Below are 56,083 nucleotides of genomic sequence, written 5' to 3'. Positions count from 1 at the left end.
GGGTGCGGAAGCGGCAGCCGGAGGGCGGGTTGGCCGGGGAGGGGACGTCGCCGGTGAGGATGATCCGCTCGCGGTGGGCGCGCGCCTCGGGGTCCGGGACCGGGACGGCCGACAGCAGCGCCTGGGTGTACGGGTGCGTGGGGTGTTCGTAGATCTGGGTGTCGGTGCCGATCTCGACGATCCGGCCCAGGTACATCACGCCGACCCGGTCGGAGATGTGCCGCACGATCGAGAGGTCGTGGGCGATGAAGACGTAGGACAGGCCGAGGTCGTTCTGCAGGCGTTCCAGCAGGTTGACGACCTGGGCCTGCACGGAGACGTCGAGCGCGGAGACCGGTTCGTCGGCGACGATGATCTCGGGCCGCAGGGCCAGGCCGCGGGCGATGCCGATGCGCTGGCGCTGGCCGCCGGAGAACTGGTGCGGGTAGCGGTTGATGTACTCCGGGTTGAGGCCGACCACGTCCAGCAGCTCCTGGACCTTGCGCCGCCGGTCGCCCTTGGGGGCCGCCTCGGGGTGGATCTCGTAGGGCTCGCCGATGATGTCGCCGACCGTCATCCGCGGGTTCAGCGAGGTGTACGGGTCCTGGAAGACCATCTGGATGTTGCGGCGGACGGCCTTCAGGGCGCGGCCGGAGAGCCTGGTGATGTCCTCGCCCCTGTACGAGATCGCGCCCGCGGTCGGCCGCTCCAGGTTGACCAGCATCTTGGCCACGGTCGACTTGCCGCAGCCGGACTCGCCGACGATGCCCAGGGTCTCGCCGGCGCCGAGGCCGAAGGAGACGCCGTCTACCGCCTTGACGGCCCCGACCTGCTTGCGGAAGACGACGCCCTGGGTGAGGGGGTAGTGCTTGACGAGGTCCTTCACTTCCAGCAGGGGCTCAGCCATGGAGGCACTCCTTCCAGAAGAAGCAGGCGCTGGTCCGCTCCTCGGCGACCCGCGCGAGCGGCGGGACCTCGGCCCGGCAGAGCGCCCGGGCCATCGGACAGCGGGGGTTGAAGGCGCAGCCGGGCGGGATGGCGAGCAGGTTGGGCGGCAGGCCCTTGATGGCGTACAGCTCCTGGCCCTTCTGGTCCAGGCGCGGGATGGAGTCCAGCAGGCCGCGGGTGTACGGGTGGGCGGGCGCCTTGTAGATCTCGTGGACGGGGGCCGCCTCGACGATGCGGCCCGCGTACATGACGGCGATCTTGTCCGCGACGTCGGCGACGACGCCGAGGTCGTGGGTGATCAGGATCAGGCCCATGTTGAGCTCGCGCTGGAGCTCGGCGAGCAGGTCCATCACCTGGGCCTGGACGGTCACGTCCAGGGCCGTGGTCGGCTCGTCGGCGATGATCAGCGAGGGTTCCAGGGCCAGCGCCATGGCGATCATGATGCGCTGGCGCATGCCGCCGGAGAACTGGTGCGGGTAGTCCCCCACCCGCTCCCTCGCCGCCGGAATCCTGACCCGGTCCATCAGCTCGACGGCCTTGGCCTTGGCGTCCTTGCGGGACATCCCGCGGTGGACCTCGTACATCTCGCCGAGCTGGGCGCCCACGCTGAGGACCGGGTTCAGGGAGGACAGCGCGTCCTGGAAGATCATGGCCATGTCGGCGCCGCGGATCCTCCTGCGCTCCTCCTCCTTCATCTTCAGGAGGTCCTTGCCCTTGAAGAGGATCTCGCCGCCCGCGATGCGGCCCGGCGGCTGGTCCAGGATGCCCATCACGGCCTGGGCGGTGACCGACTTGCCGGATCCTGATTCGCCGAGGACGGCGAGGGTCTCGCCTTCGTCCACCGAGTAGTCGACGCCGTTGACCGCCTTCGCGACTCCGTCGCGCGTCGTGAATTCCACGTGCAGGTCGCGGACTTCGAGCAGCATGTGCGGGGCTCCTCAGCGCAGCTTGGGGTCGAGGGCGTCGCGCACCGCGTCGCCGAGCATGATGAAGGCGAGCACGGTCAGGCTCAGTGCACCCGCCGGGTAGAGCAGCATGTGCGGGGCGTTGCGGATCTGCGGGGCCGCGTTGGAGATGTCGATGCCCCAGGAGACGGTGGGCGGGCGCAGGCCCACGCCGAGGAAGGACAGGGTGGCCTCCAGGGCGATGTACGTGCCCAGGGCGATGGTCGCGACGACGATGACGGGCGCGACGGCGTTGGGCGCCACGTGCCGCAGCAGCATCCGGCCGTTGCCGGCGCCGAGGGCGCGGGCGGCCTGGACGTAGTCGTTCTGCTTGGCGGTGATCACCGATCCGCGGGCGATGCGGCCGATCTGCGGCCAGCCGAGCAGCACGATGAAGCCGACCACGGGCCAGACGGTGGTGCTGGTGACCACGGACAGGAAGACCAGGCCGCCGAGGACGACGGGGATGCCGAAGAAGATGTCGGCGATCCGGGAGAGCAGCGCGTCCCACCAGCCGCCGAAGAAGCCGGCGAGTCCGCCGAGCGCGGAGCCGAGCAGGGCGGCTCCGAGGGTGGCGCAGATGCCGACGGTGATGGAGGCGCGGGCGCCGTAGACGGTACGGGTGTACACGTCGCAGCCCTGGGTGTCGTAGCCGAAGGGGTGTCCGGGCGAGGAGCCCTGCTGCGACTTGGACAGGTCGCACTGGAGCGGGTCGCCGGAGGCGATGAGCTGGGGCCAGATCGAGATGACGACGAGGAAGAGGATCAGCAGCGAGGAGAGGATGAAGACCGGGTTGCGGCGCAGCTGGTGCCAGGCGTCCGACCACAGCGAGCGGGCCTTCTCCCGGGGTCCGGGGGTCCCGGCGGGTCCGGGCGTCCCCTCCAGGCTCTCGGCCTCTTGCAGGGCCAGATCCATGGCGCCTCCCTGGCCGGTGGGCGAGATCGCCTCGTGCGGGCGGGGGCCGACGGGGTCGTAGCCGCCGGGTCCTTCGGGGCGCTCGGGCTCAGGCATAACGGATCCTCGGGTCCAGGACCGCGTACAGCAGGTCGACGAGCAGGTTCGCCAGCAGGAAGACGATGACGAGGATGGTCACGAAGCCGACGACCGTGGGGGCGTTGTTGCGCAGGATGCCCTGGTAGAGCTGGTAGCCGACGCCGTGGATGTTGAAGATCCGCTCGGTGACGATGGCGCCGCCCATGAGGGCGCCGATGTCGGTGCCGATGAAGGTGACCACGGGGATCAGGGAGTTGCGCAGCAGGTGCCGGGTGATGACCCGGCGGCGCGGGAGCCCCTTGGCCACGGCGGTCCGGACGTAGTCGGCCTTGACGTTCTCGGCGATCGAGGTGCGCGAGAGCCGGGTGACGTAGGCGAGCGAGACGAGGGCGAGCACGATGCCGGGCAGGATCAGCTCGCTGAAGGGGGCGTCCGGGGAGACGGTGGGCCGGACCCAGCCCCATTTGACGCCGAAGAGGTACTGCAGCAGGTAGCCGGTGACGAAGGTCGGCACGGAGATCACGACCAGGGTCATCACCAGCACGCCGGTGTCGACGGACCTGCCGCGGCGCAGGCCGCTGACGACGCCGAGGGTGATGCCGACGAGGACCTCGATGACGATGGCGACGATCGTCAGGCGCAGGGTCACGGGGAAGGCGGTGGCCATCAGGGAGGTGACGCTCTGCCCGTTGAAGGCCGTGCCGAAGTCGCCCTGGAAGATCTGGCCCATGTAGTGGAGGTACTGCTTCCACAGGGGCTGGTCGAGGTAGAGGTCCTTGCGGATGCGGGCCGCGGTGGCGGGGTCGGGGGCCTTGTCCCCGAAGAGGGCCGCGACCGGGTCGCCCAGCGCGTACACCATGAAGAAGATCAGGAACGTGCTGCCGATGAACACCGGGATCATCTGGAGCAGCCGCCGGATCACATAACGTCCCATGGACTGCTCCAGGATCGATCCGTCGGGGGGTCAGCTGACCTTGATCTGGTCGTAGACCGGGACGCTGAACTGGTTGAGGGCCACGTCCGAGATCCGCTCCGCGTAGCCCGCGCTGCCGTTCTGGTACCAGAGCGGGATGGACGGCATCTGCTCGGCGAGGATCTTCTCGGCGTCGCGGAAGGTGGCGGTCGCCTTGGTCGCGTCGCTCTCCCGGTTGGCCTGGTCGATCAGCTTGTCGAAGTCCGGGTTGCTGAACTTGCCGTAGTTGGAGGAGGCGCCGGTGTAGTACAGCGGCTCCAGGAAGTTCTGGATCAGCGGGTAGTCGGCCTGCCAGCCGGAGCGGAAGGGGCCGGTGAGCTTGAAGCCGCTCTGCTGGTTCCTGAAGTCGGCGAAGGTTCCGATGGGGTTGACCGTGCAGACGGGGCCCTCGCCGAGGGCGTTGTTGATGCTGTTGCAGACGGCGTCCATCCACTCGCGGTGCGAGCCGGTGTCCACGTTGGAGGTCAGCGTGACCTTGCCGCCGGGCAGGCCGCCGCCCTCCTGGATGAGCTTCTTGGCCTCTGCCGGGTCGTAGACGCAGGCGTCGCCGCAGGCGGTCGCGGAGAAGCCGCCCTGCTCGCCCAGGGCCGGCGAGGTCCAGTCCTTGGCGGGGGTGCGGGTGTCCCGGAAGATCTGCTTGGTGATCTCGTCGCGGTTGATGGCGCGCGAGATGCCCCGGCGCACCTTCTCCATGCCCTCCTTGCCCCACTGCGGGTCGTACAGGGGGAAGGTGAGGGTCTGGATGATGAGGGCCGGCTGGTTGATGTACCGGTCGCCGAGGTCGTTGCCGACGTTCTTCAGCTGCTGCGCCGGGACGTCGTCGACCAGGTCGAGGTTGCCGGAGATCAGGTCGGTGTAGGCGGTGTTGTTGTCCGTGTAGACCTTCAGGTCCACGCCGCCGTTCTGCGCCTTGTCCTCGCCGGGGTAGCCGTCCCACGTGCGCAGCTTCATGCCGGTGCCCTTGGTGTAGGAGTCCACCGTGTACGGGCCGTTGCCGACGGGCTTGTCCAGCCAGCCGGAGCGGTCGGTGAAGAAGGCCTTGGGCAGCGGGGAGAAGGCCTGGTAGCCGAGGGTCTCGGGCCAAGTGGAGAACTTCTCCTTGAGCGCCACGGTGAAGGTCTTGGGGTCCTTGACGACCAGGCCGCTCATCGTCTTCGTCTTGGGCTCGCCGCTCTTCGGGTGCAGGTCGTCGTAGCCGACGATGTCCGAGAAGAAGGGCGCGTTGTTCTGCTTGTTGCGGACGTCCGCCCCGTAGTTCCAGGCGTCCACGAAGGACTGCGCGGTGACGGGCTCGTCGTTGCTGAACTTCCAGCCGTCCTTCAGCGTGATCGTGAAGTTCTGGCTGTCCGTCGTCTCGATCTTCTCGGCGAGCATGTTCTCGGCCTCGCCGGTCTTCGGGTCGTACCGCTTCAGGCCCCGGAAGATCATGTCGAGCACTTTGCCGCCCTGCACCTCGTTGGTGTTGGCCGGCTCCAGCGGGTTCTGCGGGTCACCCCACGAGGAACTGACGATTCCAGCGCCACCGCCCCCGCCGCTGTCGCTACCGCCGCCGCAGGCCGTCGCCGTCAGGGCGACGGCCACGGCGCACGCGGCCCATGTGGCGTGGGTGGCTCCGCGCATGGAGTGCCTCCTATGGGGTCCCAGGACTCTTAGGGGCCAATGTCACCCGTTGTGGGGTCCCGCACACGCCCGGTTGGACCGATTGCACCCCCGCGTCACGCCCCTGTCACTCCTGCGGGTGCAACGCGAGCTCCCAGGTGTCGACCGCGTAGTGCGGGCGCATCCCGTGCGCCTCGTAGAGCGCGAGTGCGCCGGTTTCGTTGCGGGTGTCCACTCCGAGTCCGACCGTGGCCCGGCCGCGGGCGGCGTAGACGGCGAAGGCGTGGCGCAGCAGGTGGCCGCCGACGCCGCGGCCGCGCGCCTCCTCCCGTACGCCGAGGTGGCTGAGCCAGCCCATGCTGGTGCGGTCGTCCCGGGTGAGCAGCACGGCCGCGTCGCCCGCGCCGGGCAGGCTCGCGATCCACACCAGGGACCAGTCGAGCCCGCGGGCGTCCAGATGGTCCAGCCAGGGCTCGTACGCGCGCTCCACGTGGCCGAAGTGGGTCGCGAAGGTCTCCTCCACCAGGGCGTGGGCCCGGCGGCGGTCGGCCGCGTCGGCGGCGCAGTCGCGCAGGACGAGCCCGGCCGGCGGCTGGGGCGGCGGATCGGCGGCCGGGGCCAGGGGCCGGGTCATGACCTGGTGGCGGCGGACGGTCCGGTAGCCGCGGCCGGTCAGGAGGGCGAGGTCCAGGGTGGGTCGCGCGTTGAGGTGGACCCGCAGCGCGCCCGGTCCGTCTGCGGCGGCCAGTTCGCGGGCCCGTGCCTCCATCAGGTCCAGCAGCAGCGCGGCGGCCCCGCGGTGGCCGGGCAGCACGTAGTGGTCGCCGTCGGCGCGGCCGGGCCCGGAGTCGGCCCGGACCAGGGCGTAGGCCACGAGTCTGCGGCCCTCGAAGGCGACCCAGGAGTCGCTGGCGAGGTCGACGTCGGGGTGGATGAGGTCGGCCTCCACCGTGCTCAGGCAGGTCTCCGGGCGGCCGATCTCGATCATGTCGACGGCGTTGAGCAGGGCGCAGATGTCGGACGCGTCCCCGGGCCCCGCGGGCCGGACGGTCAGCATGGCGGTCATCGGCCCACTCTCGGCCCCGGCGGCCGACGGGTGCAACCGGCTCCGCCCGCAGGGGAAACGCCGAAACGCCGGAGGGAAACGCCGGAGCGCCCGGCGCCGGAGGAGATCCGGTGCCGGGCGCCCTGGGAGGCGTACGCCCGCGGGTCAGACGGCCAGGACGGCCCGCTCCTCCGCGAAGTGGCACGCCGACTCGTGCGCGGCGAAGCCGTCCGCGCCCTTGAAGCGCTCCGGGATCGCCAGCAGCGGCTCCTCGACGGAGCACTTCTCCTGGGCCTTCCAGCAGCGGGTGCGGAAGCGGCAGCCCGAGGGCGGGTTGGCCGGGGAGGGGACGTCGCCGGTGAGGATGATCCGCTCGCGGTGGGCACGGGCCTCGGGGTCCGGGACCGGGACCGCCGACAGCAGCGCCTGGGTGTAGGGGTGCGTCGGGTGCTCGTAGATCTGCTCGTCGGTGCCGATCTCGGCCATCTTGCCGAGGTACATGACGCCGACGCGGTCCGAGATGTGCCGGACGATCGACAGGTCGTGCGCGATGAAGATGTAGGAGAGGTTGAACTCGTCCTGGAGCTTCTCCATCAGGTTGATGACCTGTGCCTGCACCGACACGTCGAGCGCGGAGACCGGCTCGTCGCAGATGATGATCTCCGGGTTGAGCGCGAGGCCGCGGGCGATGCCGATGCGCTGGCGCTGGCCGCCGGAGAACTGGTGCGGGTAGCGGTTGATGTACTCCGGGTTGAGGCCCACGACGTCCAGCAGGTCCTGGACCTTGCGCCGCCGGTCGCCCCTGGGGGCCACCTCGGGGTGGATCTCGTACGTCTCGCCGATGATGTCGCCGACCGTCATGCGCGGGTTCAGCGAGGTGTACGGGTCCTGGAAGACCATCTGGATGTTGCGGCGGACGGCCTTCAGGGCGCGACCGGACAGCTTGGTGATGTCCTGGCCCTTGTAGAAGACCTCGCCGGCGGTGGCCCGCTCCAGGTTCATCAGCAGCTTGGCGACCGTGGACTTGCCGCAGCCGGACTCGCCGACGATGCCCAGGGTCTCGCCCTGGTACAGGTCGAAGGAGATCCCGTCGACGGCCTTGACCGCGCCGACCTGCTTCTTGAACAGGATGCCCTGGGTCAGCGGGAAGTGCTTGACCAGGTTGCGGACCTGGAGGATCGGCTCGCGCCCGGTGGCGTTCTCGGTGGGCTCAGCCATGGATCTGCTCCTTCCAGAAGTGGCACGCGCTGTGGCGGCCCGGCAGCTCGCTGCCGTCCTGCTCGCTGACCGCCTGAAGCGCGGGGATCTCGGAACGGCAGATGTCCTGTGCCGCGATGCAGCGCGGGTTGAAGGAGCAGCCGCTCGGGAGCCGCAGGAGGTTGGGCGGCAGGCCCTTGATGGCGAAGAGCTCCTGGCCCTTCTGGTCGAGGCGCGGGATCGAGTCCAGCAGACCCCGGGTGTAGGGGTGCGCCGGACGCTTGTAGATCTCGTGCACCGGGGCCGTCTCGACGATGCGGCCCGCGTACATGACGGCGATCTTGTCCGCGACGTCGGCGACGACGCCGAGGTCGTGGGTGATCAGGATCAGGCCCATGTTGAGCTCGCGCTGGAGCTCGGCGAGCAGGTCCATCACCTGGGCCTGGACGGTCACGTCGAGGGCCGTGGTCGGCTCGTCGGCGATGATCAGGTCCGGCTCCAGCGCGATCGCCATGGCGATCATGATGCGCTGGCGCATGCCGCCCGAGAAGTGGTGGGGGTAGTCGTCCACGCGCTGCGCGGCAGCGGGGATCTTCACCTTGTCCATCAGCTCGATGGCCTTGAGCCGGGCTTCCTTCTTCGACGCGCCCTGGTGGACGCGGAACATCTCGCCCAGCTGGTAGCCGACGGTGAGCACGGGGTTCAGGGAGGACAGCGCGTCCTGGAAGATCATGGCGATCTTCCGGCCGCGCAGCTGCCGCCGCTCCTCGAAGCCCATCTTGAGCATGTCCTGGCCGCGGAAGAGGATCTCGCCCCGCGGGATCTTGCCGGGGGGCATGTCGAGGATGCCCATGATGGCCTGGGCCGTCACGGACTTGCCGGAGCCCGACTCGCCGAGCACGGCGAGGGTCTCGCCGGCGCTCACGCTGTAGTTGACGCCGTTGACGGCCCTGGCGACGCCGTCGCGGGTGTGGAACTCCACGTGCAGGTCGCGCACTTCGAGGAGCGGCACCTGGGGGTCCCCGTCACGCGGGGAGGGAACACTGCTGGTCTTGTCCATGGTGATCACTTACGCCCTCCTCAGCGCAGCTTCGGGTCGAGGGCGTTGCGAACCGCTTCGCCGAGCATGATGAACGCGAGGACGGTGATGCTGAGCATGATCGAGGGGTAGAAGAGGATGTGCTCCGCCACCCGGATCTGCGCGGCACCGGCGGAGATGTCCACACCCCACGAGATGGTGGGGGACGCGAGGCCGAGACCCAGGTAGGACAGGGTCGCCTCGGCGGCGACGTAACCGCCCAGCGCGATGGTGGCGACGACGATCACCGGTGCCATGGCGTTCGGCAGGATGTGCTTGATCAGGATGCGGGGGGTGCCCGCACCGAGGGCCTTCGCCGCGTGCACGTAGTCGGCCTGCTTCACGGTGATCACCGCGCCGCGCATGACGCGGTTGATCTGCGTCCAGCCGAGGAAGGCGAGGGCGAAGACGACGGTCCACACGGTGCGCTTGGTGAAGGCCTGGAGGACGACCATCGCACCGAGGAGGAAGGGGATGCCGAAGAAGATGTCGGTGACCCGGGACATGATCGCGTCCGTGAGGCCGCCGAAGTAGCCGGAGATCATGCCGGTGATGGAGCCGACGACCGTGACGATCGCGGTCACGCAGACGGCGACGATGATCGAGGCACGGGTGCCGTAGATCAGACGCGCGTAGACGCTGCGGCCCTGGCCGTCGTAGCCGAGCCAGTCGGGCGAACCGACGCTGGCCAGCTCCGGCTTGGTGAGGAAGTGCTTGACCAGGTCGCCCTTGGTGGGGTCGGCGCTGGTGAACAGGCCCGGGAAGGCGGAGATCGTCAGCAGGATGAGGATCAGCACCGACGAGACGAGGAAGTACGGGTTGCGGCGCAGGTCGGCCCAGGCGTCGCCCCAGAGGCTGCGGGCCTTCTCGGCCTTCGCCGGCTCCACCGGAGCGTCGGGGGCGGCCGGGTTCGGGGCCGCCACGGCTTCGATCTTGGTCATGTCAGGCATACCGGATCCTCGGGTCCATGACCGCGTAGAGGAGGTCGACGAGCAGGCTGGCTATCAGGTAGACCACGACGAGGACGGTGACGACACCGACGAGGGTCAGGCCCTCGCGGCGGACGATCGAGTCGTAGATCAGTCCGCCGACGCCCTTGACGTTGAAGATGCCCTCGGTGACGACGGCGCCGCCCATGAGGGCGCCGATGTCGGTACCCAGGAAGGTCACCACGGGGATCATCGAGTTGCGCATCAGGTGGACACCGATGACGCGGCGCTTGGGCAGGCCCTTGGCCACGGCGGTGCGCACGTAGTCGGCGCGGAGGTTCTCGGCCATCGAGGTGCGGGTCAGGCGGGCCACGTAGGCGAGCGAGAGCGATCCCAGGACGATGGCCGGGGCGAGCAGCTCGCTCCACAGCTCGTCGTTGCTGACGTTGGGGTCGATCCAGCCGAGCTGGAAGGCGAACACCGACTTCACGATGAAGCCGAGTACGAAGACCGGCATCGAGATGATCAGCAGCGTGAGGATCAGGACCAGGTTGTCGGCGAGCTTGCCGGCCTTGAGGCCCGCCACGATGCCGAGGCCGAGGCCGAGGACGATCTCGATGCCGAAGGCCATCAGGGCCAGGCGCAGCGTGACCGGGAAGGCGTCGCCGATGACATCGGTGATCTCACGACCACTGCGGATCTGGGACCCGAAGTCGAAGTGGAAGAGGATGCCGGAGATGTAGTTCCAGTACTGCTGAAGGATCGGCAGGTCCAGACCGTGCTCGTGGCGGAGTTTCGCCAGCGTCGCGGGGTCGGTGCCCTTGTCGCCGAAGAGTCCCGCCACAGGGTCGCCGGGCAGGCTGTAGACCATAAAGAAGATGAGCAGGGTCGTCCCGAAGAAGACCGGGATCATCTGGAGCAGTCGTCGTGCGACATAGCGCCCCATCATGCCTCCGTAGAAGATGCGGCAGGCGCAGCCGGACGGGCCCTTTCGCCACGCACGCACGTGACGGGATCGTCACTGCGTCGCGAAAGGGCCCCCCGGGTGGCGCACTGCATATAGGCCCGGATGCGGGCCGGCTTCCCCGCCGGCCCACATCCGTTTCGAGCGGAATTACGCGCTGGGACTTACTTCTTGACCTCGACGTCCTCGATGATCGGGTCGCCGTCCTGGGCGTACTTCACGTTCTGGACCTTCTCCGAGTAGCCCGCGTTGACCTTGTAGTACCAGAGCGGGATGGAGGGCATGTAGTTGACGAGCTCCTTCTCGATGGCCTGGTAGGCCTTCACGGAGTCGTCCAGGCTCGCGGCGGTGTCGGCCGCGGCGATCTTCGCGTCGAGGTCCGCGTTGGTGAAGCCGCCCTGGTTGCCGCTGGCGCCCGTACGGAACAGGTCGCTGACGAAGTTGGCGTTCACCGGGTAGTCGAGGACCCAGCCGGAGCGGTAGATCGACTTGACCTGCTTGGACTTGCGGGCCTGGAGGTCGGCCTGGAAGTCCGGCTTGGCGTCACCGGTGCACTTGACGCCGGTGGCCTGGGTGATGCTGTTGCAGACCGCCTCGACCCATTCCTTGTGACCGCCGTCCGAGTTGAACTGGATGGAGATCTCGTTGTTCGGAACGCCGCCGCCCTCGGCGATGAGCGCCTTGGCCTTCGCGGCGTCGAACTTGGTGACGTCACCGGTGGCGTTCGGCGTGTAGCCGAGGACGCCCTTGGCGACCCAGCCGGTGGCGGGCTCGCGGGTGCCCTGGAGCACCGTCTTGGTGATGGTGTCGCGGTCGATCGCCATCGACAGGCCCTGGATGACCTTCGGGTCGACCGGCTTCGGGGTCTTCCACTGGTCGGCGTAGAACGCGATGGCCAGCGTCTGGACGGCGGAGTACGCCTGGTCCACGGCGCGGTCGCCGAGGTCGGCGCGGTAGACCGGGAGGTCCTTCGGGCCGATGGTGCGCAGGACGTCGACGTTGCCGGACTTCAGGTCCTCGTAGGCGGTCTCGACGGTGGAGTAGTTCTTGAGGACCACACCGCCGTTCTTCGCCTTGTTCTCGCCCTTGTAGTCGTCGAAGCGGGTCAGCTCGATCTGCTTCTTGTGCTCCCAGGACTTGAACTTGTACGGGCCGTTGCCGACCGGCTTCTCACCGGCGGCCGCGGGGTCCTTGTAGAAGGACTCCGGCAGCGGGGAGAAGACCTCGTAGCCGAGCTTGTACGCGAAGTACGGGACCGCGTTCGCGAGCTCGATGGTGAAGGTGTTCTCGTCGACGACCTTCAGGCCCTCCATCGCGGTGCCGGCGGGCTTGGCGCCCTCGGCCTCGGGGTGGACGGTCTCGAAGCCCTTGATGTCCGCGAACCAGGACGCGTTGCCCTGCTTGTTGTCGATGTTCGCGGCCCAGTTCCAGGCCTTGACGTACGAGTCGGCGGTCACCTTGGTGCCGTCGTGGAACGTCCAGCCCGACTTCAGCTTGACGGTCCAGAGCTTGCTGTCCTTGGACTCGACGGACTCGGCGTTGACCATGGTCAGCTTGCCGTCGGCGTCGTAGTCGACCAGCTGCGAGAACAGCCCCGACATGGCGATGGAGCCGTTGGACTCCATCGTGTCGGCCGGGTGGAGGAGCTTCTCCGGCTCGCCCACCTCGATCGAGTAGATACCGTTCGGGTCAACCTCACCCTTGGCGGCGTCGCCCTTGTCGCCACCGCCGCAGGCGGTCGCTGCCAGGGCGACGACAATCGCGCCCGCTACCCACTTGGCGCTCTTGGCACCGCGCATGGGTTTCCTCCTCATGAGTCCACTGTCGAATGTGAGGGGCACGGAGACGTTTCGCCGACACCCCTGACGGCGATAGGAAACAAGTGCCCCGAGTGTGCTCGTGAGTCGACGCTCCCCACGGCGTGTGACCCATTGACCCGAGCTCAATGGAGCCATCCTCAAGGACACCCAGGCCGTAAACCACACTTGCGTGGTCTCGTTTTCGCAACATCATCACATGTCGAAAACCCGATATCCGGACAAACGGATAGGAGACAGACACGTGCGAAACGGACGGTTAGCTCATCTTCCGGAGTGTCACGGTCGGTATGCGGACATCAGAACGCAACAATCCGTTTGACAGACGTCTACAGCCCCGCCCGCCACGGAGTCCGTGACGGGCGGGGCTGCAGGGTTTTGCCACTGTTTCGACCACCGCCGGAGCCGCTCGCGCGGCGCCGGGGTGACGCGGGTGCTACTTGCCGGACTTGGCGCGCGACGCGGTGCGCGAACGGTCCTTCTGGTCCAGGACGACCTTGCGGATGCGGACCGCCTCCGGGGTCACCTCGACGCACTCGTCGTCGCGGCAGAACTCCAGGGACTGCTCCAGGGAGAGCTTGCGCGGCGGCACCACGTTCTCGGTGTTGTCCGCGGAAGCCGCACGCATGTTGGTGAGCTTCTTCTCCTTGGTGATGTTCACGTCCATGTCGTCGGAGCGCGAGTTCTCGCCGACGATCATGCCCTCGTACACCTCGGTGCCGGGGTCGGTGAACAGGACGCCGCGCTCCTGGAGGTTGATCATCGCGAACGGCGTGACCGAGCCGGCGCGGTCGGCGACCAGGGAGCCGTTGTTGCGGGTCACCAGCGGGCCGAACCACGGCTCGTGGCCCTCGTGGATCGAGTGGGCGATACCGGTGCCGCGCGTGCCCGTCAGGAACTCCGTACGGAAGCCGATGAGGCCGCGCGACGGGACGACGAACTCCATGCGGACCCAGCCGGAGCCGTGGTTCGACATGTTGTCCATGCGGCCCTTGCGGACGCCCATGAGCTGCGTGACGGCGCCCATGTGCTCCTCGGGGACGTCGATGGTCATGCGCTCGACCGGCTCGTGCACCTTGCCGTCGATGACCTGCGTGACCACCTGCGGCTTGCCGATGGTCAGCTCGAAGCCCTCGCGGCGCATCTGCTCGACCAGGATGGCCAGCGCGAGCTCACCGCGGCCCTGGACCTCCCAGGCGTCGGGACGCTCGGTGTCCAGGACGCGGAGCGAGACGTTGCCGACGAGCTCGCGGTCGAGGCGGTCCTTGACCTGGCGGGCGGTGACCTTGCGGTCCTTGACCGCGGACTTGGCGTCCGCGCCCTTGCCGCTGCCGCCGCGGCCGACCATCGGGGAGGTGTTCGTGCCGATGGTCATGGAGATCGCCGGCTCGTCGACCGAGATCAGCGGAAGCGCGATCGGGTTCTCCGGGTCGGCCAGGGTCTCGCCGATCATGATGTCGGGGAAACCGGCGACCGCGCAGATGTCACCCGGGCCCGCCACCTCGGCCGGCTTGCGGGTGAGCGCCTCGGTCATCATCAGCTCGGTGATGCGGACGTTGGAGATGGTGCCGTCACGCTTGATCCACGCGACGGTCTGGCCCTTGCGGAGCTCACCCTGCTCGACGCGGACCAGGGCGATGCGGCCGAGGAAGTTGTCGGCGTCCAGGTTGGTGACGTGGGCCTGGAGCGGGGCCTCCTCGTCGTACACCGGGGCGGGGACGTGCTCCAGGATGGTGGAGAAGAACGGCTCCAGGCTGTCGCTGTCCGCGGGGACGGTGCCGTCCTCCGGCTTGGTCAGCGACGCGACGCCGTCACGGCCGCAGGCGTAGACGATCGGGAACTCGATCTGCTCCTCGTCCGCGTCCAGGTCCAGGAAGAGGTCGTACGTCTCGTTGACGACCTCGTCGATCCGGGAGTCCGGACGGTCGGTCTTGTTGATGCAGAGGATGACCGGCATCTTCGCCTGCAGGGCCTTGCGCAGGACGAAGCGGGTCTGGGGCAGCGGACCCTCCGAGGCGTCCACCAGCAGGACGACCGCGTCCACCATCGACAGGCCGCGCTCGACTTCACCACCGAAGTCGGCGTGGCCGGGGGTGTCGATGATGTTGATCGTGATGGGCGCCCCGCCGTCCTTGGGGTGGTACTTCACCGCCGTGTTCTTGGCGAGGATCGTGATGCCCTTCTCACGCTCCAGGTCGTTCGAGTCCATCATGCGGTCGTCGAGGTGCTGGTGGGCGGCGAAGGCACCGGCCTGCTTGAGCATGGCATCGACGATGGTCGTCTTGCCATGGTCGACGTGGGCGACGATGGCGACGTTACGGATGTCGTGGCGCGTGGGCACTTCGGCGCTTCTCCCGGGATCGTGGATGGCGTCGCGTACGGCCTGGCACGCGCGCCTCGACCGGGCGAAAACCTGCCACGGCCTTACCCCATCCTACGTCGCGCAGCGGGAACTGGCTGCCGGGGGGTCTGTCAAGGGGCCGGACGAATGAGGGCGGCCGAGGGCGGGGTGGGGAGCCTCGACCGCCGTACCGGCCTGTGTTCATGCGGGTCAACGGGTATGCACGACCTTGCCCGCCGGGGGTCCGGCGGGCAAGGAACTTGAGTCACATCTGAGCTTGCGACCCGCCGGTCAACCTGTCTGGAACCGGTTTGTCACCACTTCTTCTCCGCCATGGACCGGTGGCCCCCGCCCGGATTCACCGGTTCACCCGTTCACCGCTTCTTCCCGTCCTTGGCGGCCGCCGGCTTCTTCCAGCCGATGTCCTGGAACCGGGGCGCGGCCAGACCGAAGGCCCCGGCGTTGACCAGGCTCGGCTTCGCCGCCACCAGCTCGGGCCGCTGGTAGAGGGGGATGGAGCCGGCCGCGGCCCAGATCCGGGCGTCCGCCTTGCGCACCAGCTCCCGCGACTGGTCCTCGTCCAGTTCGCCGACGGCCTGGTCGAAGAGCTGGTCGATGTGGTCGGTGCCGACCCGGGTGTAGTTCTGCTCGACGAGGAGCGAGCCGTCCGCGGCCGGCTCCGGCTTGGCGAAGATCGGCCGGGCGTCGGTGGCCGGGTAGGCGGTGGCGGGCCACGAGTAGAGCGCCAGGTCGTACTGGCCCGAGGCGATGTGGTCCTTGAAGAAGCTCTCGTCGGCCACCTTGGTGATCTCGGTGCGCACGCCGATCTTCTGCAGCATCCGGCCGATCCGCTCGCCGACCGCGCGCAGCGGTTCGGAGCCGGGCCCCGCCGGGAGGACGAAGCGGAGGCTCAGCGCCCTGCCGTCCTTGGCCAGCACGGAGCCGGAGGTGCGGGACGCCTGCTCGGCCGGACGCGGGGAGGCCGTCTCCCCGTCGGCCGCCTCCGTGTCCCCGTCGGCCGCCTCCGCCGCCGCGCCGTCGAGGGCCGGGCTGCGCTTGCCGTCGTCCTCCTCCTCCCCCGCCGCCGCGGCCTGCGTCAGCAGCGAGGCCCGCTGCTCGGCCGCGAACGGGGCCGGGGCCAGGACCGGGGAGGGCCCGTCCGGCTCCGCGCCCCGGGCGATGGCGTCCGCGTCGACGACCTCGCCGTCGGGGGCGTGCCGCGGGTCCTCGGCGACGAGGCCGTCGCCGCTGTACCGGCTGGGGCCTTCGGGACGGATGCCGGGCACGGACTGCCGGTCGGTGTTGCGGCCGTCGTCGCCCACGATGTACAGGCCGTCGTTCCCGGTGCCCGGGCCCGCCGGGGTCTTCGCGTCGTCCTGCTTGGCGCCCTGGGGGCCCGCCTTGGCCCCGGCCGGCTCGGTGATCTTGCCGTCCCGGCGCCAGCCGGCGTCCGCCAGCAGGGCCTGGGCCGCCCGGGTGTCCTGGCCGCCCAGGGCCTCGCTGTTGTCGGCGTACGCCCGCTGCCCGGCGAGGGCCACGTGGCTGCCGACGGGCTTCGCCGGCAGGCCCAGCGGCTTCAGCACGATCTCGGCCAGCGCCGTGCGGTCCAGGGCCCGGGCGATGGCCCGGCGCACGCGCTCGTCCGAGAGCGGTCCGGAGGCGCCGTTCATCGCGAGCTGGGTGTAGGACGGCTCCAGGGACTTGCGGACGGCGAAGGTCCGCAGGGCCGCCTGCTCCTGCGCGTACCTCTTGACCGCCGCGGCGGTCTTCTCGCGGGTCTCCGCCTCCGCCGCGGCCTCGGCCTCGTCCGCGCCGAAGGCCCTCGCCCACGACAGGGTGGCCTGGGCCGCGGTCAGCGAGGCGCCCGGCCCGTGCGCCGGGGCACCGCCCGATCCGGCGCCGTTCGATCCGGCGCCGCCCTTGCCGGAGGCGTCCCGGCGGGCCAGCGCGATCCGCTCGGCGCCCGCACGGTCGATGTCGGCCAGGTCGACCTTCCCGGACGCCAGCGCGGCCGGCCGCTCGGCCCGCGGCACCGCCGTCAGGACCATCGAGTCGAGCTTGGCCGCCTGCCCCCACCAGCGTGCGTTGCGGGTCAGGGTCGCGGTGCCGGTCCTCTTGTCGATCGCCCCGAGGTCGAAGGGGCCCGCGGTGACCTTGAGGGCACCCCGGGCACCCTCGTTGAAGGCGTCCGGGGTGCCGGTGACCTGCTTGGGGTAGAGCGGCGTGAACAGGGAGCGCCAGTCGGTGTACGGCTTGGCGAAGGTGACCTTCACCTCCAGGTCGGTCTTGCCCCGCTCGATCTTCTCGATCCGGTCGTAGCCCGCGTTGCGGGCCGTCCAGTACGCCGAGTCCTTGCCGTTGAGGGCCCGCCACTGCGCCAGGAAGTCGGCGGCGCCGATCTCGCGGCCGTCGCTCCACACCGCCTGCTGGTTCAGCTTGTACAGGACCACCTGCTTGGGCTCGCGCTCGACGACCTCGGCCTTCTCCAGGTAGTCGGGATTGGCCGCCGGCCGCCCCTTGGCGTCCAGCACGAAGAGCTGGGGCAGCACCGCCCCCGCGATCCGGTTGGTCGTGGCGTCCGCGTCGGCCTGGAAGGTGTTCAGCGTGACGGGGAGGGCGTCCACCGCCCAGCGCAGCACACCCCCGTCGGCGACCCGGTCGCGGGCGGTCGCGGCGATGTCCGGCCCTGCGGCGGCCTTGCCGCCCTCGTCGTCACCCGCGCCGCAGCCCGTGAGCAGCGGCAGTGCGAGGACTCCCGAGGTCAGGAGCGCCAAGGACCTGCGCCTTCTCTGGGACATGGGTGGTACCTCCGGGGCGGGGCGTGGGGGAGCATGATCACGTTTGGCGGTATATGGAGCTGATCACACCGGTTGCCGAACCCCACTGAAATCCACGGCCCGCCGGACCCCCCGCAGCCGCCTCGCGCCACGCCGCGAACCCCACCCGTGCGGACCAATCCGGCTTGCGCGCCACCCGCGCCCCCTCGGACGGGGGAGGGCGGCGGGAAGGGGAGCGGGGTTCCGGCCGGAGCGCACACTTCACGCCTGCGCGCCCGCAATCGATGCACGTCCCTTCACAACCGGGGACGGGAGGCGCGACACTCGCAGGCGCACATGAGCGTTGCCACCGCACCCCCGCGGAAGTGAGGGCAGGAATCATGTCCCAGCACGACGATCTGAGCGCCGTACGGCGCAGCCTGGACGAGCTGACCCGCAAGGTCGAACGGCTGGAGCGGCAGGCCGGCCGGCAGCGGCCCGCGGGCCCGGCCGAGCCGGACCCGTCCCGGATGGTGACGGTCCCGGACACCCCGTACGACAGCACGCTGTGGACCGACTCCGACGACGAGGGGCTCGGCGCCCGCGACCGCCGCGCCCCCTGACGCCGTCCCGCCACGGCCCCGCGCGCAGACCCGCACCCCATCGGGCCGCGGCCGCCCCCCGGCGGCCGGGCCTCCTGGGCCACCCCTCATCACTCCACCCGGAGTCCCCTTTGGCCACAGGCACGGAACCACCCCAGCAGCGGCCCACCGGCGTCCACGGCGCCTCCCGGGCCGCGATCGGAGCCCGGCACCTGCGGACCGACCGGTGGTGGCTGGCCCCCGCCGGCACCGCGGCCGGGCTGCTCGCCTTCATCGTCTACTCGTCCTGGCGGGCCTTCGCCGACTCCCGGTACTACGCGGCCCCGTACGTCTCCCCGTTCTACTCCCCGTGCCTCGCGGAGAACTGCCGGGAGATGCGCGGCGGGCCCAACTGGGCCCTGTTCGGCGACTGGTGGGGCCTCTCCCCCGCCCTGCTGATCCTGATCTTCCCGCTCGGCTTCCGGCTGACCTGCTACTACTACCGCAAGGCCTACTACCGGGGCTTCTGGGCCTCGCCGCCCGCCTGCGCCGTGGCCGAACCGCACGCCAGGTACACGGGTGAGACCCGCTTCCCGCTGGTCCTCCAGAACCTGCACCGGTACTTCTTCTACGCCGCGGTCCCGGTCGCGGGCATCCTCACGTACGACACCGTGCTGACCTTCCGCGACGAGCACTACGCGTGGGGGCACATGGGCCTCGGGACGCTGCTGTTCGTCGTCAACATCACGCTGATCTGGGCGTACACGCTGTCCTGCCACTCCTGCCGGCACATCATGGGCGGCCGCCTCAAGCACTTCTCCGAGCACCCGGTCCGCTACCGCCTGTGGGGCTGGATCAGCCGCCTCAACTCCCGCCACATGCAGCTGGCGTGGGCCTCGCTGATCAGTGTGGCCCTGTCCGACTTCTACGTGTACCTGTTGGCCGGCGGCGCCTTCACCGACCCGAGGATCTTCTGAGATGGCCCAAGTGGAACGGCAGCAGTGGGACGTGGTCGTGGTCGGCGCGGGAGGCGCCGGGCTGCGCGCCGCGATCGAGGCCCGCGAGCGCGGCGCCCGTACGGCCGTGATCTGCAAGTCCCTCTTCGGGAAGGCCCACACGGTGATGGCGGAGGGCGGCATCGCCGCCTCCCTGGGCAACGTCAACGAGGGCGACAACTGGCAGGTGCACTTCCGCGACACGATGCGGGGCGGCAAGTTTTTGAACCAGTGGCGGATGGCGGAGTTGCACGCGAAGGAGGCGCCGGACCGGGTCTGGGAGCTGGAGACCTGGGGCGCCCTCTTCGACCGCACGCCCGACGGGCGGATATCGCAGCGCAACTTCGGCGGCCACGAGTACCCGCGCCTCGCGCACGTCGGCGACCGCACCGGCCTGGAGCTGATCCGGACCCTCCAGCAGAAGATCGTGCAGCTCCAGCAGGAGGACTTCAAGGAGTACGGGGATTACGAGGCCCGGCTCAAGGTCTTCCAGGAGTGCACGGTCACCAGGGTCCTGAAGGACGGGGAGAAGGTGTCCGGCACCTTCTGCTACGAGCGCGAGAGCGGCCGCTTCTTCGTGCTGGAGGCCCCGGCGGTGGTCCTGGCCACGGGCGGCATCGGCAAGTCCTTCAAGACCACCTCCAACTCGTGGGAGTACACGGGCGACGGGCACGCGCTGGCCCTGCTGGCCGGGGCCCCGCTGCTGAACATGGAGTTCGTGCAGTTCCACCCCACGGGCATGGTCTGGCCGCCGTCGGTGAAGGGCATCCTCGTCACCGAGTCGGTGCGCGGCGACGGCGGGGTGCTGCGCAACTCCGAGGGCAGGCGCTTCATGTTCGACTACGTCCCGGACGTCTTCAAGGAGAAGTACGCCGAGTCGGAGGAGGAGGGCGACCGCTGGTACGAGGACCCGGACCACAACCGGCGTCCCCCCGAGCTGCTCCCCCGCGACGAGGTGGCCCGGGCCATCAACTCCGAGGTGAAGGCGGGCCGCGGCTCCCCGCACGGCGGGGTCTTCCTGGACGTGTCCACGCGGATGTCCGCGGAGCGGATCAAACGGCGGCTGCCCTCCATGTACCACCAGTTCAAGGAGCTGGCGGACGTGGACATCACCGCGGAGGCGATGGAGGTCGGCCCGACCTGCCACTACGTCATGGGCGGGATCGCGGTCGACTCGGACACGGCCGCCACGGTCGGGGTGCCGGGGCTGTTCGCGGCGGGCGAGGTCGCGGGCGGGATGCACGGCTCGAACCGGCTCGGCGGGAACTCCCTGTCCGACCTGCTGGTCTTCGGCCGGCGGGCCGGCCTGTACGCCGCCGGGTACGCCGCCGCCGATGCCGGGCGCCCGGCCGCCTCCCAGGCGCAGATCGACGCGGCCGCCGCGGAGGCCCTGGCCCCCTTCCGCGCCCCCGAGGGCGCGGAGAACCCGTACACGCTCCACCAGGAGCTCCAGACGGCCATGAACGACCTGGTCGGGATCATCCGCCGGGAGGGCGAGATGGCCGAGGCGCTGGAGCGGCTCGCGGGCCTGCGCGTACGGGCCTCCCGGGCCGGTGTGGAGGGGCACCGGCAGTTCAACCCGGGCTGGCACCTGGCGCTGGACCTGCGCAACATGCTGCTGGTCGGCGAGTGCGTGGCCCGCGCGGCCCTGGAGCGCACCGAGAGCCGGGGCGGGCACACCCGCGAGGACTGCCCGGCAATGGAGCGGAGCTGGCGCCCGGTGAACCTGCTGTGCCGTCCGGTGGAGCCCGCCCCGGCGGACCCGGCGGCCGACCGGATCGCCCTCGTACGCACCCGCACGCAGCCCATCCGTCCCGACCTGCTCGCACTGTTCGAGAAGGAAGAGCTGGTCAAGTACCTCGCCGAAGAGGAGCTCCACGAGTGACTACCTACGACGCACGCTTCCGGATCTGGCGGGGCGACGCGGAGGGCGGCGAGCTGCGGGACTTCACCGTCGAGGTGAACGACGGCGAGGTGGTGCTGGACATCGTCCACCGGCTGCAGGCGACGCAGGCCCCGGATCTCGCGGTGCGCTGGAACTGCAAGGCGGGCAAGTGCGGCTCGTGCAGCGCGGAGGTCAACGGCCGGCCGCGGCTGATGTGCATGACGCGGATGTCCACCTTCGAGAGGGAGGAGACGGTCACCGTCACCCCGCTGCGGGCCTTCCCGGTGATCCGGGACCTGGTCACGGACGTGTCCTTCAACTACGCCAAGGCACGGGAGGTCCCCGCCTTCGTGCCGCCCGCGGGGGTGGCGCCGGGCGCGTACCGGATGCGGCAGGTGGACGTGGAGCGCTCGCAGGAGTTCCGCAAGTGCATCGAGTGCTTCCTGTGCCAGGACACCTGCCACGTGGTCCGTGACCACGAGGAGAACAAGACCGTCTTCGCGGGCCCCCGCTTCCTGATGCGGGTGGCGGAGCTGGACATGCACCCGCTGGACGCGGCGGCGGAGGTGGGCCTGGACCGCAAGCGCACGGCGCAGGAGGAGCACGGGCTCGGGCTCTGCAACATCACCAAGTGCTGCACGGAGGTCTGCCCCGAGGGAATCAAGATCACCGACAACGCCCTGATCCCGCTGAAGGAGCGGGTGGTGGACCGCTCGTACGACCCGCTCGTCTGGCTCGGCAACAAGATCGGCAGGCGCTCGGGCCCTGCGTAGCGGGCACCGGGCACCAGCGGAACCGGGGGCCGTCCGCGGTCCCCGGCTCCGCGTGCGGCGGCAGGAATCCGCCCATACCCTCCGAATTGTGATTCCGCCGAGAAGCAGGACGCCGAGACGCACCGCCGCGGACATACCCCTGCGGGCCGCGATGGCCCTGGCCGCCGCGCTGCTGGCGCTCGGCGGCTGGGGGGTGGCCGGGGCGCCGCCCGCACGGGCGGACGACCCGGTCACCCTTTCGCAGCAGGGGCAGATCACCGACCGGGTGGACGCGCTGGGCGACCGGAGGGCCCAGGTCGCCGCCGCGCTCGACACGCTCTACGCCGAGCGCCGCATCCAGCTGTTCGTGGCGTACGTAAGGGACTTCTCCGGGCGCTCGGCCCAGAGCTGGGCCGACGCCACGGCCGAGAAGAACGGCCTGGGCCAGAACGACGTGCTGCTGGCGGTCGCGACCGGCGCCCGGCAGTACGCCTACTCGGCCGACGTCCAGTCGGGTTTCACCGAGCAGCAGCTCGCGACCGTCGCGCAGACCGCCATCGAGCCGGCCCTGAAGCAGAACGACTGGGCGGGGGCCGCCATCGGCGCGGCGCACGGCTACGCCGCCGTGCTCGGCGGCCTGCCCGTCCCGGTGCCCACGATCACTCCCGGACCGGCGGACCCCGGCGGCGCGGCGGGCGGCGAGAGCGGGGCCGGGGACTTCGTGCTCCCGGTGGTCGCGGTCGGCGCGGCCGGCGCCCTCGGCGCCTACGCGTACCGCCGGCGACGGCGCGGGGGCGGCGCCGGGCGCGGCACCAGCGCCGGCCCGGGCTGGGGCGGAGGGGCTCCGGCGCAGCTCCCGCTGCCGGACCTGGACGCGCACGCGAAGGCGCTGCTGGTGGAGACCGACGACGCGATCCGCACCAGCACGGAGGAGTTGGGCTTCGCCTCGGCCCAGTTCGGCGACGAGGCGGTCGTGCCCTTCACCGAGGCCCTCGCACACGCCAAGGACGAGCTGACCCACGCCTTCCGGCTGCGCCAGCAGCTGGACGACGCCTACCCGGAGGACGACGCGACCCGGCGGCGGATGCTGGACGAGATCGTCGCCCGGTGCACCGGGGCGAACCGTCTGCTCGACGCGCAGGCGGCGGACTTCGACCGGCTGCGGGACCTGGAGAAGAACGCCCCGCAGGCCCTGGCCACGGTGGAGGAGCACTTCCGGGCGCTGTCCGGGCGCACCACGACGGCGGTGGCCACCCTGACCGCGCTGGCGCTGCGGTACGCGGACTCCGCGTCGGCGCCCGTGGCCTCCAACCCGCAACAGGCCGAGGACCGGCTGCTGTTCGCGACGACGAGTCTCGGCGAGGCGCGCGCGGCGGTCACGGCCGGCGACAACGGCAGGGCGGCCGTGCACGTGCGGGCCGCCGAGAGCGCGGTGGACCAGGCCGCGACCCTGGTCGACGCGGTCGAGCGGCGGGCCCAGGAGCTCGCGGAGGCGGCGGGGAAGCTGCCGGGCGCCCTCACCGAGGCGGAGACCGACCTCGCGGACGCCCGCGGCCTGCTGACCGGTACCGCACCGGGCACCTCGACGGCGGACCTGCGCGGCCGGATCGGCCGGGCGGAGGCGGTCCTGGCCGACGTACGCCGGCAGCAGGCGGCCGGCCGGTACGACCCGATCGACGCCCTGCGCCGCGTGGACGAGGCGGACGCGGCCCTCGACGAGGCCCTGGCCGGGGCCCGCGAGCGTGAGTCCGGCCGTCAACGCGCGGCGGCCCTGCTCGACCAGGCCCTGCTCTCGGCCCGCAGCGCGATCGGCGCGGCCACGGACTACGTCACCACCAGCCGGGGCGCGGTCGGCAGCCGGGCCCGTACCCGGCTGGCGGAGGCGGGCCGGCACCTGGAGCGCGCGATGGCCCTGGCGTCCGCGGACCCCTCGGGGGCGCTGGCGGAGGCCCAGCGGGCGGACCACCTCGCCCGGGAGGCGCAGCAGCTGGCGGAGCAGGACGTACGGGGCTACCAGGACCCGTACGGCGGCCGGCGCTCCGGCGGCGGCCAGGGCGGCGCGGTGCTCGGCGGGATCATCCTCGGCGAGATCCTGCGCGGAGGGGGCGGCTTCGGCGGCCGGGGAGGGGGCTTCGGCGGCGGCTTCGGGGGCGGCGGGGGCTCCGGTCCCGGCTCCTTCGGGGGCGGCGGAACCCGCGGCCGCATGGGCGGCGGGGGCCGCTTCTGAACCGCGGCGCGGACAGCGGCCGACGCCCCCGGCGGCCGGTACCGGACCATCCCCACCAGGAGGGACCCACCATGAGCAAGCAGACCGTCCTCGGCCGCGTCACCCAGCTCGCCAAGGCCAACATCAACGCACTGCTGGACCAGGCGGAGGACCCGCAGAAGATGCTGGACCAGCTGATCCGCGACTACACGAACAACATCTCCGAGGCCGAGCAGGCGGTCGCGACGACCATCGGGAACCTGCGGATGCTGGAGGCGGACCACGCGCAGGACGTGGAGGCGGCCACGGAGTGGGGCGGCAAGGCCCTCGCGGCGAGCCGGAAGGCGGACGAGCTGCGCGCGTCGGGCTCGGCGGCGGACGCCGACAGGTTCGACAACCTGGCCAAGGTGGCGCTGGGCCGCCAGCTGCAGTCCGAGAAGGAGGCGAAGACGGCGGAGCCGGTGATCGCCGCCCAGACGGAGGTCGTCGACCGGCTGAAGTCGGGCCTGGACTCGATGCGGGGAAAGCTGACGGAGCTCCAGGCCAAGCGGGACGAGCTCGTCGCCCGGGCCAGGACCGCGCAGGCGCAGAACACGATGCTGGACGCGGTCAAGAACATCGACGTCATGGACCCGACGAGCGACCTGAACCGCTTCGAGGAGAAGGTCCGGCGCGAGGAGGCCATGGCGATGGGGAAGCAGGAGCTGGCGGCGTCCTCGCTGGACGCGCAGTTCGAGTCCCTGGAGGACCTCGGCAAGACCTCGGAGATCGAGACCCGGCTCGCCGCGCTCAAGCAGGGCCGGCCCGCCTGACCACTCCCCGGTGAGCGGGCGCCCGGGACGGGGTGCGCCGGGCCGTCCCGCGGGGCCGGCCCGTCCCGCGGGGCCCGCCGTCCCTTCCGGACGTGCGGGGCGGGGTCCGCGGGCCCGGCACGTTCCGCCCGCGGGCCCGGCACGATCCGGCAGGGCCGGCCTATCCGCCGTACATGCTCAGCAGCTGCTCCGCCGACAGTTCGGCCACCGCCTCGGCCACCGCGCCGGGCAGCGGCAGTTCGAACCACACCGTCTTGCCGCGGTGCGTGCGCCGGGTGCCCCAGCCGGCGGAGAGCAGTCCGACGAGCTGGAGGCCGCGGCCGCCCTCGTCCGTGTCACGGGCCCGGCGCCGCCTCGGCTGCGCCAGGTTCGCGTCCCAGACCTCGCACACCAGGGTGCGGTCGAGCAGGAGCCGAAGCCGGATCTCCCCCTCGCCGTACCGGAGGGCGTTCGTGACCAGCTCGCTGACCAGCAGCTCCGTGGTGTCCAGGAGCCCCTCCAGACCCCACGCCGGCAGCTTGGCCCGCGCCAGCTCCCGGGCCCGGCCCACCGAGCGGGCCTCGCGCGGCAGCTGCCAGTCGCCCACCGCGTCCACCGGCAGGCCCTGTACCCGCGCCATCAGCAGGGCGATGTCGTCCTCCCCGTGCCGGGTGTCGAGGGTGTTCAGCACGTGGTCGCAGACGTCCTCCAGCGGCCGGACCGGATCGGCCAGCGCCTCCCGCAGTCCGCGCAGCCCCTCCTCCAGCGGGTGGTCCCGGGACTCCACGAGCCCGTCGGTGTAGAGCGCGAGCAGCGCCCCCTCCGGGAGTTCCACCTCCACCTCCTCGAACGGCTCCCCGCCCACGCCCAGCGGCATGCCGGGCGGCACCTCCAGCAGGAGCGCGGGCCGCGGCACCCCCTCCTCGTCCGGCGGCTCCACCAGCACGGGCGGCATGTGGCCGGCGTTGGCGATGGTGCAGCGCCGGGTGACCGGGTCGTAGACCGCGTAGACGCAGGTCGCCAGGTAGACCTCGGAGCGGTCGGCGTCCCGCGAGTGCAGGGCCGCCCGGGAGGCCTGCTGCGATCCGCCGGGCGCCCCGAGCCCGCGGGCGACCTCGTCCAGCGCCGTCAGCACCTCCGCCGGTTCGAGGTCCAGCAGGGCCAGGGTCCGTACGGCGGTGCGCAGCTCCCCCATCGCGACGGCGGCCCGCAGGCCGCGGCCCATGACGTCGCCGACGACCAGGGCCGTGCGGTGGCCGGGCAGTTCGATGACGTCGAACCAGTCCCCGCCGACCTCGGTCGCCGCGTTCCCCGGCAGGTACCGGCAGGCGATGTCCAGGCCGGCCGCCTCCGGGTCGCCGGGCGGCAGCAGGCTGCGCTGCAGGATCAGGGCCCGCTCGTGCTCGCGCCGGTAGAGGCGCGCGTTGTCGATGCAGACGGCGGCCCGTGCGGCGAGCTCCACGGCGACCGCCCGGTCGCGCTCGCCGAAGGGCTCGCTGCCCTTCGTACGGGAGAACTGCGCGAGCCCGACCACGGTGTCGTGGGCGACCATCGGCACGATCAGCGTGGACTGCACGAGGTCTTCCGGTCCCCCGCCCTCGACGAGCCGCGTCCGCGCGGTGCGCAGGGCGAGCGCGCCCGGGGAGGCCGCCGGATACCGGTGGATCTCCCCTACGGAGACCAGCGCGTCCGGGCCCGACAGCGGGGCGTCGGAGACCGCCGAGGCGAAGGCCACCCGCCGCAGCGGCAGGGAGGGCGCACGTCCGGACCCTTGGCCGGGCAGCGAGGGCACCCCGGGACCCTGCGGCCGGGCAGGGCGGTCGTCGTCGCCGAGCAGCAGCCCCTGGTAGAGGTCCACGGCGGCCAGGTCGCAGAAGCCGGGGACGGTCACGTCCAGCAGCTCCCGGGCGGTGGTCTCCAGGTCGAGGGAGTTCCCGATCCGGTGGCCGGCCTCGTTGAGCAGGGCGAGGTTGCGACGTACCCCGGCGGCCTCGCGGGCCGCGAGGTGACGGCGGGTGACGTCGATGCCGATGCCGGCGACCCCGATGGGACGGCCGGTGCCGCCGTGGACGCGGTAGAGGTTGATGGACCAGTGGCGGTTCTCCCGGCTGCCGGGGGCGGCTCCGGTGATCCGGAGGTCGGTGACCGAGTTCCCGCTCGCCAGCACCCGGCGCAGTGCGTCGGCCATCCGGTCGGCCTCGTGGGCCGGCAGGTAGTCGTGCACGGTCCGGCCCCGGTGTTCCTCGGCGGCGCCGCCGAAGACGGCGGCGAAGCGGCGGTTGGCCCGCTGCACCGTGAGGTCCGTACCAAAGAGGAGGAAGCCGAAAGGAGATTGGCCGAATATCGCCTGCGAGGCCGCCAGATCGGATTCGATCCGCCGCAGCGCCCGGACGTCCACGACGACGCACAGCGCGGCCCGCTCGGCCGCCTCGGTCTGCGTGGGCATCACGTAGATCTCGGCCACGCCGTGCGCGCCGTCCCCGCCGGGGATGCGGAACGGGATCAAGCCCGTCCACTCCTTGCCGTCGAGGATCTCGGCGACGCGGCGGTGCGCACCCGCACGCAGGTCGGCCGGCATGAAGGCATCGACCGGATCCCGGCCCACCGCCTGGGCAGCCGTCAGGCCGAAGAGCTCTTCGGCGCGCAGGCTCCATTGATCGATGAGGCCGTCAGGCCCGATCGAGAACGAGGCGACCTTTATGTAGTCATATATCGAGCCAGGCGGACTGCTGTGCCACAACGAGTCGTGCCATGTCTCCCGGGGCACGTCGGACTGATGTGCCTGCGCAGGTATCTCGCTCACGCGACCGTCCCCTCCAGCTCACCGCAACCGGACCGGCCATGACCGAAGTATTCAACACACGGCCCCGGACGGCACGGCGTTCACGATCACAAAAAGGTCCCGGTGCTTTCGAGCCATGTCGTGTGATCGTTGGTCACCCTTCACCTTGTTACTCACCAGGAAGAGCCAACTCGAACCACACGGTCTTGCCCGACTTCCCGTGCCGGGTCCCCCAGCGCTGTGACGAGACCGCGACGAGGTGCAGACCGCGACCTCCCTCGTCCTCGGGGTGCGCGACCCGTTCGCGGGGCGGATCCGGAAGCGGATCGGAAACCTCCACGAGCAGTGCGGGACCCCCGGGCGAGCCCTCGGCGGCCGGATTGCGCCGTACCAGACGCACTCCGATGGGGCCGGAAGCGTAACGCAGGGAATTGGTGACGAGCTCGCTGACCAGCAGGACGGTCACATCGCCCACCGAGTCCAGGCCCCATGCGCTGAGGGTGCCGCGGACGGCGTGGCGGGCGGTCCGGACGGCACCGGGCTCGGCGGGAAAGGCCCACTCGGCGCACTCACCGTCTGTGTCGATCACGCCGATCACTTCCCGGGCCAGCAGTGACCCCAGTCCGGTTCGTCGGGGACGAAAGAGGGACGAGATAGGGATTAATAGCGACATACCCGATATTTCGGGCGTCGTACCACTCGATCCCCCACGCACCGGCGCACTGTGGCGCAGACGGCCTAGAACGTGCGCGTCATGCGCCCCCTCCGGCGCCCCCGGCGGCGGCGGCGCGCCGGTCGCTCCGGCCGCCGCTCCCGCCGGCAGCGGGACCGTCGGCAGCGGCCCCACCAGCATGGGCCCCGCCGCCGGCGGCCGCGCGGGCGGCGGCGCGCAGTCGGCGCCCGGCCTCGGCCACCGCGGGCCGGTCCTGGTCGAGCCAGTCCACCGAGTGCAGCTCTTCCGGGCCCAGCCAGCGCAGCTCGTCGTGGTCCTCCAGCGGGGCGGGCTCGCCGGAGACGAGCCGGGCGGTCCACACGTGCAGGACGAGGCCGGGCTTCAGCGGCCACTCCCCCGGGATGCGCTCCAGCGGCTCGGCCTCGACGCCGAGCTCCTCGCGCAGTTCGCGCACGAGCGCCTCGGGGACGGATTCACCCGGCTCGGCCTTGCCGCCCGGCAGCTCCCAGCGGCCGGCCAGCTCGGGCGGTGCGCTGCGGCGGGCGGCCAGCAGGCGCCCGTCATGACAAAGGGCTCCGCCCACGACCACGCGTACAGTCATGGGCGGAGCCTATGCCCGCGTCGCGACAGCTGCGACGCCGCTCAGTTCATCGTGGCGGTCTGACCGATCCGCTCGACCCAGTAGAGCTGCTTGTGTCCTCGGTCGTCGAGGCTGTCGGCGACCTTCTGGGCCTCGGCCCGGGTGGAGTACCGGCCCACCCGGTAGCGGTTGCCGTTGTCGTCCTGACGTATGACCAGCCACGGGAGCAGGGCACCGCTGTCGTTCATCGCGTTTCACCCTCCGCCGACGTACCTGCCCGGGAAACCGCATTGCGCATATGCCCGAGCTTACGCCCGACCTTCACTCAGCGGATACGGGTTTTCACGAAGAGGTACCTCGCAGGCGTACGCATCCGGCCATGCGTACGAGTGGGCCGTGCGCTCCGGTTCGAAGGGGGCGCACGGAGGCCGTCGGGAGGACCACCGCGCCGCTCGGCGCCCCCTTGCGGCGGGTGTCCCCGCAGGTCGCGCGGAGGGAGCGGTCGAGGGAGCGGCAGAGCGGGCAGACCGGCTCCGAGCGGACGGGGTGGTCGGTGATGCCGGGCGCTTCGTACGCCGTTTCGCGGACCGCGCAGTCGTGTGTCGCGGCGATGTCCGCGACGCGGGCGTCCGGTCCGTTCACGTGGCGGGGCTGGCCCGGGTCGCACTCCCCCTGGTCATCGAGGCGGTCAACGGGCACGGCACGACGGCCGGTCCGACCGCGATGAAGAGAAGCGGGCCGCGGCGCGGGTGCCGGGGAACCCGACGAGGGCGGGGACCGAGACGGCGGAGGCGATCACCATTGCGCCGAAACCGGCCGGGTCGGCGGGGCTCCGCCGCGGGCGCGGGGGTGGCGGTTGCGGAACCGGCCCTGGGGCCGAAAGGCAGGCCCGGTACCAGTCCTGGTCATACCGCCGGAAGCGCAGCCGGGGCCCGGTCGTCGGCAGGCCGGTCCCGTGACCGCCCGTCACCCCGTGGTGTTGCCCGCCGGTTGTGCCGGTTGCCCCGACGCACCCCGCGTCACCGCCCGGTCATGCCTGCCGCACCCGCCCGTCCGCTCACCGGCACCCCTCCCGGCCCGCATCCGCCCGAGGCCACGCGGACCGCCGCCCGGCGACGGCCGCGGGCGGAGCGGCAGAGCGGGCGGAGCCGCGAAGCCATCGGCTGACCGCGCCTCCCCGCCTCACCGCACCGGGAGGTGGTAGGCCAGGCGGTAGCGGTCCGCCGGGACCACCACGTCGGCCGTCTCCACCGCGCGGCCGGAGGCGAAGTAGGTGCGGCTGATCACCAGCACCACGTGTCCCGGAACCCCGCCCAACAGGACCAGCTCCTCCGCCAGGCCCGGGCGGGCGCCGACCTCCTCGACCACGTTGTCCACGACGACCTCGATCGCGGCCATCCGGTCCACCACCCCGGAGCCGCCCAGCGGACCCTCCTCCGGCAGCATCACCGGGGTCCGGCCGGTCACGGCGAGGGGCTCCCAGGAAGTCGACAGCATCATCGCCTCCCCGGCGTCGCGGAAGACGTACCGCGTCCGCATCACCCGCTCACCCGGCTCGATGCCCAGGCGCTTCGCGATCTCCTCCGGGGCGCCCGCCTGCTCGCTGCTCGACTCCCATGTGCCGCGGGCGCCGGATTCCGCCTGCTCCTGCCGGAACGGCGTCGAGGTGCCGCCCGTGCGGTAGCCGGAGCGCGCGACCCGCCGCGGCACCGGCTGTTCCCGCACGTACGTACCGGACCCGGACCGGCCCTCGACCAGTCCCTCCGCCATGAGGACCTTGCGCGCCTCCAGCGCCACGGTGTCGGAGACCCCGTACTCCTCGCGAATCCGGGCCTGCGAGGGGAGCCGGGCGTGCGGGGGCAGGGAACCGTCGACGATCTTCTGTCGCAGATCCCCGGCCACGCGCAGGTAGGCCGGCTGCTCACCGAAAGTCACTGGCCACTCCCATCAGGTTGACAGACAGCAACAGCCTGGCAACCTACGGTTGTACACCGCAAGCAAAGGCCAAAGTTTCACCCGAAGTGATGAAGCCAGGTCACTCAAACCCGTTACCGCGCGTTACGCCCGCGCCCTCATGCCGACCCGGTCGCCGGGCCGCCCCCGGAGCCCCCCGGGCCGCCTCCCCCGGGCCCGCCCGGCTCCTCCAGCCACTGCGGGACCACCGTCGAAAGCCCGTACGCACCGCGCAGCGCCTTCTCGGTCTCCAGGGAAATGGCGCCCAGCGCCCGCTCCCACTGCCGGTCGAACTCCGCCGGCGACTTCGCCTGTGCGGCCCGCCGCCACGCCGAGCGGGCCGAGTCGATCTCCTTCAGCCGCGCCGCGGCCGCCCCCGCCGTCTGCGGCCGGGACACGTGCCGCTCGAGCACCGCGGCCTCGCCGCCCAGCGCCGCGTCCATCTCGCGCGCCCACGCCTGGTGCTCCTGCAGCGCGTCCGCGACGTCCTCCTCGGGACTGCGGCCGAAGGCGAGGTCCAGGGCGTTGGCCGCCGTGAGGAAGTCGGCCTGCTCCGTGGTCAGCGTCCGGCGGTCCTTGCGCAGGCTGCCGCGCTGGTCCTCCTCCGGTGTACCGATCACGCAGAGCAGCAGCCGGTCGCCGTCCTTCCAGGACTCCCTCGACGGCGAGAAGTAGTACATCCCGGCGTGCCGGGGCAGCGCCCACGTGTCCATCGCGTAGGCGTCCTGCGCCTTCCAGCAAGCCTCCTCGGCCTGGAGGTCCGCCGCGCGCGTACCGGCGCCCTGCGCAGGGTCGAACGGTCCGGCGAAGGTGACCTCGGCGTGGTGGACCTCGGAGCAGTCCACCTTGTACGTCGTCGGCTGCCGCCCCGTCAGGTCCCCGCCCGGGACGTTGAAGCAGTCGCCGGGGCGCAGGCGGTCCTCGTCGGTGAGCTCCCCCTCGGCGTCGGCGATCTCGGAGAACGCGTCGAGCCGGTCGCCGACCGCCGTCAGCACCGGGCCGGCGGCGAACGCGATCAGGGCGGTCAGGCAGGTGGAGAGCGCGAGACCCGTGATCGCGAGGGCCCGGCCCCGCTCCCGCTTCCGCTGGATCTGTACGAGGGCCACGACGCCGAAGACGATGCCGAGCGGCGGCAGGCAGAGCAGCCCGACGAGGAGCGAGGCGAGCGCGAAGCCGTTGAGCGCCGCCTGCCGTCCGGGGCCGGGCGGCGGGCCCCACGCCTGCGGCAGGGACGGCGGGGGCCAGGAGTGGCCCGTTCCGGGGGAGGGGCTCGGCGGGGTGCTCACGGCGCAGGGGACTCCATCGGCGGGCGGGGGCGCGAACGCATGCGCGAATGGTAAGCGGCAGGGGCGACCGCCCGTCGGTCGCCCCCGCCTGTTCACCGCGGTCCGGTCACTGCCGGCCGGCTACGGTCCTGCCACTGCCCCGGGGGCCCTCAGAACTGGAGCGCCCAGGAGTCGATCTTGCCGATGTCGGCGCTCGCGAGGTCGGCGACCCGGAGCTTCCAGACGCCGTTGGCGACCTCGGACGAGGCGTTCACGGTGAAGGTCTGGACGATGTTGTCCGCGCTGCCGCCGGTGCGGTTGCGCAGGGTGTAGACGGTGCCGTCCGGGGCCACCAGGTCGACCTTCAGGTCACCGACGTAGGTGTGCTTGATGTCGACCGGAACGCTCAGCGCGGCCGGGGCGTTGCCGGTGATCCCGCTGACGGTGATCGGCGACTCGACGGTGGCGTTGTCGGCGATCGCGTAGTCGTTCAGGTTCTCGAAGCGCGTGCCCGGTCCGGGCGGGGTGGTGCCGGCGCCGACGTGGAGCAGGCGGTTCGGGGAGCCGGTGCCGGGGCTGGTCACCACGTTCGGGGTGGCGGCGGCGACGAGGCCCGCGGAGATCTGGGCGGGGGTGCTGCCCGGGTTCTGCGCGAGGTAGAGGGCGGCCGCGCCCGCGACGTGCGGCGAGGCCATCGACGTACCGGAGATGCTGTTGGTGGCGGTGTCGCCCGTGCCCCAAGCGGAGGTGATCGAGGAGCCCGGCGCGAAGAGGTCCAGGACGGAGCCGTAGTTGGAGTAGCTCGCCTTCGCGTCGGTGCTGGTGGTGGCGCCCACCGTGATGGCCTCGGCGACGCGCGCCGGGGACTTGGTGGAGGCGTCGGTCGTCTCGTTGCCCGCCGCGACGGCGAAGGTGATGCCGGAGGCTATGGAGTTGCGGACGGCGGTGTCGAGCGCGGAGTCCGCGCCGCCGCCGAGCGACATGTTGGCCACGGCCGGCTTGACGGCGTTGCGCGTCACCCAGTCGATGCCCGCCACGACCTGGGCCGTCGTGCCCGATCCCTGGTTGTTGAGCACCCGGACGCCGACGATCTTGGCCTTCTTGGCCACGCCGTACGCGGTGCCGCCGACGGTGCCGGCGACGTGGGTGCCGTGGCCGTGGCCGTCCTGGGCGGTGTTGTCGTTGTCGATGGCGTCGTAGCCGTAGGAGGCGCGGCCGCCGAAGTCCTGGTGGGTGATGCGGACACCGGTGTCGATGACGTAGGCGGTGACGCCCTCGCCGGCCTTGTCCGGGTAGGTGTAGCTCTGGTTCAGCGGGAGCGCGCGCTGGTCGATGCGGTCCAGGCCCCAGGACGGCGGGTTGGGCTGGGTGGCGTCGACGGTGAAGGTCCGGTTCTGCACGACGGAGGAGACCGCCGGGTCGGCGGCGAGCTTCCTGGCCTGCGCCTCGGAGACCTCGACGGAGTAGCCGTTGAGGGCGGCGCTGAAGGTCCGGTCGATCTTCGCCCCGTACCGCTTGGCGACGGCCTTGCCGCTGTCGGCGGTCGAGCGGGCGGCGGAGTCCTTCAGGGTCACGATGTAGCTGCCGGGGACGGACCCGGCGGCTCCGGCGTTCTCGATGACGCCCTGTGCGCCGGTGTCGGCGGCCGAGGCGGGCAGGGCGGCGGCCGTGCCGAGCGCGAGGGCCGCGACGGCGACCGCGCTGATGCCGAAGGCCTTCCGGCGGGTGTGACGGATCACGGACATGTGAGGTTGTCCTCCTGATCGGTGGCGCATTGCGGGGGGTGGGGCGGGGGCCGTACGGACGAGCAAAGTCATGTGCATGACAATGCATTCGGCCTGACGGGCCTCCGTCTCCAAGAGGTTGACTTACCGTCAGCGATTCCCACAAGGGGCCTGCGGACGCGTAACATCCGCGCCATACGACGGCCATGATTGAGCAAAGCCGCTCAGCACATGACGCACGCACTCCCGGGATGCGTCTGCTCCGAGGACGGCACGCGCGCGGACGTCCGGACCGCCCGCTGGGGCTGCCTGGCGCCGCCCCGTGTGCCCGGGCCCGCGGGACCTCGATTTCACGCCGGATCCGGCCCGGCCGCCGGAACCGGCCGCCGGACCGGACTCGCTGTGGCGGTTCGGGTCCGTAGCGCCGCTGCCGGGGGCGTTCTCGGTTTCACTGGCGGACGGGAACACTCCGCCAGTGCCGCCGGCAGGGCGGATTCACGCCAAGCCGGACTCCCTGATGCCGACGCCGTCGTCCGAGGACCGGGGCGCGGTGATGCGCGCCGAGCCGGCGCGCTGGCCGGCCCCGGCGCGGGTCGTGGCGGACGGCAGCGGCAACGCGGGGGCCAGCGGGGCGGCGTACTGCGCGCGGGCCGGGCGCGATTGTGAAGTTTTCGTGCCCGAGGGCGCCTCGGAGAGGAAGACCGAGCGGATGCGTGCCCACGGCGCGGCCGTACGGGCGGCCGCAGGCAGCGGCCCGGGGCCCGAACTCAGCCCCGCCGGCGTTTGAGGCGCGGGGTCCGGGGCGGAGCCCCGCGGTCGGCCCGGGCCGGGGCCCGAAACCAGCCCCGCCGGCGTTTGAGGCCCAGGGTCCGGGCGGAGCCCCGCGGTGGGCCCGGGCCGGGGCCCGAAACCAGCCCCGCCGGCGTTTGAGGCGCGGGGTCCGGGCCGGAGCCCCGCGGTGGGCCCGGGCCCAGCCCCCGGCCGGGGCCCACGGCATGCGTCACGGCGGAAAACCGCGAGCCCCCGCCCCGCCCGTCTGGTGGAGTGGGCCCCATGACTCCGAACCCCGCCGCCACCGCCACCCTCGCCGCCCGCGCCACCGCCTTCGCGGACCTGCACACCCCCGCCTCCCCCCTCGCCCTCGCCAACGCCTGGGACGTGGCCAGCGCCCGCCTCGTCGAGGCCGCCGGCGCAGCCGCCGTCGCCACCACCAGTGCCGGCGTCGCCTGGTCCCTCGGCTCCCCCGACGGTGACGCGCTCGCCCGCGACCGGGCCCTGGACCTCATCGCCCGCGTGGCCGCCGCCGTCTCCGTACCCGTCACCGCCGACATCGAGGGCGGCTTCGGCGCCGACGCCGCCGCCGTCGGCGAGACCGTCCGCGGCGTGCTGGCCGCCGGCGCGGTCGGCATCAACATCGAGGACGGCACCCGCTCCCCCGCCGAGCACGCGGAGCGCCTGGCCGCGGCCCGCGCCGCCGCCGACGCCGCCGGGGTCCCGCTGTACGTCAACGCCCGCGTCGACACGTTCCTCCTCGGCCTCGGCGACCCCGCCACCCGCCTCGACGAGACCCTCGCCCGCGCGGCCGCGTACCTCCGGGCCGGCGCCTCCGGCGTCTTCGTGCCCGGCGTGACCGACCCGGCCACCGTCGCCGAGCTCGCCGAGGGGATCGACGCCCCGCTGAACGTCCTCGTCGGCCCCGGCGCCCCCTCCGTCGCCGCCCTGGGCGGTCTCGGCGTCTCCCGGGTCAGCCTCGGCTCCTGGGTCGCCGGAGCCGCGTACGCCGTCGTCCGCCGCGCCACCGAGGAGCTCCTCGCCGACGGAACCTACGGGTCCCTCGCGCAGTCCGTCCCGTACGGCGAGCTGAACGCCCTGCTCAAGGGATGAGGCCCCGCAAGCCCGCACCCGCCGAGGACCCCGGGAGCCGGTCTCGCATGCCCACGCCCTCTCCGACACGGCCCGCGCCCGCCGACCCCCCGCCCGGCAGGACCGCCCGGCCCGGCAGGACCGCCGGCGCCGTCTGGACCGCGCTGACCCTCGTCTACGTCGTCTGGGGCTCGACCTACCTCGGCATCCGGATCGTCGTCGAGACGATGCCGCCGTTCCTGTCCGCGGGGGCCCGCTTCATCACCGCGGGCCTGCTCCTGGCCGCCGCCGTCGCCTGGCGGTACGGCCCCGCCGCGCTGCGGGCCACCCGCGCCCAGCTCGGCTCCGCCGTCCTGGTCGGGCTGCTGCTGGTCCTCGGCGGCAACGGCCTGGTCGTGCTCGCCGAGACCGACGTGCCCTCCGGCCTCGCCGCCCTCTTGGTCGCGGCGGTGCCGATGTGGCTGGTGGTGCTGCGCGCGAGCACCGGGGACCGGCCGCCGCCGCGCACCCTGGCCGGGGTGCTGCTCGGCCTCGCCGGGCTCACCGTGCTGACCAGCCCGGGGTTCAGCGGCGACGTACGCCTCACGGGGGTGCTGCTCGTGCTGGCGGCCTCGGTGCTGTGGTCGCTGGGCTCCTTCTCCTCGTCCAAGCTCGACCTGCCGGGCAACCCCTTCACCGGCAGCGCCTACCAGATGCTCGCGGGCGGGGTCGGCGGCGTCGTCGTCGGCCTGCTGCGGGGCGAGCACCGCGGCCTGGACCCGGCGGCCTTCTCCGCCGCGTCCTGGCTGGCCCTTGGCTACCTGGTCCTCTTCGGCTCGCTCGTCGGCTTCACCGCGTACGTGTGGCTGCTCCAGTCGGCTCCGCTGTCGCTGGTCGCCACGTACGCGTACGTCAATCCGGTGGTGGCCGTGGCGCTGGGTGCGCTGATCCTCGACGAGGCCCTGACCTGGCCGATCCTGCTGGGCGGAGCGGTCGTGTGCGCGGCGGTGGGCGTGATCGTCGGCACGGAGCGCCGCACGTAGGCAGGGCCCGGGCCCTACGCGGCCGGGGCCGGTTCCCGCACCGTACGCGCGGCCGGCCGGGGCTCGGGCCCCCGTACGCCCGGCCGTGCGCCCCTACCGCGCGCGGTAGGGGCGGCCCCGGGGTTCAGCCCCGGGACGCCCGCTCGTACAGGGCCTTGGCGTGCTCGTCGAAGAGCGCGGCGGTGGAGTCCACGTCCGTGTCCCCGCCGCTCAGCACTCCGATCAGCTGTCCGGGGCGGCCCGGGGCGCCCCGGTCGGCGATCCAGGGGCTGCCGCTGGTGCCCGTCCAGAAGCCGGCGCAGCTGATGTACAGCATGTCGGGGTCGTCCTCGTCGTGGCGGGTCTGCGTGGTGCAGGAGACCGGCTTGTCCTCCGGGTTGTGCTCGGACTCCGGATAGCCGACGACGGTCACGTCCCGGTCGTAGCCGGAGGTCCAGTCGGGGGAGGGCGCCTCGTCCCGGCCGCCCACGGCCTCCTGGACGCTGCGCCCGTCGGCATCGTCGGCGACGGTGAGGAAGGCGAAGTCCGCGGTCTCCTCGCCCCACTTCGTCCAGCGCTCGTCCACGTGGATCGAGCGGACCTTCCAGACGCCCAGCGGCCGGCTTCCCGAGCCCTCGCCGGAGAAGGCGGGGGCGAAGGCGAGCTCTCCGATGGCGAGGCCGTCGTGGGCGACCTCGCCGGGCCGCCCGTCCTCGCCGGCCGGGGCCACACAGTGGGCGGCGGTGGCGACGACGTTGCCCTTCGGGCTGTCGACGACGCTGGCCGTGCACCAGTGCTCACCGTTGGCCGTGAGCACGCCGACGGTGGGGAAGGGGTGCACCGGCCGGTCCCCCGGCGCCTCGACGAAGGCGACGGCGAACACCGCCGCGATCCCCGCGGCGGCAGCGGCCGACGCCCCCTTCACCACCGTGCTCATCGCACGTCGGGGTCGGGTGTCGGCGCCGCCATCACCTTGCTGATCCACTCCAAGGAGCCCTCCCTCATGCCGCGTACGTACGACTTTCCGTTGTGCTCACCATCCTGGATCACCTGGAGCCGGGTGTGCACGGGGCCCCTCCCGTACTCCTTCATGAACTTCTCGGCCTTGTCGCGGCCGCCCTCGGCGGTGCCGATCTGGAAGTTGACGTAGACGTCCGGGCCGCCCGCGGCGATCAGCTTCTCGGCGAGCTTCTCCGGGTTGTTCGCGTCCATGGCCTGCGTGTTCCCCTTCCACAGCGGGGAGTCGGGGACGATGTCGACCCCGCTCGCGATGGCCGCCTTGAAGCGCTCGGGGTACTTCAGGACGTGTTTGAACGCGCCGAATCCGCCCGAGGAGGAGCCCATGAAAGCCCATCCGTCGCGGGAGGTGAAGGTCCGGAAATTGGCCTTCGCGAAATCCGGCACGTCATCGGCCATCCAGGTGCCCATCCTGGGCTCTCCGGGGATGTCCGAGCCGTCGAAGTGGTGTTTGGTGTCGGCGTTGATCACCGGCATGACGAGGACGAAGGGCAGGCTGGTGCCGGCCCGCACCCCGTCGCTCACGGCCTTCTGCAGGCCGAGGCCGGGGCCGGTGCCCCAGTAGTTCGTGGGGTAGCCGCGGCCGCCGGGCAGGGAGATCAGGACCGGGAAGGCGCTCTTGGCGTACCTCGGGTCGTCGTACTCCTTGGGCGCCCACACCCACACGTCGCCCGTGAAGCCGGACTTCCTGCCGGTGACGGTGGCCACGGCGATCTGGGTGCCGTCCGGCAGCCTGCTGGTGCGGGTGAACGCGGCGGCGGGCCCGGTGGGCATCCGTACGCCCGGCCGGACACCGGGTGCGTCGGGGACGTCGGCGGCGTCGGGGACGTCCGACGCCGCCGCGGTGTTCTCCTGGACCTTCCCGAAGGAGACCGGGTCCCCCACGTCCGAGAAGAGGCCGTACTTGTAGGCCGCCGCGCCGCCCGCGGCGACGAGGGCGACGGTGAGCGTGCTGCCGATCAGAAGCCGGCGCAGGTTCTGGGGGCGACGGCCGCCCTGGGTCAGGGGGCTGCCGTCGCCTTGCTGGTCATGCTGCACGGATGTGTCCCGTTCCTTCTCCGGCGCCCGCTTCCGGGCGCGGGTCGGACCGATCGGTCCCCCCTTACACCCTTTACAGAGGTATGAACGACGCAAGAGGTTGCCTGGGACGGGCGTGAGGTGGCGAGCGCCACGGGGTCAGCCGGCGGTGTCGGGCTCGGGACCCCTGAGCACCTTGCTGATCCACTCCAGGGAGCCCTCCTTCATGCCCCGGACGTAGTGCCAGCCGTTGTGCTCGCCGTTCTGGATCTCGCGGAGGGTCGTCCTGACCGGGCCCTTGCCGTACTGCTGCTGGAACAGCACGATCCGCTCCTTCCCGGTCTCCCTGGTACCGATCTGGAAGTTGATGTGGACCTCGGGGCCGTTGCCGTCGATCAGCTTCCGGGCGAGCTTCTCGGGGTTGTTCGCGTCCATCTCCGCCTGGTGGCCCTTCCAGAGCGGGGAGTCGGGGACGATCTCGCCGCCGCTGGCGATCACGGCCTTGAACTTGTCCGGGTGCTGCAGCACCGTCTTCATGCCCACGAAGGCCCCGGACGAGGAGCCCATGAGGGCCCAGCCGTCGCGCGACGCGTAGGTCCGGAAGTTGGCCCGCGTGAAGGCGGGGACGTCCTCGGCGATCCAGGTGCCCATCTTGGCCCGGCCGGGTATGTCGGAGCCGTCGTAGTAGTACCTGGCGTCCGGGTTGAGCACCGGCATGATCACGATGAACGGCAGGCTGGTGCCGGCCTTGACGCCTTCACTGACGGCCTTCTGGAGACCGAGGCTCCGGTCGGACCAGTAGTTGGCCGGGAAGCCGTTCCCGCCGGGGAGCGCGATGAGGACCGGGAAGGCGCTCCGGGCGTACTTCGGGTCGTCGTACTCCTTGGGCGCCCACACCCACACGTCGCCCGTGAAGCCGGACTTCTCGCCTGCGAGGCGGGTCCTGGCGATGACCGTGCCGTCGTCGAGCCGGGCGGTCTGCTTGAAGTCGGACTTCGGGCCGGACGGCATGAGCACGTCGGGGCTGCCGGACGGCTCGGGGGGCGTCGGGGCGGCCGGGACCTTCTCCTCCGCGGGGGCGGGGGCGGGGGCCGGGGCGGCGGCGTCCCTGCCGAAGCTCACGGTCCCGCCGTTGCCGGAGAACCACTCCAGCTTCCAGGCGACGAAGCCGCCGCCGCCGAGCAGGAGCGCGAGGGCGAGCCCCACGCTGAGGCCCACCACGCGCCGGGACCGCCCGGACCGCACGGGCTTGGGCGCCTGCGGCGGCCCCCCGTACGGCTCTCCGTACGACTCTCCGTACGACTCCCCCGGTGCCGGCGGCGGTGCCGGAGCCGGCGGCGGCGGGATGGGCGGGTACGGCAGGCCCGGCGCCGCCGCCTGTCCCTGCTGCGGGTCCTCGTCCGAGAGGCGGCCGTCGGGCCGCGGGCGCTGCGGATGGTCGTGCACGAACTTCGCTCCGAACGGTCGTGACTGCCCCCGAGAGAGGGGCAGAGCAGATGGGCATCCCTGAGTCCTGATGCGCGAACGAGCATCCCCTAGTCCTGATGCGCGAACCGCCCGCCCAGTTCCACATCCGGGCGAAGCCCCGCCGGACCCCGAGGGCCCGCCCCGTCGCGACACCCGTCCGCCGAGTACGGATCACCGGTACGACGCGCCTCGCAACCCCCTCGATCGCCAGGGTTGCCTCATGACCGGACTCCCCGCCTGGGTGCGCCCACCGCGCGCGGAAGGCTGGTTCGCGGAGGACCTCGACCGCCTCCCCGAGGCACCCCGCCACACCGAGCTGATCGACGGAGCCCTCGTCTTCATGACGTCGCCCCAGAGGTGGTGGCACGGCCACCTCGTCACCATGCTCACCGTCGCACTCATGGAGCAGGTGCCTGCCGACACCAGAATCGGCCGCGAGATGACCATCAAGCTCGACCCGCGCAACCGCCCCGAACCGGACCTGCTGGTGACGACGGCCGAATTCGACGGTGACCGTACCTGGTTCGCGCCGGAAGACGTCCAGCTCGTCATCGAGGTCGTCTCCCCCGAGTCCGCCCACCGCGATCGCACCGTAAAGCTCCGCAAGTACGCCGAGGCCGGCATCCCGCACTACTGGTGCGTCGAGGACGAGGCCGGGGCGCCCGTCGTGCACGTCTACGAGCTCGACGAACCCACCGGCGCCTACGCGCCCGCCGGAGTCTTCCGGGGCACCCTCCAACGCCCGGTGCCCTTCGAGGTCAGCCTGGCCCTCGACAAGCTCACGCCGCCCCGAACACCACCGCACTCGTGTCCCAGCACGAGCGCCGCCGTCTGCGCGTCGCCGACTACCGCGTCGTCTACACGATCGACAACGGAGAGCTGGTGGTCTGGGTCGTCCACACAGGACGCTCCCCCTGCGGTTCCGAGAGTCGGACCTCCAAGATCGACGCTGTCCCGCCGGCCACACTCGTACAGCGTGATCCGATCACCCAGGGTGAGGCGCCTCCACCGCACAGGGTTCAGGGGCAAGAGGCGCACCGGAGCCCGAGCGCCAGGCGGGAGGTCAGGAGCGAGCTCGACCCACACCCGGGCGATGTCCAGTTCGGGCGCTCCGCCGTCCTTCCGGTTGCCGATGTCCCGCATCGGTCGCAGCACCCCAGCGCCGAGGATCGGCGTACGCCGGAGCGCCTGCCCGGCCGGGCGGAGTGCAAGTTCAGCCCGGATGACTCCCACCCGCGTCTCGGCACCCCGCCACCAGCACCACTCACGGCTCCATTCGAGTCCAGCATTCCCGCCGCGCGCTCCATCTCCCCCCAGAAGCCTGGCGGCGCGGTCCATCCGTCACTCAGCTCCTGGAGCAGATCGAGCGTCACCTCTCACTCGTCGTGCGTGAGGTAGTCCCAGACGTCGGAGACCGTGATGTCGTTGTCGGTGACGACGCCTCCGGGCACAAGCAGCGAGGCGGCTTCGAGTATCCCGACGACGTCCATGCGCCGATTATTCATGCCCTGCGAAGTCCGGGCAGCCGATCAGCGCCTCAGTAACGCGGCATGTTCGGGATGGCCTTCTCCGCGAGCTCGATGAGCGCCTCCACCTTCGCCAAGTCGGCCGTGACCTCCTCCGGCGTCACGATGGGGGCCTCCGACGACCGGTACTCGACTTCGTTGCGCCGGGCTCGCATGCGGTTGAAGGGGCGCAGTATGGACCCGAGCGGCGGGTCGAGCTGTGCCCGCACGGACTCGTAGATGACGGTATGGCCACCACGGCTGGTCGCGCGCAGTCCCTGGTTCTGCAATACCGCGGCCAACGCTCTGCGCGCGGCGTCATAGGCCAGTGTGTACGCACCCTCCGGGTCCGTGGCCGCCAACTGCCGCGCGGAGCCGACATGCGTACGCGCCCGGACCAGCTCCGCCTCGGCGGCTGGCTGAGAAGCGGGCACGCGTTCAAGCCCGCCACTACCGATGAGCGCGTCAATCGTCGATCGGCCTTGATCCCAGCGCGTCATTGCGCCTCCACGTCAAGATTCAGTTGGACCAGCGGGCGTTCGCGAACGCTGGTGAGGAACGGATCATCCGTGCGGGCCTCCCACGCCTCGACGGAGACCCGATGGACGTTGACCTCACGACGCAGGCGTCGCGACGCCTCCTCGGCAAGGTCGAAGAGCGCGTCGGCGTCGGGGGCACCCACAACGAGGACATCCACATCGGCGGGCGGGGGCCCCGGCTCACCGTTGTACCGGGCGGCCCAAGAGCCGTAGATATAGGCCCGCTCCACCCGTTCAAGTCCCGCCAGCGCATCGGTGAGCACTGGCACGGGGCCGAAGGAGACGGACATGAGTTCGCTCAGTGGACGGTACAGCGGAGTATCCGTGCGGGCCTTGACGAGACGGCTGCGCCCCACTCGCCGGTCCGTCAGGATGCCACCGCCGGCCAACCTGTCAACCTCCCGCAGGACAGCGGTAGGCGTCACTCCGACGTCAGCGGCGAGCTCGGAGATGCTGTACTCGCGTTCCGGATGCAAGAGCACGAGCGCGAGGAGCTCGCCTTGCATACGGGACCGGAGGATGGGGAGCAGACTCGGCGATACTTTCATTGGGCGCAGGATATCAACCGCCCAATGAAAGTAACAGTCCGCGTTCGGCAGCTCACGAGAACCGCACAGGTGCACGCCGCAAGGCGCCCCGCAGGTCGGCACCAAGTCAGCACTGGATGCAGGAGGGGTCGGACTCGCCAGATCTGACTACACGTTGAAGCGGAACGTTCGAGACAGGGCTCCGACCTGCGGAAACGCGGTTCTAAAAGTGGCCATCCAGCACCAATCTGGCGTCGTGCAGATTCATCCAGCACGTCCAGCGCGCACGTCCGCGCCGGAGCCCGGGCACCCAATCCCGACCTTGTGTACACATGGAACACTCGGTACGCTTGAGCGCATGACGCAGCCGCTGCCCATAGAGTCCATTCGCGACGTGCGAGCACACCTGGCGGAGGTGGTGGAGCGCGCAGACCGCGACGATGTACCCACGGTAATCACGCGCCGCGGCAAGGAAGTCGCCGCCGTCGTCTCCATCGAAATCCTGCGCAAGTACCAGCAGTGGGAAGAGCGCGAGATCAACCGGATCATCGACGAGCGCATGGCCAACCCGGCACCCGGTATCCCGATCGAGGACATCATGAGGGAGACGCTGGCACGCGGTGAGTGAGTACCGAACCGTCTTCCGGCCCGAGGCCCAGGCCGAGCTTCGGAAGATCCCTCGCGACATGGCGCTGCGCATCCTGGCCAAGCTGACCGAGCTGGAGACCGACCCCCTCGGCTTCAACACCACCGCACTCGTGTCCCAGCCGGAGCGTCGCCGCCTACGGGTCGGCGACTACCGCGTCGTCTACACAATCGACAACGGGGAACTGGTCGTTTGGGTCGTTCACGTGGGACATCGCTCTACCGTCTACGAGACCTGAAGCACCACTGACCCCACGTCAGAATATCCAGCACCCATCCAGCACGGTGCGAGTTCATCCAGCACATCCAGCACCCGCGCCCCATCACGCGTGAAAGTCGCTAAGCCCCTGACTGAAGAGTGCGGCTGCTACTACTGCGCCGGCGAAGCCGAACCCGATTCCAGCCGGTCCGCCACACACGGTGGCGAACGCCCCCAGTCCCACCGTCACGGCTGCACACAGGAGGTAGATGGCACCACGCATCCTGCGTGGCAGGTCGCCCTGCACAGCCTGCCCTCCCTCCAATCTCTCGGCCTTGGCAAGGAGGGTGCTGATCTCTTCGGTTGCGTGGTCATCCACATGCTTCACCGCCTCGCGGAGAAGTCCAGGTACATCCAAGGGGTCAATACCCAAAGTCCAGTCTTTCGTATGACCACTCTGCGCCAGGAGTGCGACCTCAAGTTCGTCGGCGAAACGCTTGAGAAGCGGCACCCCCTTGTGAATCTTCCCAAGCTGGGTGGCCATGCCCAGGCCCACCTTGATGAGATCGCTGGATGCTGGCGTCTTACCTTCCGGGACGCCCTGCTCGAAACCTGTCGTCCAGATGACGTCCAGCCCTAGGAGCTGGGTAGAGGCGGCCGCAAGGTCCGCTGCATCTTGCTGATCTGCAATGCTCAGGGCCATGGGTACTCCGATGCCGCAGGTCTGGATTTCAGCCTAGACATGCGAGCCGCCCTTCCGCCCCTCGTGCTGAGCCAAGTCGGTGAACCAAGCACGGACCGCCCATCACACCATCCTGCCGTATCCCTCAGACGAGCCTGGAGCCTCGGGTCGGCACCTGTACGGGCACGGGCCGCACGGCCTTCTGCATGATGTCGCGGCAGCGGTCCCACGCCTCGGGGACCAAGTGGCCGTAGGTGACGACGGCGGTTGATCGACTTGTGGCCGAGCCAGCGTGAGACCTCGTGGATCGGAACGCCATTCGTCAGGGCAGTCGAGGCGAAGAAGTGCCGAAGGCTGTGTGGGGTGTACTTCGGACTGCCGTCTGCATTGACGAGGCCAGCAGCCTTGAGGGCCTTCCGCCAGCGGTACCCGTAGGTCGAAGCCGCAGGCATGATTCCCTTGCCCCGCTCCCGAGGGGCGACGAGGACTTCGACGACCTTCTTCTTGCCGCTCTTGGTCTCGAGCCCAAGGGATCAGGACCCACGCTGCGGCGTGCTCGTCGATCTCGTGCCCGATAAAAGGAGGCATCGGAATGTCTCGGTACTCCCCCCCTCCTCCCGTGGCGTCCCATGACAGTCCGGCCGACAAGTGCGCTGGCGCCTCTCTAGCTTGTGCGCCACGCTGTCGCACCGTACTCGGCGATCTGGGCGATGGCCTGCTCAGCTGTCGGGAATGTGAGTTCCGAGACCCAGCGGCCGGGCGTGAGAAGGGAAACCGTGTAAGCCGGCCGATCGACCGGCACCTTTTCGGTGACGTAGTCATCGTGGCACTTCTGGACTTCCTCACCTTTAGATGCGTCGTACTCGTATGGGCACTCGGTGCGGCGGACCTGCTGGTTCTCGTACACCCTTTCCGTTGTCTTTCTCGCGACGCCTTCGCTCCCTTGGTTTCCGACCCGACCCGCGACGGCCGTCCCAGCGCTGAGCAGGTCAAGCGCCTGTTGCTGGGTGAGGGGGTACTGCATCCCGGCGCTCGGCAGGGGTGCAGCCGAGGGCTGCCCTGTCGGAGCGACGGGCGGCAGTGAAGGGTTCAACGGTTGCAGAGTGAACCGCTCCAAGCTGCTTTCAGCCGACTCATACGCGTCCGAGAGAGGGCTGCCCTGGGGTTCTCCGTCACCTTCGCAACCCGCAATTGCCAGCAGGGTCAAGACAACGGCTGCCAGCAGCCGTGGATGAGAGGCCATAGCTGATTCGCCTCATCGACGTGTTGATCCCCTACTGATCACGGTAGCCGCCCAGCCCTGCGTACGCGCGTCGGCCGGACAGGTGGTAGCGCGTGGGCACGCGGGACATCCATCCAGCACGGTGCGGGTGATGACGGGTGACGAGGTGTCAGATTATCCAGCACCTATCCAGCACGGTGAAAAGCTAGGGGCCCACCCCGACAGGTGGACCCCTTCAGACCTGGATGTTTACCAGGTCAGCGATGTGGTGTGGCGTATTACACGTTGAAGCGGAACTCCACCACGTCGCCGTCCTGCATGACGTATTCCTTGCCCTCCATGCGGGCCTTGCCCTTCGCGCGGGCCTCGGCCACCGAGCCGCATTCGACCAGGTCCGCGAAGGAGATGACCTCGGCCTTGATGAAGCCGCGCTGGAAGTCCGTGTGGATGACGCCCGCGGCCTCCGGGGCGGTCGCGCCCTGCTTGATCGTCCAGGCGCGCGTTTCCTTCGGGCCGGCCGTCAGGTACGTCTGCAGGCCCAGCGTGGCGAAGCCGACGCGGCCCAGGGTGGCCATGCCCGGCTCGTCCTGGCCGACCGACTGGAGGAGTTCGAGGGCCTCGTCGTCCTCGAGCTCGACGAGCTCCGCCTCCAGCTTGGCGTTCAGGAAGATCGCCTCCGCCGGGGCGACTAGGGCGCTCTGCTCCGCCTTGAAGGCGTCGTCCGTCAGCTCGTCCTCGTCCACGTTGAACACGTAGAGGAAGGGCTTCGTCGTGAGCAGGTGCAGCTCGTGGAGGAGGTCGCCCTTCTCCGTGCCCTTCGCGATGCCCTTGGAGAAGAGGGTGTCGCCGGCTTCGAGGATCTTCTTGGCCTCGACGACCGCGGCCAGGACCGCGACCTTCTCCTTCTGGAGGCGGGACTCCTTCGTCAGGCGCGGCTCCGCCTTCTCGATGGACTGGAGGTCGGCGAGGATCAGCTCGGTGTTGATCGTCTCGATGTCGTCCTTCGGCGAGACCTTGCCGTCGACGTGGACGACGTTCTCGTCCTTGAAGGCGCGGATGACCTGGCAGATCGCGTCCGACTCGCGGATGTTCGCGAGGAACTTGTTGCCCAGGCCCTCGCCCTCCGAGGCGCCGCGGACGATGCCCGCGATGTCGACGAAGTCGACGGTCGCCGGGAGGACCTTCTGAGAGCTGAAGATGCCGGCGAGGACGGCCAGGCGCTTGTCCGGGACGCCGACGACGCCGACGTTCGGCTCGATGGTGGCGAACGGGTAGTTGGCCGCCAGCACGTCGTTCTTGGTCAGGGCGTTGAACAGGGTCGACTTGCCGACATTCGGCAGGCCGACGATTCCGATCGTGAGCGACACGTTGGCGACTTCCCGTAGTGGAGGGGCGGCGGCCCGGGTGCGGGCCATCGGACAGTTTACTTTCCGATGAGAGGCAGTGGATGTACGCGTGTCCGGGGCCGGATCCGAGGGGCCTCCCGCCTAGTTTGGTGGGGTGGAGCAATACAGGACGCGACCGGCCCCTCACCCGCAGCGACCTCCGGCGCAGCGCCGGCGGCCGCGTGCCGCCGTGCCGCCCCTCCAGGGCCGCGGGCCGCGGCTCGCGGCCGCGCGGCGGCTGCCACGGCCCCGGCTGACCGGGCTCGGCGGCGGGCTGTTCGCGTGCGCCGCCATGGCGCTGGCCTGCGGGGTGTCCTGGCTGCTGTTCGACGCCTCGCTCTTCGTCTACGGGCTGCTCTTCCCGCCCGTCGCGGCCGCCACCGCCCTGTGGGTGCGGCCCGCCGACCTGATCACCGCGCCGATCACCGCCCCGATCGCCTTCGCCGCCGGAGTGTGGCCCATCTCGGGCGGCTCCGGCGGCTTCGGCGGGCATCTGATGGGGCTGGTCTCCGCGCTGTCCCTGCACGCCGGCTGGCTGTACGCGGGGACGCTGGCGGCGGCGCTGATCGTCGTCGTGCGCAAGGCCGTGCTGATCGGCCGCCGCCGGCTCCCGAGGCAGTACGGCTAGTACTACTCCTTCGCCGCCATCGCCGCCCCGACGATGCCCGCGTTGTTCTGCAGTTTCGCCGGGACGATCTCGGCCCGGATGCCCTCGATCAGGGGCAGGAACTTCTCCGGCTTGCGGCTGACGCCGCCGCCCAGGATGAAGAGGTCCGGGGAGAAGAGCATCTCCACGTGCTCCAGGTACTTCTGCAGGCGGTGGGCCCAGTGCTCCCAGCTGAGGTCCCCGTCCTCCTTCGCCTTCACCGACGCCCGCTTCTCCGCGTCGTGCCCCTTCAGCTCCAGGTGGCCCAGCTCCGAATTCGGGACGAGGCGCCCGTCCGTGAACAGGGCGCTGCCGATGCCCGTGCCGAGGGTGAGCAGGATGACCGTGCCGCCCCGGCCGCGCCCGGCCCCGTACGTCATCTCGGCGACGCCCGCCGCGTCCGCGTCGTTGAGGACCGTGACAGGCAGGCCGCCCAGCTCGCGCGAGAGGAGGGCCGCCGCGTCGAGGCCGATCCAGCTCCTGTCGACGTTCGCCGCCGAACGGGTGACGCCGCCCGTGACCACCCCCGGGAAGGTGACCCCGACCGGGCCGGTCCAGGAGAACGCGCGGACCACCTCCGCGACACAGCCGGCCACCTCGTCGGGGGTGGCCGGCTGCGGGGTCAGTACTTTGTGGCGCTCCTGCGCGAGGTCGCCTCGGTCAAGGTCCACAGGGGCACCCTTGATACCGGAACCGCCGATGTCCACACCCATGATCTGCATGGACATACCGTACGAAACGAGTTAGCGGTCGGCGACCAGTTCCGCGGCTTCCGCCCGAAGATCGCGGCGCAGCTCCTTCGGCAGCGAGAAGACGATCGACTCCTCGGCCGTCTTGACGATCTCCACGTCCGCATACCCGCGCGTCGCGAGGTAATCCAGCACTTCCTCGACCAATACCTCCGGCACCGAGGCGCCCGAGGTCAGACCGACCGTGGTGACGCCCTCCAGCCAGGCCTCGTCGATCTCGCTCGCGAAGTCCACGAGGTGCGCGGCGCGCGCGCCGGCGTCGAGGGCGACCTCGACCAGGCGGATCGAGTTCGAGGAGTTCTTGGAGCCGACCACGATGACCAGGTCGGAGTCGGCGCCCATCACCTTGACGGCGGCCTGCCGGTTCGAGGTGGCGTAGCAGATGTCGTCGCTGGGCGGCGAGACCAGCAGCGGGAACTTCGCCTTCAGCGCGCCGACCGTCTCCATCGTCTCGTCGACGGAGAGGGTGGTCTGGGAGAGCCAGACGACCTTCGACTCGTCGCGCACCTCGACGTTCGCCACGTCGTCCGGGCCGTCCACGACGGTGATGTGGTCCGGGGCCTCGCCGGAGGTGCCGATGACCTCCTCGTGGCCCTCGTGGCCGATGAGGAGGATGTCGAAGTCCTCGTTGGCGTACCGGATCGCCTCCTTGTGCACCTTGGTGACCAGGGGGCACGTCGCGTCGATCGTCGCGAGCCTGCCGCGCGCGGCCTCCTCGTGCACCACCGGCGCCACGCCGTGCGCGGAGAACATCACGATGGAGCCCTCGGGGACCTCCTCCGTCCGCTCGACGAAGACGGCGCCCTTCTTCTCCAGCGTCTGGACGACGTACTTGTTGTGCACGATCTCGTGGCGGACGTAGACCGGCGCACCGTACTGCTCGAGGGCCTTCTCGACAGCGATCACGGCTCGGTCCACGCCCGCGCAGTAGCCGCGGGGTGCGGCGAGCAGGACGCGGCGGGAAGCGGGAGCGGGGGCGGCAGCAGTCATGCGGTCCATCGTACGGGGGTCCCCGGGAGGCCGCGGGCCGCCCGTTCGGCACAGACTTGGCCGAAAGCGTGTCCCGCCCATCGCCCGGAGGACGGATGGCGTCCGCTACGGATTCCAGCAAGGCGGCGCCCGCCGCGCTGAGGCGGTCCCTCGGCTTCCGGGACCTCGTCGTGTACGGGCTCCTGTTCATCGCGCCGATGGCCCCGGTCGGCGTGTTCGGCACGCTGGACGCCGCGTCGCACGGAGCCGTCGCCCTCGTCTACCTCGTCGCGACCCTCGCGATGGCCCTGACGGCCTACAGCTACGCGCAGATGGTGCGGGTGGCCCCGCAGGCCGGGTCGGTCTTCACGTACGCCCGCAAGGGCCTGGGCGAGGGGCCGGGGCTGATCGCCGGGTGGATGGCGATGCTCGACTACCTGCTGATCCCGGCGGTCGCGTACCTGTTCTCGGGGATCGCGATGAACGCCCTGGTCCCGGAGGTGTCGCGGTGGGTGTGGACGGCGCTGGCCGTCGTGGTCACCACCCTGCTGAACCTGTGGGGCGTACGGGCGGCGGCGCGGGTGGGCTTCGCGGTGCTGGCCCTGGAGGTCGTGGTCCTGCTCGTCTTCCTGGTCGCCGCGGTGACCGCGCTGGCCGGGGGCGGGGCGCAGCGCGGCTGGCTGTCCCCGCTGACCGGTGACGGCTCGCTGGGCTTCTCCTTCGCGGCGGTGCTCGGGGCGGTGTCGGTCGCGGTCCTGTCGTACCTGGGCTTCGACGCCATCGCCTCCTTCGCCGAGGAGGTGACGGGCGGCAGCGCGAGGGTGGCGCGGGCGGTGCTGTTCTGCCTGGCGCTGACGGGGGTGCTGTTCGTCGCCCAGACCTACCTGGCGGCGCTGCTGACGCCGGTCTCCTCGGCGGAGCTGGCGGCGAACCCGGGCGCGCAGGGGCCGGCCTTCTACACCACCGTGGAGTCGGCGGCGGGTCCGTGGCTGCACGACCTGGTCGCGGCCAGCAAGGCGATCGGGGCGGCCTTCGCGGCGCTGGCCGGGCAGGCGGCGGCCGGCCGGCTGCTGTTCGCGATGGCGCGCGAGCGGCGGCTGCCGCGGGCGCTGGCGCGGACCTCCGGCGGCACCCCGCGCCCGGCGCTCCTGGTGGCGGCCGCGATCACCCTGGTGGCGGCGGTGTGGGCGGCCCGACGCGACGACGGGCTCGACCACCTGGTCTCGGTGGTGTCCGTCGGGGCGCTGGTCGCCTTCACGCTGCTGCACGCGTCGGTGGTGGGCTGGTTCGTGGTCAAGCGGCGCGGGGGCGAGCCGGACTGGCTGAAGCACCTGGTGGCGCCGGTGCTGGGCGCGGCGGTGACCGTGGCGGTGATCGTCGAGGCCTCGTGGACGGCGCAGCTGGTGGGGGCGGTGTGGCTGGCGGTGGGCCTGGGCGTGCTCTTCGCCCAGCGCGGACGCCCCGGCCCGCGCCCGGACGGCGATGCGGGCGGCGGCCCAGGCGGCTTGGGCGGCGATGCGGGCGGCTTGGGCGGCGGTACGGGCGGCGGCCTGGGCGGTCCGGGTGCCGGTCCGGGCCGCGGCCCCGGCGGCTAGGTAAGCGGTTCGGGCGGAGGCCACCGCCGCGCCCCGGGCACGGCTCGGGCCGCGGCTCCGGCGGGCGTGCGGCCGCGACACCCCGGCGGGAGGCGGGGACGGGTGTCGGCAGGGCCGGATAGCCTGCGCGCATGGGTCTGAATACGTCGGCCGAGGCGCCGCTGCCGGTAGGCCAGGTGTCCCGGCTCATCGGGGGCTGGATCGACAAGCTCGGCCAGGTGTGGGTGGAGGGGCAGATCACGCAGCTCTCGCGGCGGCCGGGGGCGGGGGTGGTCTTCCTGACGCTGCGCGACCCCTCGCACGACATCTCGGTCGGCGTGACCTGCTACCGCCAGGTCTACGACGAGGTGGCGGACGCCGTCTCGGAGGGTGCGCGGGTCGTCGTCCTGGCCAAACCGGAGTGGTACGCCCCGCGCGGCCAGCTGTCCCTGCGGGCCACCGAGATACGGCCCGTGGGCATCGGCGAGCTGCTGGCCCGGCTGGAGCGGCTCAAGCGGGCCCTCGCCGCGGAGGGGCTGTTCGCCCTGGACCGCAAGAAGCCGCTGCCGTTCCTGCCGCAGCTGGTCGGGCTGGTGGTCGGCCGGGCCTCGGCGGCCGAGCGCGACGTACTGGAGAACGCCCGGCGGCGCTGGCCGGCGGTCCGCTTCGAGGTGCGCAACGTGGCCGTCCAGGGGGTGCACGCGGTGCCCCAGGTGATCCGGGCGGTCAGGGAGCTCGACGCGCTGGACGAGGTGGACGTGATCATCGTGGCGCGCGGCGGCGGCAGCGTGGAGGACCTGCTGCCCTTCTCCGACGAGGAGGTCGTCCGCACGGTCGCCGCCGCCCGCACCCCGGTGGTCTCGGCCATCGGCCACGAGCCGGACTCCCCGCTGCTGGACCTGGTCGCGGACCTGCGGGCCTCGACGCCCACGGACGCGGCGAAGAAGGTCGTCCCGGACGTGGGCGAGGAGCTGGAGCGGGTGCGCCAGCTGCAGGACCGGGGGCTGCGTGCGGTCCGCGGGCTGCTCGACCGGGAGGAGCGCGGACTGGCACACGCCCTGGCCCGGCCGGTTTTCGTCCACCCGCAGCGGATGGTGGAGACCCGGGAGGACGAGGTGGACGCGCTGCTGGCCCGCAGCCGCCGCACGCTCGGGCACCTGCTGGACCGGGCCGACTCGGAGCTCTCGCACACCCTGGCGCGTGTGGTGGCGCTGTCCCCGGCGGCGACCCTGGAGCGCGGGTACGCCGTGCTCCAGCGGGCCGACGGGCACGTGGTCCGCTCGCCGGAGGAGGTCTCGGGGGGCGAGGTGCTGCGCGCACGGGTGGCGGAGGGCTCCTTCTCCGTACGGGCCGACGACCCGGCCGCCGGGGCCGGAGGGGCCAGAGGGGCCGGGGAGGCCGCGGCGCCCGCCGCCGCCGCACCGGCTTCCGAATGACGACACACTGCCGCAACGAACGCGTCGGACAACGAACCTAGGGTGGAAACGGGAATGGCTGAGGCCGAGACGGCATTGGGATACGAGCAGGCCCGCGACGAGCTCATCGAGGTCGTCCGCAAGCTGGAGGCGGGCGGCACCTCGCTGGAGGACTCGCTCGCGCTCTGGGAGCGCGGCGAGGAACTCGCGAAGGTCTGCCGGCACTGGCTGGAGGGGGCCAGGGCCCGCCTTGACTCGGCGCTCGCGGCGCGGGAGGCGGCCGACGGGGAGTGATCCCGGTCACCGTCGGACCGGCTTAGTTGAACGTTCACCTACTTTTGCCGTAGAGTCGGGGACATCGCTCCACCGCTTCACCTCCGTATGGAAGAAGGCTTTCCGATGTCTCTCGTTCTCGACCCCGCCGCGCAGGACCTGCTGTTCCGCGAGGCCCGCACGGCCAACTCGTTCTCCGACGAGCCGGTCACCGAGGAGCAGGTCCAGGCGATCTACGACCTGGTGAAGTACGGCCCCACCGCTTTCAACCAGACCCCGCTGCGCATCACCCTGGTCCGCTCCCCCGAGGCCCGTGAGCGTCTCGTGAAGCACCTCGCCGAGGGCAACCAGGCCAAGACCGCGGCCGCGCCGCTCGTCGCGATCCTCTCCGCGGACAACGAGTTCCACGAGGAGCTCCCGACCCTGCTCCCGCACTTCCCGCAGGCCAAGGACCTCTTCTTCGCCGAGCGTCCGGTCCGCGAGCAGTCCGCGCTGCTGAACGCCGCGCTGCAGGCCGCGTACTTCATCGTCGGCGTCCGCGCCGCCGGCCTGGCCGCCGGCCCGATGACCGGCGCCGACTTCGGCGGCATCCAGAAGGAGTTCCTGGACGCCGACCACACCCCGCTGATGGTCGTCAACATCGGCAAGCCGGGCGAGGACGCCGTCGGTTTCCCGCGCTCCCCGCGCCTGGAGTTCGACCAGGTCATCACCACCGTCTGAGTGCGGACGGCGCCCGCCGCCGTACGCCGAAGAGGCCGCGCCCCCCGGGATTCCGGAGTGCGCGGCCTCTTCGGCGTACGCATCGCGCCGTCGCCGCGAAGACGGCCGAGCCCGGCGGCAGGCCACCCGCACGGGGCGCCGCCGCGGTTGCCGGCTGCTACCCGCCGGCCGTGGCGCCCTGCTTGAACTCCAGCGCCGACGCCATCGCGCCGAGCTGCTCGAAGGAAGCCGTACCGGTCACCACCGTGACGAAGCCCTGGTCCTGCTTGACGAGGGCGTCGTACTTCTCGCCCTCCCAGCGCTCCCAGGCCGCGTCGCCGACCTGCTGCGTCTGCCCGGTGGCCTTCGCCTGCTGGGTGACCCGGCCCAGGTACTTCACGGAGACGTCGGTGGACTGCTCCAGCGCCACGTACTCCTGCTTCGGGTCCAGGAAGCCCAGGTGCCACGCGTCGGCGTTTTTGCGTTCGTACGTCACCGAGGTCGCGCGCCACTCCGCCGGGAGCCCGACCGGGACCGCCAGGGGGTACGGGGCCGCACGGCGCGCCGTGATCGTCTCCACCCGGTAGTCGACCGTGCGCGTCGGATCGGCCTTCTCGTCATGGGGGATGAAGAGATAGATCCCCGCCACGACGAGGCCGATCACCCCCAGCGACCGGACCATGTCCCAGACCGTCTGCTTGCCTTTCATACCTGCCACGGGACCATCGTCCCGCATGGCCGGCGGCGATCACCGCCGGGGTGGCCCCGAGCGGGCGCGCGCCGGGGGCCCGGCGGGCGGGAGCGGGCCACAAGACGTCCGCACTGGCCAATCGGCTGACCGATATCCCGCTCATACGTGCCCCGGCCTGCTCAATATGTCGACGTACCGATAGAGTTCGGGCACCCTCACATCCCGGCCGTCGTCGTACAGAAAGGTGCGCTCCGATGACCGAGCACAACCTGCCGCCCCAGCTCGAAGTCTCCCCCGAAGCCCCCGACCGCAACCTCGCCCTCGAACTGGTCCGGGTCACCGAGGCCGCCGCCATGGCCGCGGGCCGGTGGGTCGGCCGCGGTGACAAGCTCGGCGCGGACGGCGCCGCGGTCAACGCGATGCGGACCCTGATCTCCACCGTCTCGATGAACGGCGTCGTCGTCATCGGCGAGGGGGAGAAGGACGAAGCCCCCATGCTCTTCAACGGCGAGCGGGTCGGTGACGGCACCGGTGCCGAGGTCGACATCGCCGTGGACCCCATCGACGGCACCACCCTGAACGCCAAGGGCATGCCGAACGCCATCGCCGTACTGGCCGCCGCCGACCGCGGCACCATGTTCGACCCGTCGGCCGTCTTCTACATGGAGAAGCTGGTCACGGGCCCGGAGGCGGCCGACTTCGTCGACATCAACGCCCCCGCGTCGGTCAACATCCGCCGCGTCGCGAAGGCCAAGAACATGGCCGTCGAGGACGTCACCGTGGTCATCCTGGACCGCCCGCGCCACGAGGGCATCGTCAAGGAGATCCGCGAGACCGGCGCGCGGATCAAGTTCATCTCGGACGGCGACGTCGCGGGGTCGGTCATGGCCGTGCGTGAGGGCACCGGCGTGGACCTGCTCCTCGGCATCGGCGGCACCCCCGAGGGCATCATCTCGGCGTGCGCCATAAAGTGCCTCGGCGGCACGATCCAGGGCAAGCTGTGGCCCAAGGACGAGGCCGAGCGCCAGAAGGCCCTTGACGCGGGGCACGACCTGGACCGGGTCCTGCACACGAACGACCTGGTGTCCGGCGAGAACGTCTTCTTCGTCGCCACCGGCATCACGGACGGCGAGCTGCTGCGCGGCGTCCACTACCGCTCGGAGACCGCGACCACGTCCTCGCTGGTCATGCGCTCGAAGTCGGGCACGATCCGCCAGATCGACTCGACGCACCGGCTCTCGAAGCTGCGTGCGTACAGCGCGATCGACTTCGACCGGGCCAAGTAGCCCGGCCGGACACGGCACGCCGGAGGGGCGGCCACCGCGTGCGGCGGTGACCGCCCCTCCGGCGTGTGTGCGGAAGGCTCGGGTACGGGTCGTCGTGCCGGTCCGGGCGGTCGCGGCGGGCCCACCGGTTGGCTGATCGGCTGGCCGGTACGGGGCTCCGCGCGCCCCGGAGCGGCCGCGGGCGGGCTCCGCCTCCTCAGCCCGCCGCGGCGATCGGACCGGCGCCCGCCGCGGCCTGGCGGAGCTCGGCGGACCGACGGCGCATCCGGGCCAGGACCACGCGCCGCTCGGCGGCGGTGAGCCCGCCCCAGACGCCGTACGGCTCGGGCTGGAGCAGGGCGTGCTCGCGGCAGGCGACCATCACCGGGCAGCGGGCGCAGACGCGCTTGGCGGCCTCCTCCCGGGAGAGCCGGGCCGCGGTCGGCTCCTTGGACGGCGCGAAGAACAGTCCCGCCTCGTCGCGGCGGCAGACCGCCTCCGCGTGCCAGGGCCCGTCCTCGGCCCTGGCCGGCACCCGCGGCTTCGGCACGGCGGCCGGGCGCCCGTGAAGGCTCTGGGCGGCGGCTGCCTGCAGGGACTGATGCGGCGGATGCGGCACGGTCTACTCCTGACGACGTATACGCGAGCGAGAGACGATGCACCTGTCCCTACCCGCTGTACGCGCCCCTATGCACCGGGTGCCACGGGCCGGCGGAGGAACGTCCGAAACGCGATCCCGCCTGCGGCGGCGTCTCCCGGGCCCTCGGCGGGCCCGGAGCGCACGGCCGGAACCCGCCTGCGGCGACGGCCACCGGCGCCCGGCCGACCCGGGGGCCGCCGGGGACCGGGGGCGGGGCCGCCCGGGACCGGGGGCGGGGGCGGGTGGGGGCCGAGGTCGGGGCTGCCGGGGGCCGGGGTCGGGCTGGGGGGCCGCACGCGGCGCCGCGGCGCGCGCCGGCCGACGGCGCGGCGCGCTCCGGACC

General features: G+C 71.4%; 51 protein-coding genes and 2 pseudogenes (1 of these 53 cut by a window edge). 19 read left to right on the top strand and 34 right to left on the bottom strand.

Going from position 1 to position 56,083, the window contains the following annotated elements:
* From ACFWU6_RS14280 to ACFWU6_RS14220, 13 genes are all read right to left on the bottom strand, one after another.
* Positions 1-886, bottom strand: the 5' portion of a protein-coding gene (locus ACFWU6_RS14280) for an ABC transporter ATP-binding protein (RefSeq protein WP_383981037.1). The gene continues 155 nt to the left of window position 1, outside the view; the window shows 886 of its 1,041 coding nt (coding positions 1-886); it begins with the start codon at positions 884-886; the stop codon falls past the left edge of the window.
* The gene (locus ACFWU6_RS14275) at positions 879-1,853 is read right to left on the bottom strand and encodes an ABC transporter ATP-binding protein (RefSeq protein ID WP_383798116.1); all 975 of its coding nucleotides are present in this window, start codon (positions 1,851-1,853) and stop codon (positions 879-881) included. The genes ACFWU6_RS14280 and ACFWU6_RS14275 overlap by 8 nt, the downstream gene beginning before the upstream one ends.
* A 12-nt stretch (positions 1,854-1,865) precedes the next feature.
* The gene (locus ACFWU6_RS14270) at positions 1,866-2,882 is read right to left on the bottom strand and encodes an ABC transporter permease (protein ID WP_383981036.1); all 1,017 of its coding nucleotides are present in this window, start codon (positions 2,880-2,882) and stop codon (positions 1,866-1,868) included.
* The gene (locus tag ACFWU6_RS14265) at positions 2,875-3,798 is read right to left on the bottom strand and encodes an ABC transporter permease (protein WP_383798122.1); all 924 of its coding nucleotides are present in this window, start codon (positions 3,796-3,798) and stop codon (positions 2,875-2,877) included. Before ACFWU6_RS14265 ends, ACFWU6_RS14270 begins: the two co-directional genes overlap by 8 nt.
* Positions 3,799-3,828: 30 nt before the next feature.
* Complete coding sequence (locus ACFWU6_RS14260) at positions 3,829-5,457, bottom strand: ABC transporter substrate-binding protein (RefSeq protein WP_383981034.1); 1,629 nt, start codon at positions 5,455-5,457, stop codon at positions 3,829-3,831.
* 106 nt (positions 5,458-5,563) lie between these two features.
* On the bottom strand, positions 5,564-6,502 hold the full coding sequence (locus ACFWU6_RS14255; RefSeq protein ID WP_383798128.1) for a GNAT family N-acetyltransferase: 939 nt from the start codon (positions 6,500-6,502) through the stop codon (positions 5,564-5,566).
* A 144-nt stretch (positions 6,503-6,646) separates the two neighbouring features.
* A complete protein-coding gene (locus ACFWU6_RS14250) occupies positions 6,647-7,699 on the bottom strand; it encodes an ABC transporter ATP-binding protein (protein ID WP_383798131.1) in 1,053 nt (350 codons plus the stop codon).
* Positions 7,692-8,747 carry an ABC transporter ATP-binding protein gene (locus tag ACFWU6_RS14245; RefSeq protein WP_383798134.1) on the bottom strand — a complete coding sequence of 352 codons (1,056 nt, stop codon included), beginning with the start codon at positions 8,745-8,747 and terminating at the stop codon, positions 7,692-7,694. Before ACFWU6_RS14245 ends, ACFWU6_RS14250 begins: the two co-directional genes overlap by 8 nt.
* Before the next feature lie 11 nt (positions 8,748-8,758).
* Positions 8,759-9,706, bottom strand: coding sequence for an ABC transporter permease (locus tag ACFWU6_RS14240; protein WP_383798137.1), 948 nt, complete (start codon positions 9,704-9,706; stop codon positions 8,759-8,761).
* Positions 9,699-10,631, bottom strand: a complete 933-nt coding sequence (locus ACFWU6_RS14235; RefSeq protein WP_383798140.1) for an ABC transporter permease — start codon at positions 10,629-10,631, stop codon at positions 9,699-9,701. The genes ACFWU6_RS14240 and ACFWU6_RS14235 overlap by 8 nt, the downstream gene beginning before the upstream one ends.
* 182 nt (positions 10,632-10,813) lie before the next feature.
* Entirely contained in the window at positions 10,814-12,448 is a 1,635-nt protein-coding gene (locus ACFWU6_RS14230; protein ID WP_383798143.1) for an ABC transporter substrate-binding protein, read from the bottom strand.
* 454 nt (positions 12,449-12,902) lie between these two features.
* The gene (gene typA, locus ACFWU6_RS14225) at positions 12,903-14,807 is read right to left on the bottom strand and encodes a translational GTPase TypA (protein WP_383798146.1); all 1,905 of its coding nucleotides are present in this window, start codon (positions 14,805-14,807) and stop codon (positions 12,903-12,905) included.
* A gap of 374 nt (positions 14,808-15,181) precedes the next feature.
* Positions 15,182-17,605 (bottom strand): ABC transporter family substrate-binding protein, encoded by a 2,424-nt coding sequence (locus tag ACFWU6_RS14220; RefSeq protein WP_383981032.1) that lies wholly within the window; start codon positions 17,603-17,605, stop codon positions 15,182-15,184.
* Positions 17,606-17,964: 359 nt separating this feature from the next.
* Between ACFWU6_RS14220 and ACFWU6_RS14215 the strand changes: the two genes are divergently transcribed.
* The 6 genes from ACFWU6_RS14215 (at position 17,965) to ACFWU6_RS14190 (ending at position 24,794) form a co-directional block, all read left to right on the top strand.
* Positions 17,965-18,186, top strand: coding sequence for a hypothetical protein (locus ACFWU6_RS14215; RefSeq protein ID WP_383798152.1), 222 nt, complete (start codon positions 17,965-17,967; stop codon positions 18,184-18,186).
* Between the two features lie 110 nt (positions 18,187-18,296).
* The gene (locus tag ACFWU6_RS14210) at positions 18,297-19,121 is read left to right on the top strand and encodes a hypothetical protein (protein WP_383798155.1); all 825 of its coding nucleotides are present in this window, start codon (positions 18,297-18,299) and stop codon (positions 19,119-19,121) included.
* A 1-nt stretch (position 19,122) separates the two neighbouring features.
* Positions 19,123-21,024 (top strand): fumarate reductase/succinate dehydrogenase flavoprotein subunit, encoded by a 1,902-nt coding sequence (locus tag ACFWU6_RS14205; RefSeq protein ID WP_383981030.1) that lies wholly within the window; start codon positions 19,123-19,125, stop codon positions 21,022-21,024.
* Positions 21,021-21,797, top strand: coding sequence for a succinate dehydrogenase/fumarate reductase iron-sulfur subunit (locus ACFWU6_RS14200; protein WP_383981028.1), 777 nt, complete (start codon positions 21,021-21,023; stop codon positions 21,795-21,797). The genes ACFWU6_RS14205 and ACFWU6_RS14200 overlap by 4 nt, the downstream gene beginning before the upstream one ends.
* Before the next feature lie 151 nt (positions 21,798-21,948).
* Positions 21,949-24,003 carry a TPM domain-containing protein gene (locus ACFWU6_RS14195; RefSeq protein WP_383981059.1) on the top strand — a complete coding sequence of 685 codons (2,055 nt, stop codon included), beginning with the start codon at positions 21,949-21,951 and terminating at the stop codon, positions 24,001-24,003.
* A 71-nt stretch (positions 24,004-24,074) separates the two neighbouring features.
* Positions 24,075-24,794 carry a PspA/IM30 family protein gene (locus tag ACFWU6_RS14190; protein ID WP_383798164.1) on the top strand — a complete coding sequence of 240 codons (720 nt, stop codon included), beginning with the start codon at positions 24,075-24,077 and terminating at the stop codon, positions 24,792-24,794.
* A 160-nt stretch (positions 24,795-24,954) separates the two neighbouring features.
* On the opposite strand, the gene ACFWU6_RS14185 is transcribed toward ACFWU6_RS14190, so the two are convergent.
* The 8 genes from ACFWU6_RS14185 to ACFWU6_RS14150 all read right to left on the bottom strand — a co-directional run bounded on the left by ACFWU6_RS14185 (position 24,955) and on the right by ACFWU6_RS14150 (position 33,771).
* Positions 24,955-27,513, bottom strand: a complete 2,559-nt coding sequence (locus tag ACFWU6_RS14185; RefSeq protein ID WP_383798247.1) for a SpoIIE family protein phosphatase — start codon at positions 27,511-27,513, stop codon at positions 24,955-24,957.
* Positions 27,514-27,724: 211 nt separating this feature from the next.
* On the bottom strand, positions 27,725-28,153 hold the full coding sequence (locus tag ACFWU6_RS14180) for an ATP-binding protein (RefSeq protein WP_383798167.1): 429 nt from the start codon (positions 28,151-28,153) through the stop codon (positions 27,725-27,727).
* Between the two features lie 154 nt (positions 28,154-28,307).
* Positions 28,308-28,829, bottom strand: coding sequence for a (deoxy)nucleoside triphosphate pyrophosphohydrolase (locus tag ACFWU6_RS14175; protein WP_383981026.1), 522 nt, complete (start codon positions 28,827-28,829; stop codon positions 28,308-28,310).
* Between the two features lie 41 nt (positions 28,830-28,870).
* Positions 28,871-29,056 carry an SPOR domain-containing protein gene (locus tag ACFWU6_RS14170; protein WP_360867651.1) on the bottom strand — a complete coding sequence of 62 codons (186 nt, stop codon included), beginning with the start codon at positions 29,054-29,056 and terminating at the stop codon, positions 28,871-28,873.
* 94 nt (positions 29,057-29,150) lie between these two features.
* Complete coding sequence (locus ACFWU6_RS14165) at positions 29,151-29,507, bottom strand: hypothetical protein (protein ID WP_383981025.1); 357 nt, start codon at positions 29,505-29,507, stop codon at positions 29,151-29,153.
* A 483-nt stretch (positions 29,508-29,990) separates the two neighbouring features.
* Entirely contained in the window at positions 29,991-30,743 is a 753-nt protein-coding gene (locus ACFWU6_RS14160; RefSeq protein ID WP_383798171.1) for a GntR family transcriptional regulator, read from the bottom strand.
* 137 nt (positions 30,744-30,880) lie between these two features.
* Complete coding sequence (locus ACFWU6_RS14155; RefSeq protein WP_383981023.1) at positions 30,881-32,047, bottom strand: DUF4190 domain-containing protein; 1,167 nt, start codon at positions 32,045-32,047, stop codon at positions 30,881-30,883.
* A gap of 149 nt (positions 32,048-32,196) precedes the next feature.
* Positions 32,197-33,771, bottom strand: coding sequence for a S8 family peptidase (locus ACFWU6_RS14150; RefSeq protein ID WP_383798177.1), 1,575 nt, complete (start codon positions 33,769-33,771; stop codon positions 32,197-32,199).
* A gap of 454 nt (positions 33,772-34,225) precedes the next feature.
* On the opposite strand from ACFWU6_RS14150, the gene ACFWU6_RS14145 reads away from it, so the two are divergent.
* The 3 genes from ACFWU6_RS14145 (at position 34,226) to ACFWU6_RS14135 (ending at position 36,635) form a co-directional block, all read left to right on the top strand.
* Positions 34,226-34,537, top strand: coding sequence for a pyridoxal-phosphate dependent enzyme (locus tag ACFWU6_RS14145; RefSeq protein WP_383981021.1), 312 nt, complete (start codon positions 34,226-34,228; stop codon positions 34,535-34,537).
* Between the two features lie 266 nt (positions 34,538-34,803).
* Entirely contained in the window at positions 34,804-35,634 is an 831-nt protein-coding gene (locus ACFWU6_RS14140; RefSeq protein WP_383981019.1) for an isocitrate lyase/phosphoenolpyruvate mutase family protein, read from the top strand.
* A gap of 47 nt (positions 35,635-35,681) precedes the next feature.
* Positions 35,682-36,635 (top strand): EamA family transporter, encoded by a 954-nt coding sequence (locus ACFWU6_RS14135; protein ID WP_383981017.1) that lies wholly within the window; start codon positions 35,682-35,684, stop codon positions 36,633-36,635.
* A 124-nt stretch (positions 36,636-36,759) separates the two neighbouring features.
* Here ACFWU6_RS14135 and ACFWU6_RS14130 read toward each other — a convergent pair whose 3' ends face one another.
* The 3 genes from ACFWU6_RS14130 to ACFWU6_RS14120 form a co-directional block, all read right to left on the bottom strand.
* Positions 36,760-37,551 (bottom strand): trypsin-like serine peptidase, encoded by a 792-nt coding sequence (locus tag ACFWU6_RS14130; protein WP_383798185.1) that lies wholly within the window; start codon positions 37,549-37,551, stop codon positions 36,760-36,762.
* Positions 37,548-38,669 (bottom strand): alpha/beta hydrolase, encoded by a 1,122-nt coding sequence (locus ACFWU6_RS14125; RefSeq protein WP_383798188.1) that lies wholly within the window; start codon positions 38,667-38,669, stop codon positions 37,548-37,550. The genes ACFWU6_RS14130 and ACFWU6_RS14125 overlap by 4 nt, the downstream gene beginning before the upstream one ends.
* A 138-nt stretch (positions 38,670-38,807) precedes the next feature.
* Positions 38,808-39,893, bottom strand: a complete 1,086-nt coding sequence (locus ACFWU6_RS14120) for an alpha/beta hydrolase (protein WP_383981057.1) — start codon at positions 39,891-39,893, stop codon at positions 38,808-38,810.
* Positions 39,894-40,335: 442 nt separating this feature from the next.
* Between ACFWU6_RS14120 and ACFWU6_RS14115 the strand changes: the two are divergent.
* Both ACFWU6_RS14115 and ACFWU6_RS14110 read left to right on the top strand, forming a co-directional pair.
* A pseudogene (locus ACFWU6_RS14115) lies at positions 40,336-40,911 on the top strand (Uma2 family endonuclease); the annotation flags it as partial.
* Positions 40,908-41,021, top strand: a pseudogene (locus ACFWU6_RS14110) (type II toxin-antitoxin system RelE/ParE family toxin); the annotation flags it as partial. The pseudogenes ACFWU6_RS14115 and ACFWU6_RS14110, both read left to right, overlap by 4 nt.
* A 631-nt stretch (positions 41,022-41,652) precedes the next feature.
* On the opposite strand, the gene ACFWU6_RS14105 reads toward ACFWU6_RS14110, so the two are convergent.
* Positions 41,653-42,120 (bottom strand): hypothetical protein, encoded by a 468-nt coding sequence (locus ACFWU6_RS14105; protein ID WP_383981016.1) that lies wholly within the window; start codon positions 42,118-42,120, stop codon positions 41,653-41,655.
* Positions 42,117-42,665 (bottom strand): ArsR family transcriptional regulator, encoded by a 549-nt coding sequence (locus ACFWU6_RS14100; protein WP_383981014.1) that lies wholly within the window; start codon positions 42,663-42,665, stop codon positions 42,117-42,119. The genes ACFWU6_RS14105 and ACFWU6_RS14100 overlap by 4 nt, the downstream gene beginning before the upstream one ends.
* A 379-nt stretch (positions 42,666-43,044) precedes the next feature.
* On the opposite strand from ACFWU6_RS14100, the gene ACFWU6_RS14095 reads away from it, so the two are divergent.
* Entirely contained in the window at positions 43,045-43,314 is a 270-nt protein-coding gene (locus ACFWU6_RS14095) for a type II toxin-antitoxin system Phd/YefM family antitoxin (RefSeq protein ID WP_383981013.1), read from the top strand.
* Positions 43,307-43,570: a type II toxin-antitoxin system RelE/ParE family toxin gene (locus ACFWU6_RS14090; RefSeq protein ID WP_054221840.1), complete on the top strand. Its 264-nt coding sequence runs from the start codon at positions 43,307-43,309 to the stop codon at positions 43,568-43,570. Before ACFWU6_RS14095 ends, ACFWU6_RS14090 begins: the two co-directional genes overlap by 8 nt.
* A gap of 84 nt (positions 43,571-43,654) precedes the next feature.
* Here ACFWU6_RS14090 and ACFWU6_RS14085 read toward each other — a convergent pair whose 3' ends face one another.
* The 4 genes from ACFWU6_RS14085 to ychF form a co-directional block, all read right to left on the bottom strand.
* Positions 43,655-44,233 carry a hypothetical protein gene (locus ACFWU6_RS14085; RefSeq protein WP_383981011.1) on the bottom strand — a complete coding sequence of 193 codons (579 nt, stop codon included), beginning with the start codon at positions 44,231-44,233 and terminating at the stop codon, positions 43,655-43,657.
* The gene (locus ACFWU6_RS14080; RefSeq protein ID WP_383981009.1) at positions 44,224-44,664 is read right to left on the bottom strand and encodes a tyrosine-type recombinase/integrase; all 441 of its coding nucleotides are present in this window, start codon (positions 44,662-44,664) and stop codon (positions 44,224-44,226) included. Before ACFWU6_RS14080 ends, ACFWU6_RS14085 begins: the two co-directional genes overlap by 10 nt.
* A 212-nt stretch (positions 44,665-44,876) precedes the next feature.
* The gene (locus tag ACFWU6_RS14075; protein ID WP_383981007.1) at positions 44,877-45,236 is read right to left on the bottom strand and encodes a hypothetical protein; all 360 of its coding nucleotides are present in this window, start codon (positions 45,234-45,236) and stop codon (positions 44,877-44,879) included.
* Positions 45,237-45,712: 476 nt separating this feature from the next.
* Positions 45,713-46,801: a redox-regulated ATPase YchF gene (ychF, locus tag ACFWU6_RS14070; RefSeq protein ID WP_383798253.1), complete on the bottom strand. Its 1,089-nt coding sequence runs from the start codon at positions 46,799-46,801 to the stop codon at positions 45,713-45,715.
* A gap of 133 nt (positions 46,802-46,934) precedes the next feature.
* Between ychF and ACFWU6_RS14065 the strand changes: the two genes are divergently transcribed.
* Entirely contained in the window at positions 46,935-47,447 is a 513-nt protein-coding gene (locus ACFWU6_RS14065; protein WP_383798194.1) for a DUF6542 domain-containing protein, read from the top strand.
* A 2-nt stretch (positions 47,448-47,449) separates the two neighbouring features.
* Here the strand turns inward: ACFWU6_RS14065 and ppgK are convergent, their stop codons facing one another.
* Both ppgK and ACFWU6_RS14055 read right to left on the bottom strand, forming a co-directional pair.
* Positions 47,450-48,187 (bottom strand): polyphosphate--glucose phosphotransferase, encoded by a 738-nt coding sequence (gene ppgK / locus ACFWU6_RS14060; RefSeq protein WP_383981006.1) that lies wholly within the window; start codon positions 48,185-48,187, stop codon positions 47,450-47,452.
* 21 nt (positions 48,188-48,208) lie between these two features.
* On the bottom strand, positions 48,209-49,213 hold the full coding sequence (locus ACFWU6_RS14055) for a 4-hydroxy-3-methylbut-2-enyl diphosphate reductase (protein ID WP_383798200.1): 1,005 nt from the start codon (positions 49,211-49,213) through the stop codon (positions 48,209-48,211).
* A gap of 86 nt (positions 49,214-49,299) precedes the next feature.
* Between ACFWU6_RS14055 and ACFWU6_RS14050 the strand changes: the two genes are divergently transcribed.
* The 4 genes from ACFWU6_RS14050 to ACFWU6_RS14035 all read left to right on the top strand — a co-directional run bounded on the left by ACFWU6_RS14050 (position 49,300) and on the right by ACFWU6_RS14035 (position 53,165).
* Positions 49,300-50,778, top strand: coding sequence for an APC family permease (locus ACFWU6_RS14050; RefSeq protein ID WP_383981004.1), 1,479 nt, complete (start codon positions 49,300-49,302; stop codon positions 50,776-50,778).
* Between the two features lie 131 nt (positions 50,779-50,909).
* Entirely contained in the window at positions 50,910-52,193 is a 1,284-nt protein-coding gene (gene xseA / locus ACFWU6_RS14045; protein WP_383798206.1) for an exodeoxyribonuclease VII large subunit, read from the top strand.
* A gap of 54 nt (positions 52,194-52,247) precedes the next feature.
* The gene (locus ACFWU6_RS14040) at positions 52,248-52,466 is read left to right on the top strand and encodes an exodeoxyribonuclease VII small subunit (RefSeq protein WP_383981002.1); all 219 of its coding nucleotides are present in this window, start codon (positions 52,248-52,250) and stop codon (positions 52,464-52,466) included.
* Positions 52,467-52,571: 105 nt separating this feature from the next.
* Positions 52,572-53,165 carry a malonic semialdehyde reductase gene (locus tag ACFWU6_RS14035; RefSeq protein WP_383798210.1) on the top strand — a complete coding sequence of 198 codons (594 nt, stop codon included), beginning with the start codon at positions 52,572-52,574 and terminating at the stop codon, positions 53,163-53,165.
* 157 nt (positions 53,166-53,322) lie between these two features.
* On the opposite strand, the gene ACFWU6_RS14030 is transcribed toward ACFWU6_RS14035, so the two are convergent.
* Entirely contained in the window at positions 53,323-53,853 is a 531-nt protein-coding gene (locus ACFWU6_RS14030; RefSeq protein ID WP_383798256.1) for a DUF4245 domain-containing protein, read from the bottom strand.
* A gap of 236 nt (positions 53,854-54,089) precedes the next feature.
* On the opposite strand from ACFWU6_RS14030, the gene glpX reads away from it, so the two are divergent.
* Positions 54,090-55,121, top strand: a complete 1,032-nt coding sequence (gene glpX / locus ACFWU6_RS14025) for a class II fructose-bisphosphatase (RefSeq protein ID WP_383798213.1) — start codon at positions 54,090-54,092, stop codon at positions 55,119-55,121.
* Positions 55,122-55,317: 196 nt separating this feature from the next.
* Here glpX and ACFWU6_RS14020 read toward each other — a convergent pair whose 3' ends face one another.
* Positions 55,318-55,719 carry a WhiB family transcriptional regulator gene (locus tag ACFWU6_RS14020; protein WP_383798216.1) on the bottom strand — a complete coding sequence of 134 codons (402 nt, stop codon included), beginning with the start codon at positions 55,717-55,719 and terminating at the stop codon, positions 55,318-55,320.
* Positions 55,720-56,083: the final 364 nt, after the last annotated feature.

It is taken from the genome of Streptomyces sp. NPDC058674 (assembly GCF_042716505.1).
Classification (GTDB): Bacteria; Actinomycetota; Actinomycetes; order Streptomycetales; family Streptomycetaceae; genus Streptomyces.
Note: the sequence above shows the minus strand (reverse complement) of the source record. Positions and strands in the feature narration are given on the sequence as shown.

Excerpts from the sequence above, each read along its gene's own strand:
- ACFWU6_RS14105 (WP_383981016.1), bottom strand. The coding sequence starts at position 42,120 with ATGACGCGCTGGGATCAAGGCCGATCGACGATTGACGCGCTCATCGGT.
- ACFWU6_RS14130 (WP_383798185.1), bottom strand. The coding sequence starts at position 37,551 with ATGAGCACGGTGGTGAAGGGGGCGTCGGCCGCTGCCGCCGCGGGGATC.
- ACFWU6_RS14080 (WP_383981009.1), bottom strand. The coding sequence starts at position 44,664 with ATGCCTGCGGCTTCGACCTACGGGTACCGCTGGCGGAAGGCCCTCAAG.
- ACFWU6_RS14075 (WP_383981007.1), bottom strand. The coding sequence starts at position 45,236 with ATGCAGTACCCCCTCACCCAGCAACAGGCGCTTGACCTGCTCAGCGCT.
- ACFWU6_RS14095 (WP_383981013.1), top strand. The coding sequence starts at position 43,045 with ATGACGCAGCCGCTGCCCATAGAGTCCATTCGCGACGTGCGAGCACAC.
- ACFWU6_RS14220 (WP_383981032.1), bottom strand. The coding sequence starts at position 17,605 with ATGTCCCAGAGAAGGCGCAGGTCCTTGGCGCTCCTGACCTCGGGAGTC.
- ACFWU6_RS14035 (WP_383798210.1), top strand. The coding sequence starts at position 52,572 with ATGTCTCTCGTTCTCGACCCCGCCGCGCAGGACCTGCTGTTCCGCGAG.
- ppgK (WP_383981006.1), bottom strand. The coding sequence starts at position 48,187 with ATGCAGATCATGGGTGTGGACATCGGCGGTTCCGGTATCAAGGGTGCC.
- ACFWU6_RS14175 (WP_383981026.1), bottom strand. The coding sequence starts at position 28,829 with ATGACTGTACGCGTGGTCGTGGGCGGAGCCCTTTGTCATGACGGGCGC.
- ACFWU6_RS14040 (WP_383981002.1), top strand. The coding sequence starts at position 52,248 with ATGGCTGAGGCCGAGACGGCATTGGGATACGAGCAGGCCCGCGACGAG.
- glpX (WP_383798213.1), top strand. The coding sequence starts at position 54,090 with ATGACCGAGCACAACCTGCCGCCCCAGCTCGAAGTCTCCCCCGAAGCC.
- ACFWU6_RS14170 (WP_360867651.1), bottom strand. The coding sequence starts at position 29,056 with ATGAACGACAGCGGTGCCCTGCTCCCGTGGCTGGTCATACGTCAGGAC.
- ACFWU6_RS14055 (WP_383798200.1), bottom strand. The coding sequence starts at position 49,213 with ATGGACCGCATGACTGCTGCCGCCCCCGCTCCCGCTTCCCGCCGCGTC.
- ACFWU6_RS14255 (WP_383798128.1), bottom strand. The coding sequence starts at position 6,502 with ATGACCGCCATGCTGACCGTCCGGCCCGCGGGGCCCGGGGACGCGTCC.
- ACFWU6_RS14235 (WP_383798140.1), bottom strand. The coding sequence starts at position 10,631 with ATGGGGCGCTATGTCGCACGACGACTGCTCCAGATGATCCCGGTCTTC.
- ACFWU6_RS14240 (WP_383798137.1), bottom strand. The coding sequence starts at position 9,706 with ATGCCTGACATGACCAAGATCGAAGCCGTGGCGGCCCCGAACCCGGCC.
- ACFWU6_RS14230 (WP_383798143.1), bottom strand. The coding sequence starts at position 12,448 with ATGCGCGGTGCCAAGAGCGCCAAGTGGGTAGCGGGCGCGATTGTCGTC.
- ACFWU6_RS14150 (WP_383798177.1), bottom strand. The coding sequence starts at position 33,771 with ATGTCCGTGATCCGTCACACCCGCCGGAAGGCCTTCGGCATCAGCGCG.
- ACFWU6_RS14260 (WP_383981034.1), bottom strand. The coding sequence starts at position 5,457 with ATGCGCGGAGCCACCCACGCCACATGGGCCGCGTGCGCCGTGGCCGTC.
- ACFWU6_RS14250 (WP_383798131.1), bottom strand. The coding sequence starts at position 7,699 with ATGGCTGAGCCCACCGAGAACGCCACCGGGCGCGAGCCGATCCTCCAG.
- ACFWU6_RS14205 (WP_383981030.1), top strand. The coding sequence starts at position 19,123 with ATGGCCCAAGTGGAACGGCAGCAGTGGGACGTGGTCGTGGTCGGCGCG.
- ACFWU6_RS14135 (WP_383981017.1), top strand. The coding sequence starts at position 35,682 with ATGCCCACGCCCTCTCCGACACGGCCCGCGCCCGCCGACCCCCCGCCC.
- ACFWU6_RS14030 (WP_383798256.1), bottom strand. The coding sequence starts at position 53,853 with ATGAAAGGCAAGCAGACGGTCTGGGACATGGTCCGGTCGCTGGGGGTG.
- ACFWU6_RS14275 (WP_383798116.1), bottom strand. The coding sequence starts at position 1,853 with ATGCTGCTCGAAGTCCGCGACCTGCACGTGGAATTCACGACGCGCGAC.
- ACFWU6_RS14265 (WP_383798122.1), bottom strand. The coding sequence starts at position 3,798 with ATGGGACGTTATGTGATCCGGCGGCTGCTCCAGATGATCCCGGTGTTC.
- ACFWU6_RS14085 (WP_383981011.1), bottom strand. The coding sequence starts at position 44,233 with ATGGCCCTGAGCATTGCAGATCAGCAAGATGCAGCGGACCTTGCGGCC.
- xseA (WP_383798206.1), top strand. The coding sequence starts at position 50,910 with ATGGGTCTGAATACGTCGGCCGAGGCGCCGCTGCCGGTAGGCCAGGTG.
- ACFWU6_RS14215 (WP_383798152.1), top strand. The coding sequence starts at position 17,965 with ATGTCCCAGCACGACGATCTGAGCGCCGTACGGCGCAGCCTGGACGAG.
- ACFWU6_RS14050 (WP_383981004.1), top strand. The coding sequence starts at position 49,300 with ATGGCGTCCGCTACGGATTCCAGCAAGGCGGCGCCCGCCGCGCTGAGG.
- ACFWU6_RS14100 (WP_383981014.1), bottom strand. The coding sequence starts at position 42,665 with ATGCAAGGCGAGCTCCTCGCGCTCGTGCTCTTGCATCCGGAACGCGAG.
- ACFWU6_RS14190 (WP_383798164.1), top strand. The coding sequence starts at position 24,075 with ATGAGCAAGCAGACCGTCCTCGGCCGCGTCACCCAGCTCGCCAAGGCC.
- ACFWU6_RS14270 (WP_383981036.1), bottom strand. The coding sequence starts at position 2,882 with ATGCCTGAGCCCGAGCGCCCCGAAGGACCCGGCGGCTACGACCCCGTC.
- ACFWU6_RS14195 (WP_383981059.1), top strand. The coding sequence starts at position 21,949 with ATGGCCCTGGCCGCCGCGCTGCTGGCGCTCGGCGGCTGGGGGGTGGCC.
- ACFWU6_RS14140 (WP_383981019.1), top strand. The coding sequence starts at position 34,804 with ATGACTCCGAACCCCGCCGCCACCGCCACCCTCGCCGCCCGCGCCACC.